Below are 56764 nucleotides of genomic sequence, written 5' to 3'. Positions count from 1 at the left end.
CGTGGCGCGCGGCGCGGCCGCTGCGCGACCTGACGCGCGCGGCGCGCGCCAATCCGGCGCTGCGCGATGCCGAGCCGCTCGAGGAAGAGGGGCCGTCGGATGTGCGCGAGCTGATCGGCGCGTTCAACGCCTATCGCGGCCGTATTTCGACGATGCTGTCGGACAAAGACCGGATGCTTGGCGCCGTCGGCCACGATTTGCGCACCCCGCTCGCCAGCCTGCGCGTGCGCGTCGAGCAGGTCGAGGACGAGACGCTGCGCGACAAGATGATCGCGAGCATCGAGGAAATGACCGCGATGCTGAGCGACATTTTGGCGCTGGCGCGGTCGGGCGCGGGAACCGAGGCGCGCGAGCGTATCCCGCTGCGCGAATTGATCGGCGAACTCGCGGCCGATTATCAGGAGCGCGGCAAGGATGTCGAAATCGGCGATATTGCCGACGCCGCCGTGCTGGCGCGGCCGATGCTGCTCAAGCGCGCGCTGCGCAATCTTGCCGACAATGCCATTGCCTATGGCTCGCGGGCGCGGTTGTCGGTTGTGACCGACGGCGGGCAGGCGCAGATTATCGTATCGGACGACGGTCCCGGTCTGACCGGCGAGCAGATCAAGACGCTGATCGAGCCCTTCGCGCGCGGCGAGCAATCGCGCAACCGCGCGACCGGCGGCGCCGGGCTGGGGCTGTCGATCGCGCGCGATATCGCCGAGGGCGAGGGCGGGGCGCTGGCGCTATCGAACCGTGCCGGGGGCGGGCTCGATGCGGTGATTACGCTGCCGGCCGTTTAACCGTCATCCCAGCGAAAGCTGGGATCTCTATCGTCCGGGCGGGCCGCCCGAGATCCCAGCTTTCGCTGGGATGACGAATGATCAAGCGTAGATCGCGATCGCCTGACTGCCGCTGAGGATCGGTTCGCCGGCGCGGTTCCACAGCATCATGTCCTGCACCGACAGGCCGTGGCGCGCATAGCCGGTCTTCGCCGACAGCAGCCACCAGCCGTCGTCGGTTTCGGGCGTGCCGGTGAGCATGTTGACCGTCCAGTTCATCGAACTGATCGGCCCGAATTCGCTGAACAGCGCCATCGCGGCGGGGGGCAGGGCGTCGCCCATCGCGAGCAGCGCGACCGCGGGATGGCACGCGGGCTCCTCGACGAAGCGAACCCAGGTCAGATATTCGCCGACATCGCTTTTCCACCCGAAGCGCGGGCCGGTGGTGGGGCGCATGTCGAAATGGCGGGTGAAAGACGGGCGCGCGTGATGATCGGGCACGGGCGCCAGCGTCTCGGGGTCGGGCGCGTCGGGCACCGACAGGCGATCATGGTCGAGGTGGCTCTTGCGGTCGCCTGAAAAGGCGAAGACCGCAGCGGTGCCGAAGCCCTGATCGCTCGACACGCCGGCGTCGATGAACAGCGAAGATTTCGACTGGCGCAGCACGCGCGTTTCGACGGTGCAATCGCCGCCGACGGGGCCAACGAAGCTGATCTGCGCGTAACGCAGCGGCGTTTCGGTGGGATGGAGCGCCATCGTGCCCGCGAGTGCGACCGCCGAGCTGATCCCGCCATAGGCGGTGCGCCCCTGCATCCATCCTTCGTCGATATGCGCCTTCGCCACGCCCTCTTCGGTGCGCAGCGTCGAGAGCAGCGCGTCGAGCGCGCTGGGAGAGGTCGTCATTGGTCTCTTAATCCTCGATCTGGAAAGTCAGGCCGGCATTGGCAGTCAGCCGCTCGATCAGCGCGTCGCCGAGCAGTGCGCCCGGGGTCCAGACGCCGCCTTTGCCTTTGTTCGCAAGCAGCGCGATGCCCGTTTCGGCGAGCATCTTCGACGTCGAGCCATAGCCCGGGTCGCGGTCGCCCTGAACGCTCGCGCGCACGGTGGTGCCGTCGGGATATTCGCCGATGAAGAGGATGTCGTAAAAGCCGTTCTCGCGCGCTTCCTTGCTCGGGCCTTCGCCGGGCTGGAGCGTCGACTCGCCAAAGGGATTCGCCTTCGCCATCGCTTCGGCCATCGCCTTTCCGGCGTCGCCGATCGTCGTCATCACCATCTCGTCGTACACAAGGTCTTCGCCCCACTTATGGCCGAGCAGGAAGTTGGTGCGGTGGACATTCTTGGTGTTGATCGGCGCCATCACGAAGGGGGCGGTCCAGGTGCCCGTCGCGCTGTCATATTCGGGGATCAGCCCGGTCGGCTGCGACGGGCCTTCGAAACCGGGGGTCAGCGCAAAGCTCGACTTGAGCAGCAGTGCGAGCGAGGGCTTTTTCGCGATCGCCTTCAGCGTTTCGGTAAGGCTCGCGATCGTGCCGCCCGACGCGCCGCCCGCCATCTTGCGGACGCGGCCCTTGACGCGCGGTGCGGGCTTGCCGTGGCGTTTGATCGCTTCGGCCTGCAGGAAGTGGACGCCGAGGTCGAACGGGATGCTATCGAAGCCGCAGCTGAAGGTGATGCGCGCGCCCGATTCCTTGGCCGCGGCTTCATGCTCGTCGATCATCTCGCGCATCCAGCCGGGTTCACCGCAAAGGTCGGCATAGGCGGTGCCCGCCTTGACGCATGCGGCGGCGAGCTCGCTCCCGTAAAGCTGGTACGGGCCGACCGTGGTCAGGATAACCTCGGCGCGCGCCGCCATCGCATCGAGACTCGCCGGATCGCTTGCATCGGCGACGACGAGCGGGGTGTCCTTGGGCGCGCCGATCAGATCGCGGACCTCGGCAAGCTTGTCGGCGCTGCGCCCCGCCATCGCCCATTTCGGCGCGTCCTTGCGGCCCGCATAATGGGCGGCAAGATACTCGGCGACGAGGCGCCCGGTGAAGCCGGTCGCGCCATAGACGATGATGTCGAACTCGCGGGTCCCCGCCATGGCCATTCTCCCTTTACGTAAACGTTAAGTGGAGGCTAGCGCAGGCGGGGAAGCTTGCCAAGCGCGAAGGTCTAGCGGCGCCAGAAGGGGCGTTTTTCCACCGCGACGGGCGTGCCGATCGCCTCGGCGCGGCCCTCGGCGCGTGCGGCGCGGAGCTCGGCTTCGCTCGCATGCTGCTCGGCCCGATGCGTGGCAAGCTCGTCGCGGCGGCGCTGGCGCAGCGCGTCGTAACTCCAGCGTGTGTGGCCATAGCCAAAGAGACAGAGCAGGCCGCCCGCGATCGCCAGATTCTTCATCGCCGCCATCGCCTGCACCGGGTCGGTGAACTCGCGGTGGAAGAAGAGGATCGTGGCGAGAACAAAGCCCGCGAGCAGGATCGACACGAGGCGCACGGCGATACCGAGCGCGATGCAGATGCCCGCGATGAGTTCGAAGAGGCCGACCGGAATGGCGAGTCCGCCGGGCAGGCCCGAGGTCGCGATCATCGCGGTGGTGTCGGACACATGGATCAGCTTGTTGATCCCCGACACGATAAAAATCAGGGCAATGAACAGGCGGCCGATGAAGACGGCGATCATGGACATGGGCATTCCTTCCCTAGCGCGCCCCGTCCGCTTGTGCAGACAGGACGCTTGGGAGGGCGATGGGTTCCGGCCTAGCGCGGGGTGAAGATCAGTTCGGCGACCTCGCAGTCGCTGCAATCGATGGCGCGGAGGGTGGCCGCGCCGGGCCCGGCGGGCAGGTCGACGTCGGCGAGCTTGACGACCTGCCATGCGGTGCCCGCGGGGATGGCGACGCCGCGTTCGTCGATGCCGATGCGGCCGCCCTTGGCCGAGCGCACGCGCGCGGTGACGGTCCAGCGGCCTGCCTTCGCGACGTTTGCGCTGTAGCGCATAAACTCTCCGGTGACGAAATCGCTGACATAGGGCGCGCCGCCCGCGTCGCGTGCGATGTCGACGCCGTCGTTGCGATAGGTCGTGCCATTGTTCCACGGCGTCCGCTCGCCGCCGGTCGCGACATGATAATTGGCGTCGACGCTGTCGTGATAGGCGACGCCCGGCGGGCCGAGGTCGTAATCGGCGGAGGCGATGGTCAGCGGTTTTGTGCCCAAGGTGCGCTTCGCGAAGGGCCGAGAACTCGCATCGCGCGGCTGGCGGAACATCGCGTCGATGACGTCGGGCTTCGGGATATTCTTCTCGTAGCGTGTGTTTTCGGCGAGCTGCATCATCGCGGCGAAGGCTGCATCGGCTTCGGGTTTCGGTCCCTTGCCGGTCATCCAGGCTACGATGTGCATCCAGCCGTCGCCCGCGACGATCTCGAGCGGCTGGTTGAAGCCGATTTTCTTGAGCGGCCAGAAATTCCAGCCGATCCCGTCGCCTTCGACGAGCGCGATCGCGTCGCGATACCAGCCATTGCTGTTCTCGCCCGACTCGCCGAGCCAGATCGGGCGGTTATAGCTGGTGCGCAGCGCCTTGATTTCGGCGATGCTCGCTTCGTCGTTGCGATTCCAATATTTATGAAAGCTCAGCACCATATTGGCGTCCCACGCGGGCGGCAGACCCTTGTAATTATTGCCCCAGCAATTGCCCTCGATGATCACGATATGCCGCTTGTCGACCTTGCGGATCGCCGCGGTGATCCGCTGCTGCAGGCTCCAGACCGCCTTGTTTTCGGTCTCGTCGCAGCCGTTGCCCTTGCCGGGCGTCGCGAAGCTCCAATTGGGCTCGTTGATCAGGTCATAGGCGCCGATCCACGGCTCATCCTTGTAGCGCGCGGCGAGCTTGGTCCACAGCATCACGGTCTTGCGCTGGTTTTCCTCGCTCTGCCAGAGCGACGGCGTGGTCGGGTCGCGGTCGGAGATGGCGAGGTCGTTGCCCTGACCGCCGGGCGCGGCGTGGAGATCGAGGATCAGGTAGATGCCGTTCGCCTTGCTCCACGCGAGCAGGCGGTCGATGCGCTGGAAACCCTCCTCGTGCCATGTGTCCTCACCGGCATTGGGTTCCTTGTCGGCGGGCAAGGTGAGCTGGTCGAAATGGATCGGCAGCCGCACCGAGTTGAAGCCCCATTTCGCCATCGCGGCGATGTCGGCCTCGGTCGTGTGATTGTCGAGCCATGCGCGGTAGAAGGCCGCGGTGCGCTCTTCGCCAACGAGTTCGACAAGTTTCGCGCGAATTTTGTGCTGCTGTCCGACCTCGCCGAGTTTCAGCATATAGCCTTCCTGCAGCATCCAGCCGCCGAGTCCCATGCCGCGCAGGATGACGGGTTTGCCCGATCCATCGACGATCTGCGTTCCTTCGACCTTCAGAAAGCCTTCGGCGTGCGCGGTGGTCGAGGAAAGCGATGCGGCGAGCGCGAGAGCGACGGTGCGGAAGTTCATGACCTCATCCCCATGTTCTGATTTATGGGAACGTTATCAATTTTCGTCGGAAGAGCAAGCGCGACGCCCCATTTCTCCCCTCTCTCCGTCATCCCGGCGAAGGCCGGGATCTCGACCTATCGTTATAACGCACCGGCGGGATCCCGGCCTTCGCCGGGATGACGGAAATGTGAAGGAGCGCTGCTTATAGCTTGGGCAGCGTGACGCCCTTTTGCCCCATATATTTGCCCGCGCGGTCGGCGTAGCTCGTCTCGCACGGCTCATTGCCCTGCAGGAACAAGAACTGGCACGCGCCTTCATTCGCGTAGATTTTGGCGGGCAGGGGGGTGGTGTTCGAAAATTCGAGCGTCACATGGCCTTCCCAGCCGGGCTCGAGCGGGGTGACGTTCACGATGATGCCGCAGCGCGCATAGGTCGACTTGCCAAGGCAGATGACGAGGATGTCGCGCGGGATGCGGAAATATTCGACCGTGCGCGCGAGTGCAAAGCTGTTCGGCGGAATGATGCAGACGTCGGTTTCGCGGTCGACGAAATTCTTCGGATCGAAATCCTTGGGGTCGACGGTGGTCGAATCGATATTGGTGAAGATCTTGAACTCGGGCGCGACGCGCGCGTCATAGCCGTAGGAGGAGAGGCCGTAGCTGATACAGCCGTCGCGGCGCTGCGCCTCGACAAACGGTTCGATCATGCCCTGCGTCTGGGCGGCTTCGCGAATCCAGCGGTCGGAAAGAATGGCCATGGTGTCTCTTGTCGGTCCTGTAAGGGTTGCGCAAGCGGTCAGTCGATGAGGCCAAGATCCTTGGGACCAAAGGCGGCCGGCAGCAATTGGCTGAGGCGGTAGGTCATGACCTCCTTGCCGTCGCCCGAGGCGCAATGGACGAGGATGTCGGTCTTCGACCGCTCAGCGGCTTCGTTGAGGATCTGGCGGCAGCGGCCGCACGGATTGACCGGGTCGGTGCCCAGCAATTCGTCGCCATGAGGGCGCCCGCCGACGATCGCGACCTCGGCGAGTTCGCCGATCCAGCCCTCGTTGACGATTTTCGCCACCGCCACGGTTTCGGCGCAGAGGGTGAGGCCATAGCTGGCGTTCTCGACATTGGCACCGGTGACGACATCGCCATTTTTGAGCAGCAGCGCCGCGCCGACGTGGAAGCCCGAATAGGGCGCGTAGGCGCGGCTCGCGGCGTCGCGCGCGGCGTCGATCAGGGCATCACGGTCCTCGGTCATCGCATCTCTCCTTGCGGGCGCAGCGCGTTCCAGCCGACGGTGCCTTCGGCGCCCGACAGGCGCACATAATCATTCGCCTGCCACATCGCCCAGGGGTGCGCGCCATAATCGGGTTCGAAGAAATCGCGGCGCAGCCAGATGGTGCGTGCGATACCCTGCGTTACCTTGTAGTCGCTCTCGAACGCCGGGCCGGGGGCGATCACGCTCTGCTTGCCCATATGCGCCTCGATCTGTGCCAGAAAGGTCGCGAGTTCGGACAAGAGCAGCGCGCGCGTCGGCCGGTCGGGGCAGCGGTCGTCATAATCGAGCCAGACGACCGCGGGCAGCGCGTCGGCGCGGCGCGGCACGTGGCGGATGAAATTCGCGGCCTGGTCGGTCGCGAGCTGGCAGAGGCTGTAACGGTGGATCGCGCCCGCCTGCACGCCGGCTTCGCGCGCGCCCGTCATGTTGCGCGCGAACTTCGGGTCGACCGCGGCCGAACCGTCGGTTCCCATGACATAGGCAAAATCGGCGCCCGCGGCCTTGATCGACCCCCAACGGACATCGCCGTTGCCCGCGTCGATCGTGACGCCCTGCGTCGGATAGAGGGTGCGGTCGGGGGTCCAGCGCGCGGCCCACCAGAGCGCAAGGCCGGCCGCGAGGAGCAGCAAAACGATCGCGGCGCCGATCCGGCGCAGCAGGCGCGCCGCCGCGGCGCGCCACGCGCCGGCGATCTGTGCCGCCTTTCCGCCCCTGATTGCCCCCGTCGCCATCGTCAGCCCTTGATGTGCAGCACGCAGATCAGCGTGAACAATCGTCGCGCCGTGTCGAAATCGACCGCGATCTTGCCGTCGAGCCGGTCCATCAGCATCTCGGCCGCCTCGTTATGCAGGCCGCGCCGCGCCATGTCGACGGTCTCGATCTGCTGCGCGGTCGAGGTCTTGATTGCCTGATAATAGCTGTCGCAGATCGCGAAATAGTCGCGGATCGGCCGGCGGAAACGCCCGAGCCCGAGGATGATCGCCTCGAGCGGCGAGCCATCTTCGCGTGAGATTTCAAAGATCAACCGGCCGTCCTCGACACGCAGCATCAAGCGGTAAGGGCCGGCATAGCCATCCGCATGGCCGCGCTGCGGCACGAATTTATTGTCTTCGATCAGGTCGAAGATCGCGACGCGGCGCTCCTGCTCGACATCGGGGTTGCGCCAGACGATCGACCCCTCGTCGAGTTCGACCGAAATGATCCGTTGTTTCGAGGGGTCTGCGTGGCTCATGCTGTCCGTGCTTCTACTTGGCCGGGGGCGAAGGGCAAGGGGGCGACTTGGCGCGACGCATCAATTCCGTTCGTGTCGAGCGAAGTCGAGACACCCATCGGCACCACGCCTAGCCCGAGGGGCATCTCGACTTCGCTCGATGCGAACGGGTTTGAAACTTATCCCCAGATGGCTCCACGGCCGTGCGGATCAGCGAGGTCAATCGGGTTGCACCTCTTGCGCGAACATCGCATGGTAAATCCATGCCAGAGATTGCCTTGTTTCCTACCCCCGCCCCGGCCGGTGACGCGCGCCAGATGCCGCGTAATATCGAGGCCGAGGCCGCGTTTCTCGGCGCAATCCTGATCGACAACCGAGTCGTCGAGGATCTGCCCGTCGCGCTCAACCCCGAGCATTTCTTCGAACCGCTCCACGGCCGCATTTTCCAGCAGACGATGGCGCTGATCGAGCGCAACAGCATCGCGACCCCGGTAACGCTCAAGCCCTATTTCGAGGCCGACGAGGCGATGAAGGCGGTCGGCGGGGTCGGTTACCTCGCGCAGCTCACCGGCAGCGGCGCGGGCCTGATCGGCGCGCGCGACTTTGCGCGGCAGATTTTCGACCTCGCGCTGCTGCGTGAATTAGCGGGCGTCGGGCGCACGCTGGTCGACAATGCGCTCGACACCAGCGAGCGCGTCGATCCGCAGGCGCAGATCGAGGAGGCCGAAACCGCGCTCTACCGCGTCGCGGGGGGCGAGGCCGAGATGGGATCGGTCAAAAGCTTCAACCAGGCGAGCCTTACCGCGTTGCAGGCGGCCGAGCGCGCGCTCAATTCGGGCGGCCATTTGTCGGGGATCACGACCGGCATCGGCAGCATGAACGCCAAGATCGGCGGCATGCACAATAGTGACTTGATGATCCTTGCCGGACGTCCGGGCATGGGCAAGACGTCGCTCGCGACCAATATCGCGTATAACGCCGCCGAGCGTTTCCGCCGCGATGAGGATGACGGGATCCCGCCCGAGAAGAATATGGGCGCAAAGGTCGCTTTCTTCAGCCTCGAAATGTCGGCCGACCAGCTCGCGACGCGCGTGCTTGCCGAACAATCGGGGGTGTCGGGCGAGGCGCTGCGTATGGGCAAGATCAGCAAGGAGCAGTTCCAGCAACTGAGCCGCGCGGCGCAGCAACTTCAGACCTTGCCGCTGTTCATCGACGATACGCCCGGCCTGACGATCGCGGGCCTGCGCACGCGCGCGCGGCGCCTCCAGCGGCGCCACGGCATTGGCTTCGTCATCGTCGACTATCTCCAGCTGCTCCAGGGTTCGTCGAAGAGCGGCGACAATCGCGTGCAGGAAATTTCGGAAATTTCGCGTGGTTTGAAGACGTTGGCGAAGGAACTCCATGTGCCGGTGATGGCGCTGTCGCAGCTCAGCCGTGCGGTCGAAAGCCGCGAGGACAAGCGCCCGCAGCTGTCCGACCTTCGTGAATCGGGCTCGATCGAACAGGACGCCGACATGGTGCTCTTCGTGTTCCGCGAGGATTATTATGTCGCGGCGAAGGAGCCCAAGCGCCCGGTCGAGGGCGACGATGTGAAGATCCACGCGCAGCATGAGGAATGGGCGGCCGAAATGGAGCGTGTCTTCGGCCTTGCCGAAGTGATCGTCGCGAAATCGCGCCACGGCTCGACGGGCAAGATCCGCATGCACTTCGAGGCGAAGACGACTAAGTTCAGCGACCTCGCCGACGACAGCATGGCGTTCGAGGATTATGAATAATTAGCGGTGCCCTGCGAACGCAGGGGCCCATCACGAGGTCTCTCGGTCAGAAGCTGCGCTTTGTCGCACGGACTGGAGATGGGCCCCTGCCTTCGCAGGGGCACACGCATGTCAGAACGCCGGATCGTTCGCGGGATCGTCGCCCAGCGGCGTTACTTCGGTGTGAATGCCGCATTCGGTCTTGTCCCAGCCGCGCCAGCGGCCCGAGCGCGGGTCTTCGCCCGGCTTGACCTTCGACGTGCACGGCGAGCATCCGATCGAGGGATAGCCTTCGGCCTCGAGTGGGTGGCGCGGCAGGTCGTGCGCCTCGAAATAGGCGTCGAGCTGTTCGCGCGTCCAGTTGGCGAGCGGGTTGAATTTCAGGCGGCCGGTTGAACCGTCGAGTTCGAAGCGCGCGAGCCCCTGCCGCGTCGACGACTGGAAACCCTTGCGGCCGGTGATCGAAGTGTCGAAATCGGTCAGCGCCTTTTCGAGCGGCTTGACCTTGCGGATTTCGCAGCAGCCGTCGGGGTCGTACGACCAGCGCAGCTCGGTCGCGTCCTTCGCGGCGAGGTCTTCGGCGTCGGGCGTCAGGTTGACGATATTGAGCCCGAGCTTCGCGGCGAGTTCGTCGCGGTAGGCGAGCGTTTCGGGGAAATGCTTGCCGGTGTCGAGGAACAGCACGGGCATGTCGGGCGCGGCGCGCGTCACCAGATGCAGCAGCACCGCGCTTTCGGCGCCGAAGCTCGAGACGATTCCGGTTTCGCCGAGCAGCCCCGCGCCGATCACGCTCGCGACGACTTCGGCGGCGTCCTGCCCGCGGAAGAGATTGTTGAGGCGGATGACGTCGGCCTGCGTAAAGCGCGGCGCCACGTCGATCCGGTCGCGGGTGCGGTCTTCGCTGCCTTTGCGCGGAGAGGTCTTCACGTCAGCCATGCCTCAGCTTCCAGATCGGCACCGCGCCGTCGGCGGCGCCCTGATAATGTTCGGGCCAGCGCGCCAGCGCCGCCTCGACATCGGCCGAATTGAGTTCCTTTTCGGGCGCGAAAGTATCGAAGCCGCAGCGCTTCATATAGGCGATCTGGTCGACGAGGACGTCGCCCTGCGCGCGCAGTTCGCCGGCGTAGCCCGCTTCGCGGAGGATGCGCGCCGACGAATAGCCGCGGCCGTCGCGGAACTTGGGGAAGGCGACCTCGATCAGCGCGAGCCGGTCGAGATGCGGGATCAGCGCGCGCGCGTCCTCATCGGGCTCGAGCCGCACCGCGGTCGCGTTCGACTGCGACAGGAAGGCGTCGAGGGTGACCGCGGGTTCTTCGCCGTCGGAATGGATATGCTCAACCATAGATCGCCTCCTTGAAGGGGGCCATGCCGACGCGGCGGAAGGTGTCGACGAAACGCTCGCCCTCGGTGCGTTCGGCGAGATATTTGTCGGTGACGCGCTCGATCGCATCGACGACGCCGTCCTCGTCGAAGCCGGGGCCGGTGATCGTGCCGAGGCTGACGTCCTCCGCGCCCGATCCGCCGAGCGACAGCTGGTAGTTTTCGGTGCCTTTGCGGTCGACGCCGAGGATGCCGATGTGGCCGGCGTGGTGATGCCCGCACGCATTGATGCAGCCCGAAATCTTGAGCTTGAGTTCGCCCAGTTCCTTCTGGCGGCCGAGGTCCGAAAAGCGCGTCGCGATCTTCTGCGCGACGGGGATCGAGCGCGCGTTGGCGAGGCTGCAATAATCGAGCCCGGGGCAGGCGATGATGTCGCTGATCAGGTCGAGGTTCGGTGTTGCGAGCCCCGCGGCGTCGAGCGCCTGCCAGACGGCGTAGAGGTCGGCCTTGCAGACGTGCGGCAGTACGATGTTCTGCGCGTGCGTGACGCGGAGTTCATCATGGCTGTATTTCTCGGCAAGGTCGGCCATCAGGTCGATCTGCGCCGATGACGCATCGCCGGGGATGCCGCCGATGGGCTTCAGGCTGATGTTGACGATCGCATGGCCCGAAACCTTGTGCGCGGCGACATTCTGGTCGACCCAGACGGCGAAATCGGGATCGCTGCGGTCGATCGCGTCGGGCGCCGCGGCGTCGAGCGGCGGCGGCGCGAATTGCGCGGCGATGCGGTCGAATTCGGCCTTTGGCGGGTCGATGCCGAGCGACTTTACATGCTTGAACTCTTCCTCGACCTGGCGGCGATATTCGTCGGCACCGAGCTCGTGGATCAGGATCTTGATCCGCGCCTTGTAGATATTGTCGCGGCGGCCGTAGCGGTTGTAGACGCGCAGGCACGCCTCGGCATAGCTCAGCATGTCGTCGAGCGGCACGAAATCCTTGATCAGCGGCGCGATCATCGGGGTGCGGCCCATGCCGCCGCCGACGTAGAAGGCGGCGCCGTGCTGCCCGTCCTTCTCGACGATCTGGATGCCGATGTCGTGAAGCCGCATCGCGGCGCGATCTTCGTCGGCCGCGATCACGGCGATTTTAAACTTGCGCGGCAAATAGCTGAATTCTGGGTGGAAACTCGACCACTGACGAAGGAGTTCGGCCCACGGACGCGGATCGGTGATTTCGTCGGCGGCGGCGCCGGCCCACTGGTCCGAGCTGATGTTGCGGATGCAATTGCCGCTCGTCTGGATCGCGTGCATTTCGACCGATGCGAGGTCTTCGAGGATCGCGGGTGCGTCCTCGAGCTTGATCCAGTTATACTGGATGTTCTGGCGCGTAGTGAAATGGCCATAATCGCGGTCGTACTTGCGCGCGATGTGCGCGAGCATGCGCATCTGGCGGCTGTCGAGCGTGCCATAGGGCACCGCGACGCGCAGCATATAGGCGTGAAGCTGGAGATAGAGGCCGTTCATCAGCCGCAGCGGCTTGAACTGATCCTCGGTGATTTCGCCCGCAAGGCGGCGGCGGACCTGGTCGCTGAATTCGGCGACGCGCGCATCGACCATCGCATGGTCATATTCGTCATATTTATACATGTCAGATCACCCAGTCGCCGGCCGCGGGATCGGCGGGTTTTAACGTCAGGTCGGGGCGCACGGTCGGCCCCAATGCACGGATACGGTCCTTGATGTGCGCGGGGCGCGGGCCGTCGGCGGTTTGCTCGCCGTTGATGATATAGGGGGCGTTGACGCGGCGCGCGCCTTCTTCGGCGGCAAGGATCGCCTCGCCCGCCTCGCCGACGTCGGCGGCGTCCTCGATATGCAGCGACCAGTCGGCGCCGGTCCACCAGGTGACAAATCCTGTTTTCAGGTCATTGCCCGTGAGCAGCTTCATGTGAAATCCCTTATTTGAGCGGCAACGCCCGGCGCGCCGAGGCAGTCGAGCGCGTCGGCGCGCGCCGCGACCTTGCCGACGATAATCAGCGCGGGGCTTTTAACTTTCTCGCGTACGACAAGGTCGCCGAGATCGGTGAGCAGCGAGCGGAGCACCCGCGCATCGGCGGTGGTGCCGCGTTCGATCACCGCGACGGGGAGGCCCGGCGAAACGCCGTCGGCGATCAGCTTGTCGGCAATGGCAGACGCGGTCGCGAGGCCCATGTAGATGACGAGTGTGCGGCCATGCCCCGCGAGCCCCGACCAGTCCTGGTCGGTCAGATCCTTGCACTGGCCGGCGACGAAGCTGACCGCGCTCGCATCCTCGCGGTGGGTGAGGGGGAGGCCCGCCTGCGCGGCGCAGCCCGCGGCGGCGGTGATGCCGGGGACGGTTTCGACCTCGACGCCCGCTTCGCGCGCGGCGTCGAGTTCCTCGCCGCCGCGGCCGAAAATGAACGGGTCGCCGCCCTTGAGGCGCACGACCTGCTTGCCCGCGAGCGTTTCGCGGACGAGCAGTTCGTTGATCAGCTCCTGCTTCATCGTGTGACGGCTGCGCTGCTTGGCAACGCTGATCCGCTCCACATGCGGCGGGATCAGCGCGAGCACGCCTTCGCCGACCAGCCCGTCATGGACGACAAGGTCGGCACTTTCGAGCAACCGCGCGGCGCGCAGCGTCAGCAGGTCGGGATCGCCGGGACCGGCGCCGACGAGCCAGAGCTTGCCTGCAGGAGGGAGAGTCTTTTCCATGCACCGTAGATGGTCGTCCGGCTCCCGCATGGCAAAGCAGGCTTTTTTGACACCGGTGAAGGTAAAATTGGGGTGGCCTAAAGGTAGTTCTTGGTCACCAGTTGCGAGCCTTCGGGATCGCGTAGTCCGACGCCGATCGACGCGCGCATCGCATCGCTCTCCGCCGACGCTACGGGATAGGCGCAATAGTCGGCGGCGTAGAAGGCGCTGGGCCGATGGTTGCCCGACAGGCCGATGCCGCCAAAGGGTGCGGCGGACGACGCGCCATTGGTCGGGCGGTTCCAGTTGATCACGCCCGCGCGCGCATTGGCCCAGAACTGGTCGTAAAGCTGCGGCGTGCCGCCGATCAGCGATGCCGAGAGGCCGAAGGCGGTGTTGTTCGCCTCGGCGATCGCGGCCTCGAAGCTGTCGACGCGGACCACTTGGAGCAGCGGGCCGAACAGTTCGATATCGGGGCGTTCGGGCATCGCGGTGACGTCGATGATGCCGGGGGTCAGGAAGGGGCGGCCGGCGACGGGGCGAGTCATGTGGCGGATCACCTTGCCGCCGTTCGACATCAGGATCAGGAAGCTCTCGGTCAGGCCGTCGGCGGCTTCGTTATCGATCACCGGGCCCATATAGGGCGCGGGCTCGGCGTGCGGATGGTCGACGATCAAGCGGTTCGCGAGGCCGCAAACCTCCTCGATCAGCTTGTCGGCAAGGCTGTCGCGCACGATCAGGCGGCGCGCATTGCTGCACCGCTGCCCCGCGCTGAGGAAGGCCGACTGGACGACGATGATCGCCGCGGTGCGGAGGTCGGCGGTGTCCCACACGACGATCGGGTTGTTGCCGCCCATTTCGAGCGCGAGCATCTTGCCGGGCTGGCCCGCGAACTGGCGGTTGAGCGCGAGGCCGGTGCGCGCCGAGCCGGTGAAGAGCAATCCGTCGATGCCCTCGTGCCCCGCGAGCGCCTTGCCCGTTTCGGGGCCGCCGACGATCAGGCGCAGCACCTCTTGCGGCACGCCCGCGCTGTGGAACAGCTCGACGAGCTTCGCGCCGACCGCCGGGGTCTTTTCCGACGGTTTGAACAGCACCGAATTGCCGGCGATCAGCGCGGGGACGATATGCCCGTTCGGAAGATGCGCAGGAAAATTATAGGGGCCGAGCACCGCGACCGCGCCGTGCGGCTTGTGCCGCACCGCGTTGCGCAGTCCCATCGCGCCCTCGATGCGGCGGTTGGGGGTGCGCTCGGCATAGGCTTTGACCGAAATATCGACCTTGTTACAGACCGATTCGACCTCGGTGCGCGCTTCCCAGAGTGGCTTTCCGGTTTCGCGCGCGATCAGGTCGGCGAACGCCTCGCCCTCGGCCTTCACGCGGTCGACGAAACGGCGTAGCGTTTCGGTGCGGAAGGACACGGGTTTCGCGGCCCATTCGGGCCAGGCGCGGCGCGCGATCGCGACCTCGTCGTCGATATTGCTGACCGGACCGCGCCAAAGTTCTTCGCCGGTTGCGGGTTCGAAGGAAAGCAGGGTCTCGCTCATGGTCGCTCGGCTCTTATCGGCGAAAGCGGATGGCGGCAACCTGTGGCGGGAACAGGTCCTGACCCTAAGCGACGGATTGCTTGCACCGCGCGGCGTGGTTGGCGATAGACGCTGAGATGAGTCCCGCTTGCCGGGGCGAGCCAACGCCGAACAAGGGGACGTGCCATATTGGCCCAGCAGGATGCAAAGCAGGATGGGCACCGCGACTGGTCGGACCACTATTGGTGGTCGTCCGACGGCGTCCGGCTGCACGCGCGCGTTTATGCCGGGCCGGAGGGAAGCGAAAGCGCGCCGCCGCTGCTGTGCATGCCGGGCCTTGCGCGCAACGCCCGCGATTTCGAGGATCTCGCGCCGCATCTCGCGCAATATCGCAAGGTCATCGTGATCGAATTCCGCGGGCGCGGCGAAAGCGCCTTTGCCAAGGATCCGATGACTTACGTGCCGCTGACCTATGTGCAGGACGTCGTCGCGATGCTGGACGAGCTGGGCATCGAACGCTTTGCGGCGATCGGCACCTCGCTCGGCGGGCTGGTCGCGATGCTGCTGGCGGCGGCGCTGCCCGGGCGGCTGGTCGGCGCGGTGCTGAACGACGTCGGCCCCGAACTCCAGACCGCCGGGCTGGAACGGATTCGCGATTATATCGGTGCGGGCGGCAGCCAGCCGACGTGGATGCATGCGGCGCGCGCGTTCGCCGAACTCAATGGCGCGGTCTATCCGGGGTATGAAATTCACGACTGGCTGCGGCTGACCAAGCGGACGCACCGGCTGACCGCCGAAGGCCGCATCGTCACCGATTATGACAAGCAGATCGCGGCGCCGCTGCGCGTCCCCGGCGGCGGCGATGCCGCGATGGACCTGTGGCCGATTTACCGCGCGCTGGGCGACGTTCCGCTGCTGATCCTGCGCGGCGAACTGTCGGACATTCTCGCGCGGTCGGCGGGCGAGAAGATGGTCGCCGAACTTCCGCGCGCGCGACTGGTCGAGGTGCCCGGGGTCGGGCACGCGCCGACGATGGACGAGCCCGCGGCGCGGGCCGCGATTGATGCCTGGGCGGCGGAATTGCCCGCCGCGTGACCGGCAACCGCCCCGTTCGTCTGCTCCATCTCCATTCGAGCTTCTCGCTCGGCGGCAAGGAGGCGCGCGCCGTCCGGCTGATGAATTTGATGGGCGCACGCGCACGCCATACCATCCTGTCGGCGGTGCCTGAGGCTTTGGGCGCGCGCGAGGCGATCGATCCGAAGGTCGACGTCGATTTTCCGACCGATGCGCCGCCGTTGCACGGCAAGCCCGGACCGGCGCGCTACCGCGACCTTGCGCGCTATATGCAGCAATTCGACCTGATCCTCAGCTATAATTGGGGGTCGATGGACGGGGTGATGGCGCATCGCATCATGGCGCCTTTTCGCGACCTGCCGCCGCTGATCCATCACGAGGACGGCTTTAACGAGGATGAGAGCGTCCGGCGCAACTGGAAGCGGAGCGGCTTTCGCCGCCTCGCGCTGCCGACCGCCGAGGCGCTGGTTGTGCCCTCGGCGCTGCTCGAGCGGATCGCCGCGGACGAATGGGGCGCACGGCGGCGCACGGTGCTGATCCGCAACGGGATCGACGTCGCGGCCTATGCCGCCGGGCCGTCGGTCGCGATCCCGGGGCTGGAACCCCGCGAGGGCGAGGTGGTGATCGGCACCGTCGCCGGGCTGCGCAAGGTCAAGGATCTGCCGCGGCTCGTCCGCGCGGTTGCGGCGCTGCCTGCGCATGTCCGGCTGGTCATCGTCGGCGAGGGGCCCGAACGCGCGGCGATTGCGGCCGAAGCGGCGACTTGCGGGATGGGCGAGCGGCTGGTGATGCCGGGCTTCATGGCTCGGCCCGCACGCTGGATCGGCCAATTCGACCTGCTCGCGCTGTCGTCGCAAAGCGAACAGGCGCCGATCGCGGTGATCGAGGCGATGGCGGCGGGGCTGCCGGTGGTCAGCCCCCAGGTCGGCGATGTTGCGGCGATGGTGGCTGCGGAAAATTGCCGTTTCATTGCGGCGGACGAAGCCGGGTTCCGCGCGGCGCTGGCCGAATTCGCGCGCGACGCAACGCTGCGTGCGCAGGTTGGCGCGGCGAACCGGCGCATCGCTGCCGAGCAGTTCGACGAAACAACCATGGTCGCCGCCTATGAAAATCTCTATGGTCGGGCGCTTGCAGGGCGCCGCCTTTTCTCCGGGGACTAGGCGGCCCGCCCATTGACTTTCACGGCCGTGTTCCGCTTACGGAAACGGCCAAGGGGGCCGGTACGCGGGACGCGACCGGTGGAGAGAAAGAGATTTAGAATGTTCAAAGGTTTGAAGCCCATCCTTTACGGCGGACGCGAAGTCTGGCCGCTGGTCGAGGGTGGAAAGGGTGTTTCGGCGACCAACCATATGTCGAGCGGCGCATGGGCCGCGGCCGGCGGGATCGGCACCGTGTCGGCGGTCAACGCCGACAGCTATGACGCCGAAGGCAAGATCATTCCGCAGGTCTATCACGCGCTGACGCGTAAGGAACGCCACGAAGAGCTGATCCAATATGGCATCGACGGCGCGGTCGCGCAGGTCGAGCGCGCCTATGAGGTGTCGGGCGGCAAGGGCGCGATCAACATCAACGTGCTCTGGGAAATGGGCGGCGCGCAGCAGATTCTCGAGGGCGTGCTCGCGCGGACCAAGGGGATGGTCGCCGGGGTCACGTGCGGCGCGGGCATGCCGTACAAGCTCAGCGAAATCGCCGAGCGGCACAATGTGATGTACCTCCCGATCATCAGCTCGGCGCGCGCTTTCCGCGCGCTCTGGAAACGCGCCTATCACAAGGTCCCGCATCTTCTGGGCGCGGTGGTTTACGAAGATCCGTGGCTCGCGGGCGGTCATAACGGCCTGTCGAATGCCGAAGACCCGCTGGTCCCGCAGGATCCCTATCCGCGCGTCGCCGCGGTGCGCGAGACGATGCGCGCCGAAGGAATCGCCGACAGCGTGCCGATCGTGATGGCAGGCGGCGTCTGGTATTTGCGCGATTGGGAGAACTGGATCGACAATCCCGAACTCGGCCAGATCGTCTTCCAATACGGCACGCGGCCGCTGCTCACCGAGGAAAGCCCGATTCCGCAGGCGTGGAAAGACCGCCTCCGCACGCTCGACGACGGCGACGTGCTGCTTCATCGCTTCTCGCCGACGGGTTTCTACTCCAGCGCGGTGCGCACGCCCTTCCTGCGCGATCTCGAAGCGCGCTCGGAGCGCCAGATTCCTTATTCGAAGCAGGAAGCCGGCGATCATATCGTCCAGCTCGACGTCGGGGTGAAGGGCAAGAATTTCTGGGTCACGCCGCACGATCGGGCAAGGGCACGCGATTGGGCGGCCGAAGGCTATACCGAGGCTCTGAAGACCCCCGACAACACGGTCGTGTTCGTGACCGAAGCCGACAAGGCGGTGATCCGCAAGGACCAGACCGATTGCATGGGCTGCCTGTCACACTGCGGCTTTTCGTCGTGGAAGGACCATGACGACTACACGACGGGCTACCTCGCCGATCCGCGCAGCTTCTGTATCCAGAAGACGCTGCAGGACATCGCGCACGGCGGCGATCCCGAACAAAATCTGATGTTTGCGGGCCACGCCGCATTCAATTTCAAGACCGATCCCTTTTATTCGAACAACTTCACCCCGACGGTGAAGCAGCTCGTCGACCGGATTTTGACGGGGGATTGATAAGGCCTGCGCCGCCTCCGCGAGAATGGATGGACATGGTTGCATGACGCACATCTGGCGAATGGCGGCGGTAGCCGCGGCGCTGACTCTCGGGACCCTCGGCGCGGAGGGCGCGCTTGCCGAGACCCCCGCCGAGCGTGCCTGGCGCAACTATGAACTGCTCCGCAGCGGCGCCAAGGCGTTCCACGACCTCAGCGATGCCGAGCGGCGCGAACTGGCCGCTCTCGAGCAATTGATGCGCGACGGCAATAGCGTGGACCGGCGAACGCCGCGGTAACGCTGCATCGATGAAGAGGTCGCGCGCGAAGGGAAGAAGCCGAGCGAACTCGCGATGCGGGTGATCGACCTCAAGTGCAGCCAACGCTGACTCCCCGATGCCGAAGCGATCGGCAACGCGTTTCTGCATCGGAGCGCTGTCGTCAGGCCCACCCCTCCAGCACCTGATCGGGCGGGCGGTGGCCGTCGCACCAGGCGCGGATGTTGGCGATGACCTTTTCGCCCGAGGCTTCGCGGCCTTCGATTGTCGCCGAGCCGAGGTGCGGGAGCAGCACCACATTCTGGAGCGCGAGCAGCGCGGGGTCGACCGCGGGCTCGTGGGTGTAGACGTCGAGCCCGGCACCCGCGATGCGGCCGGTCTGGAGCGCCGCGACCAGCGCCTTTTCGTCGACGATCTCGCCGCGCGCGGTATTGATCAGATACGCGGTCGGCTTCATCGCGCCGATCCGCGCGGCGTTCACCATCTCGTGCGTTTCGGCGGTGTGCGGGCAGTGGATCGTCACCACGTCGCTGATCCGCAGCAGCGTGTCGACGCTGGCGTGATAGCTCGCGCCGAGTTCCTCCTCGATCGCCTCGGGCAGGCGGCGGCGGTTGTGATAATGGATCGACAGGCCGAACGCACGCGCGCGGCGCGCGACCGCAAGGCCGATGCGCCCCATGCCGATGATGCCGAGCAATTTGCCGCCGACGCGGTGGCCGAGCATCGCGCTCGGCGCCCAGCCCGCCCATTGGCCCGACCGCATCAGTTTCTCACCCTCGGCGAGCCGGCGCGGGACGCTGAGGATCAGCGCCATCGTCATGTCGGCGGTGTCCTCGGTAAACACGCCCGGCGTGTTCGATACCATGATGCCCTTGGCGCGCGCCGCGGCGAGGTCGATATGGTCGACCCCGGCGCCGAAATTCGCGATCAGTTTAAGCCGGTCGCCCGCGGCGTTGATGATATCGGCGTCGATCTCGTCGGTCACCGTCGGCACGAACACGTCGCAGTCTGCAACCGCCGCCTTCAATTCGTCGCGGGTAAAAGCCTCGTCGCGCGCCGACAGCGACACGTCGAACAATTCGGCCATGCGGCCTTCGACATGCGGCATCAACTGGCGGGTAACGATGACGCGCGGGCGTTTCGGACGGGATGAATCGGGCATGGCCGCCGATAGAGCGCGCCGATGCTTGGGGGTCAAGGGGGAGCGGCGCGGATAACTGTGGACGGTGGACCGTTTGCGACGCGCGACCGGTTGATAATGGCCGCCGATTTTGACAAGGGTCGGTTATGACCAGCCGTAAATTTGCAATGATATTGCTCAGCCTTGCCATAGTGGGTCCGGCGGCGGCGCAATCCGACCCTGTCCCGCTACCCTATTGGGCGTCGATCAGCGTCGACGAGGCGCGCATGCGCAAGGGGCCGTCGCCCGATGTCCCGGTGATCTGGGAGTATCGGCGCAAGGATCTGCCGGTCAAAGTCGTCGCGCGCTTCGAAACCTGGCGCAAGATCGAGGATCCCGACGGAACGCAGGGCTGGATGGCGGCCCGTTTGCTCAGCCGCACGCGCACCGCGATCGTCACCGGCGAAATCCGCCCGCTTCGCGAAGACTCCAGCGTTTCGGCCGCGGTCGCCTATCGCGCCGAGCCCGGCGTCGTCGGCCGGATCACCGATTGCAAGGACGGCTGGTGCCTGTTCGACGTCAAGGGCCGTAAGGGCTGGATCCAGACCGACCATATCTGGGGCGACTGATCGCCACAGAAAAAGGGCCGGACGGTTTCCCGCCCGGCCCGTTCATTCGTTAAAGCTTAGCGCCGCCAGTTGAAGTGGTTGCGGTACACCTTCACCACCCGGCCGTTGCGCTCGTTGACGAGCAGCAGGTCGTTATAGTGACGCACATAAGTCAGGTTGCGACCCGCGCGCGGCACGCCCCAGCGGTTGTCCCAGCTCGGGCGATAGGCCGGAGCGTAATAGTTGGGGCGCAGGGTCGAACCGATACGGAACTGCTGATAGCGGAACGGCGCGCGATAGTTCGAATAGCGGCGATCCTGGCGCCAGTCGCGATGGTCTTCGCGCAGTTCCTGGCGCGCGTCACGATATTCGCGGCGTTCCTCGCGCACATCGTCGCGGTCGCCGTAACGCTGAGCGTGACGCAACTCGCGCTGCTCTTCGCGGACGTCGCGGCGATCTTCTCGGATCTCGCGGGTCTGCGCCTGCGCCATCGCGGGAACCATCATCGCGGCGATCAGGCCGGCGGTGAGAAATTTGCTCTTCATTGTGCCATTCCTTTTCAGTCGGTCAGGGGGAGGGGATCTGCCCGATGACAAACATGGAATAGGCGAGCGCATTTGAACGGAGCCGGAATGCGCCGTTTATTTTCAGGACATTAGTGTCGCAAATTGTCGCGGCTAATACGACGAAACGGCGCCGTCTTGCGACGGCGCTGTGGAACTTTCGCGATGGGCGCAAAAGCCCTCCCTCTTGATGGGGGAGGGTTGGGTGGGGGTGACGCCTCGTGCGTCGGCCAGCGCCGCACCATCACCCCTGCCGCTGGGACTAAGCGGCTCGCCGATGGCGACCCGCCCAGTCTCGCTGCCTCCCGCATCAAGAGGGAGGGGGAAGAATGTCAGACCAGCTCGACCGCTACCGCGGTCGCTTCGCCGCCGCCGATGCACAGGCTGGCGATGCCGCGCGTCTTGCCGTGGCGCTGGAGCGCGGCGATCAGCGTCGTGATGATGCGCGTGCCGCTGGCGCCGATGGGGTGACCAAGCGCGGTCGCGCCGCCGTGGACGTTGATCTTCTCGTGCGGGATGCCGAGGTCGTGCATCGCGAACATCGCGACGCAGGCAAAGGCTTCGTTGACTTCGAACAGGTCGACGTCGCCGATCGACCAGCCGGTCTTGGCGAGCAGCTTGTTGATCGCGCCGACGGGGGCGACGGTGAAATCCTTCGGCTCCTGCGCGTGCGCAGCGTGCGCGACGAGCCGGGCGACGGGCTTGGCGCCCTTGGCGTCGGCGACCGACTGGCGGGTGAGGACAACCGCGGCGGCGCCGTCCGAAATCGACGAGCTGGTCGCAGCGGTGATCGTGCCGTCCTTGGCAAAGGCGGGCTTCAGCGTCGGGATCTTGTCGGGCATCGCCTTGCCGGGCGCTTCGTCGGTGTCGACGACGACGTCGCCCTTGCGGCCGGCGATGGTGACCGGCGCGATTTCACTGGCGAAGGCACCGCCCGCGATCGCGCTCTTGGCGCGGCTCAGCGATTCGAGCGTGTAATCGTCCTGCGCCTGGCGCGAGAGCTGGTACGCATCGGCGGTGTCCTGAGCAAAGGTGCCCATCGCGCGGCCGGCTTCATAGGCGTCCTCGAGCCCGTCGAGGAACATATGGTCATAGGCGGTGTCGTGACCGATGCGCGCGCCCGAACGATGCTTCTTGAGCAGATAGGGGGCGTTGGTCATCGATTCCATGCCGCCCGCGACGATCAGGTCGACGCTGCCCGCGGCGAGCGCTTCGGCGCCCATGATCACGGTCTGCATGCCCGAACCGCACACTTTGTTCACGGTCGTGGCCTGCACCGACTTGGGCAGGCCCGCCTTGATCGCGGCCTGGCGCGCCGGCGCCTGGCCGAGCCCGGCGGGAAGCACGCAGCCCATGTAGATGCGTTCGATATCGTCGCCCGACACGCCAGCGCGCTCGACCGCTGCCTTCACCGCGGTCGCGCCGAGATCGGTCGCGCTCGCGTCCGACAGGCTGCCCTGCATGCTGCCCATCGGGGTGCGGGCGTAGGAGAGGAAAACGACGGGATCGGTGGCGGTCATGGCGAAAGACTCCGTAGGGGAAAGATACGTCGGCGGCCCGATTAGCGACTTTGCTGCACTTGCGAAAGGGGGCAGCATCGGCATCGCCATTTGGTGGCGATCAAAAAATTTCGCCACCGGTCGATCATTCGGACGGAAGCAGCACCTTGTAGAGCGTAGGCTGGCCGGGTGTGCGCTGCTCGACCTTGAGCACCGCCTGGCTGTCCTTGGCAACCCAGAATCGGCCGGTTGCGCCGCGACCATAGTCGAGCGTCACGACCCAGCACTCAACCTGACGCCCCCCGAATGCGACCGGTTCGGAGCCGGTGACGCTGACGCCATAAGCTTGCGGCGCCCCGCCGCCGGGGTGATAGAAGGGGATGCGCGCCGCATAGCCTTCGCGCCAGGGCAGCGTGGTCATCATCTCGATGTCGGTCTCGAAGTTGAACGTCCCTGTCGGCGTGGCGACGTCGAGCGCGGCAAGGCGGTTGTCGGTGACGGCCGCGTCCCCGCGCACATGCCCGGGCGTGAACAACACGCCGGCAACGGCGGTCGTGGTGGCGTCGATGAACCGGGTCCGATGCGAGAGCGGACGGAAGGTTTCATTCTCGAACCAGCTATCGAGCCGCCGTTCGGATTGGCCGATACCCTCCCAGATCTGCGTGATGTGGAGCCGCCGCTCGCCGGTCACCGGGTCGGGATCGAACGCGATCGTCCGGCTCCAGAGGTCGACGATCGTCCGCCGGTCACCGCGCACGGCGTAGCGAAGATAGCGCGAGGTTCCCGGGCGCAGCCGATCGAAGCGGGGCAGGGGCTGGCCTACCGCGAGCAATTCGTCCGATGCCGTTGCGGTCGGATTCTGGGCCAGGACGATCGGGACGGGAGCCAGCCCTATCAGAAAAAGGCCGAGCAGGACGACGGAAGTTCGCATGACATTGCCCCTATGACGGATCGCGCGACGCTAGGGCGGGATCGCGTCCGGGCAATTTCCCCTCGACGAAACACATGTCTGCTTCGGTCAACGTCGCCAGCGCCCGCGGAATTGCGGTGACGGTTTGCTTTGCTCCAATTTGCCGCTGCCTGAAAAACCGCTGTCCTACAAAAGTCCGCCACATTAGCCTCCTCCGCATGTCCCGAAAAGGAGCTTTGCCAGGCCGCGATTCCAGTGTGAAGTTGCGCAGTTTTCCGCCACTTCGCCAAATCGAAACTGGCGCTCGCAGCGGGTTTCAACTTGCAACCTGCCCTTTGCCATGGTGAAACGGGCGAAAGGGTAGTGGGAGAAAGATAATGGCGACGGTCGCAAGCGAAATTGACGGTGAAACCCAGCGTATGCACAAGGTGCTCGCAGCGCAAAAGGCGAGCTTTACCGCGGCGATGCCCGAAAGCCTGAGCGTCCGCGCCGACCGCATCGACCGCGCGATCGCGCTGCTCGTCGACAATAAGGAAGAATTCGCGAAGGCGGTGAGCGAGGATTTCGGTCATCGCAGCCGCGAACAGACACTGATGACCGACATCATGCCCTCGGTCAGCGCCTTGAAGCATGCGAAAAAGCATATGGCGAGCTGGTCGAAGGGTGAGAAGCGCAAGCCGACTTTCCCGCTCGGCATGCTCGGCGCGAAGGCCGAGGTCGTCTATCAGCCGAAGGGCGTCGTCGGCATCGTCGCGCCGTGGAATTTCCCCGTCGGCATGGTCTTTGTGCCGATGGCGGGGGTGCTCGCGGCGGGCAACCGCGCGATGATCAAGCCGTCGGAGTTCACCGAGAATGTCTCGGCGCTGATGGCGCGGCTGGTCCCCGACTATTTCGACGCGAGCGAAATGGCGGTGTTCACGGGCGATTCCGATGTTGGCGTCGCTTTCTCGAAGCTCGCCTTCGACCATATGATCTTCACCGGCGCGACGAGTGTCGGGCGCCACATCATGCGCGCCGCCGCCGATAATCTGGTGCCCGTGACGCTCGAACTGGGCGGCAAGTCGCCGACCTTCATCGGGCGCAGCGCGAACAAGGATCTTGTGGGCCAGCGCGTCGCGCTCGGCAAGATGATGAACGCGGGGCAGATCTGCCTCGCACCCGACTATCTGCTCGTCGCCGAGGATCAGGAAGGCGCGGTGATCGACAGCGTCACCAAGGGCGCGACCGCGCTCTATCCGACCTTGCTCGCCAACGACGACTACACGTCGGTCGTCAACACGCGCAATTACGACCGCCTGCAATCCTACCTCGCCGACGCGCGCGAGAAGGGCGCCGAGGTGATCGAGGTCAATCCGGGCGGAGAGGATTTCGCGAGTTCGAACGGCCACAAGATGCCGCTCCACATCGTGCGCAACCCGACCGACGACATGAAGGTGATGCAGGAGGAAATCTTCGGCCCGATCCTGCCGGTGAAGACCTACAAGCATATCGACGACGCGATCGACTATGTGAACGCGAACGACCGCCCGCTCGGCCTCTATTATTTCGGACAGGACAAGAGCGAGGAGGACCGCGTGCTGACGCGGACGATCTCGGGCGGGGTGACGGTCAACGACGTCCTGTTCCACAATGCGATGGAGGATCTGCCGTTCGGCGGGGTCGGACCGTCGGGGATGGGCAATTATCACGGCATCGACGGTTTCCGCACCTTCAGCCACGCGCGCGCCGTCTATCGCCAGCCGAAGCTCGACGTCGCGGGGCTCGCGGGCTTCAAGCCGCCCTATGGCAAGGCGACCGCGAAGACGCTCGCGAAAGAGCTCAAGAAATAGCTTGGCAAAATGCGGCGCTTCGCCTTAGGGAAGCGCCGCGCTTCGCGCCCACGGGCCCCTGTGGTGAAATTGGTAGACGCGCCGCACTCAAAATGCGGTTCCGCAAGGAGTGCTGGTTCGAGTCCGGCCAGGGGCACCAATAACGCTTGATTTCGATGAAGCGTGACATCGAGCCGGCGAGTGCGGCCGGCTCCGCAAGGTGGATCCGCTAATAGCGCGAAGTGGAAACCGGTTGCGGGCGGCGAGGATGCCGACAGCATCAGCCTGGTCGTCGGGGTGAATCCGTGGTTCTAGCCTCGCCCGGCGCGGGCCGATTGGGCTAGAGAATTAGAAATAGAAGAGAAATAGCTTCGATCCGGGGCGATTTGATATTGTCTCGCCCGGAAATTATGCCCATCAATACATTATGACCTCGCCGGTTTCACATGTGAAAATACCGGGGTTTCAACAGTTTTGAGGGGGCGCATGCGAAAAGCTGGAACGCATTGGCTGCTCGTTACGGCCCTTGCCGGCGGGCTGGCTGCCTGCGCCCCGACGTCCACGCGAGCCCCTCCGCAGCCCGCCATCGCCTTGCCCGACCATTGGTCCGGCGACGCGCAGGCGCTTCCGGCGGATGCCGTGCGATACTGGACCCGGCTGAATGACCCGCTGGTCGACCGCCATGTCGAACGCGCGCTGGCGAATAACCGCGACCTGGCACAGGCGGCCGCACGCGTGGCGCAGGCACGCGCGGGCGTTCGCGCCGCGCGCGCCGGCTTCCTGCCGCAGATCGATGCCTCGGGCGGTGTCCGGCGCAACGTCGGCGATCTTGCCGACGATCGGCTGCAATTCTCGCTCGGCGCCGATGCGCAGTGGGAAATCGACCTGTTCGGCCGGATCGGCAACAATGTCGCGGCGTCGCGCGCCGACCTCGCGGCGGCGGGCTATGGCCTTGCCGACCTGCGGCGGCTGATCGCGGGACAAGTGGCGCAGGTGACGGTTTCGGCGCGCGCCTTGGCCGTGCAACGTGCGATCGCGCGCGAAACGCTGACGATCCAGGACGAAAATCTGCAGATCGCCCGCTGGCGGCTGCAGGCCGGTCTCGTGTCGAGCCTCGACGTCGAGCAGGCGGCCGCGCAGCGTGCGCAGACCGCGGCCAGCATTCCCGCACTCGAACGCGATTTCGCACAGGCGGCGAACACCATTTCGACCTTGATCGGCGAACCGCCCGGCGCGGTGCGCGCGGCGCTGGACGCCGACGCCCGCGCGATCCCCGTTCGCCCGAGGCGGCGGGGCTAGACACGCCCGCGGCGATCCTGCGGAGCCGGCCCGACGTGCGTCAGGCCGAAGCCGCGCTGCTTGCCGATACCGCGCGTATCGGCGTCGCGCGTGCGCAATTGCTTCCGCTCGTGCGGCTGACGGGCAATATCGGAACCTCCTCGTTCGGGATCGACAATCTGTTCGACATCGTCACCGGCGGGTTGTTCGCCGGGGTCAGCCAGCTCATCTTCGACGGCGGGCGCGCCCGCGCGCAGGTTGCAGGCGCAGAGGCGGCGGCGAAGGCGTCGCTCGCGGCGTGGGAGCAGGCGATCCTCGGCGCGCTCGAGGATGTGGAAAGCGCGGCGGTCGCACTGACGGCGGCACGCGAACGCGTCGTGCTTTTCGGCACGGCGCTCGAGGCCGCGAACAATGCCGCCTTGCTCGCGCGCAGCCAATATCAGTCGGGGCTGATCGATTTCCAGACACTGCTGACGGCCGAGAGCCAGTTGCTCGGCGCACGCAACGCGCTCGCCGCCAGCGAGGCCGAGCGTGCCAACGCCTTCATCGTGCTGAACCAGGCGCTCGGCGGCGGATCTAGCGATGCGAATTTGGGTCCGGACAGCCTTGGTCCGGACGGAGGAATGCCACAATGACCGACACCGCGACCGAGCCGCAGGAACTCGACGAATTCCTCGGCGCCAAGCCGCGCCCGCGCTGGCGGCGCTGGATGAAATATTGGCTGCCGGCGTTGCTCGTGCTGGTGGTGCTGCTCGGCGTCGCGACCTGCGCGCGCGGGGGCGGCGAACCGAAATATATCACCGAAAAGGTGGCGCAGCGATCGCTGGTGCTCAGCGTCACCGCAACGGGCAATCTCCGCCCCACCAATCAGGTCGAGGTCGGGTCCGAAGTGTCGGGCAAGATCGACCATATCTATGTCGATGTGAACGACCGCGTGACGCAGGGGCAGGTGCTGGCACAGATCAACACCGACGTGATCGAGGATCAGATCACACAGGCGCAGGCCAATCTGAACGCCGCGCGCGCGCAGGTGGCGCAGGCGCAGGCGACGCTCGACGTCGACCGCGCGCAGCTTGCGCGGCTGGAGAATGTCTTCCGCATCTCGGGCGGCAAGGTGCCGTCGCAGGTCGAGTTCGATCAGGCGAAGGGCGCGGTCAAACGCGACGTCGCGGCAGTCGCCGCGGCGAATGCGAACGTCCGCGCAGTCGAGGCGCAGCTGTCGACATCGATCACCAACCGCAATCGCGCGGTGATCCGCTCGCCCGTCTCGGGCGTCGTGCTCGCGCGGCAGGTCGAGCCGGGGCAGACCGTCGCGGCGAGCTTCAACACCCCGACCCTGTTCATCCTCGCCGAGGATTTGTCGGCGATGCAGCTTCGTGTCGAAATCGACGAGGCCGATGTCGGGCAGGTGCGCGAGGGGCAGGGGGCGAGCTTCACCGTCGACGCCTATCCGGGCCGCCGCTTCCCCGCACGCGTCGAGCGCGTCGATCAGGCATCGAGCAACACGGCATCGCAGGCAAGTCAGCAGGCGACCGCCGCGACCGCAGGCAGCAACGCCGTCGTCAGTTACGAAGCGCGCCTCGCCGTCGCCAATGCCGAGGGCGTGCTGCGGCCCGGCATGACCGCGACCGCAACGATCGCGACCGGAAGCACGGGCAAGCAGCTTCTGGTACCCAATGGCGCGTTGCGCTTCCAGCCCGACGCGAAGGAGAAGGGCGAGGCGAGCGTGCTCAATCCCGAAATCGGGCTCGAACAGAATGAGCAGCGCGCGACGATCGGGGCGGGCAGCCGGCAGCGTGTCTGGGTTTTGCAGGCCGACGGCAAGCTGAAGTCGATCGATGTCGTCACGGGCGAGAGCGACGGGCGCCTGACCGCGGTGACGTCGAAGCAATTGCGCGCGGGCATGAAGGTCGTGACGGGCAAGGCAGCTGTGGCCCAGTGACCGCCAATCCGCACTCGAAACCGCCGCTGATCGAGCTCGAAGGCATTACCAAGACCTTCGGCAAGGGCGAGGCGGCGTTTCAGGCGCTGAAGGGCGTCGATATGCGCGTCGAGCGGGGCGATTTCGTCGCGGTGATGGGGCCTTCGGGTTCGGGCAAGTCGACGACGATGAACGTCCTCGGCTGCCTCGACGTGCCGACGAGCGGCATCTTCCGCTTTCGCGGCGTCGAGGTGCAGGCGCTCGACCGCGACCAGCGCAGCCTGCTGCGCCGCCGTTATCTCGGCTTCGTGTTTCAGGGCTTCAACCTGCTCGCGCGCACGACGGCGGTCGAAAATGTCGAACTGCCCTTGCTCTATCGCGGCGAGAAGAAGGCGGTGCGCCATGCCGCCGCGATGCGCGCGCTCGATCAGGTCGGGCTCGCGCCATGGGCCGATCATACCCCCGCCGAACTGTCGGGCGGCCAGCAACAGCGGGTCGCCATCGCGCGCGCGCTCGTCACCGAACCCGCGGTGCTGCTCGCCGACGAGCCGACGGGCAATCTCGATACCGAACGCTCGATCGAGATCATGCAATTGCTCACCCGATTGAACGGCGAAGGCATCACCATCCTGATGGTGACGCACGAAGAGGAAATGGCGGCGTTCGCGCGCACCGTGTTCCGGTTCCGCGACGGGCTGGTCGAAAGCGTCGAGCATCGCGCGCGGGCGATCGCCGGGGAGGCCGGCTGATGCTCGGCATGTTCGGCGCGACGCTGCTGCTCGCCTTCCGTGAAATCCGGCGACACCTGCTGCGCTCCTTCCTGACGACGCTCGGGATCATCATCGGCGTCGCGGCGGTGATCACGATGGTGACGCTCGGCAATGGCGTCACCGCGTCGGTCAAGAACCAGATATCCTCGCTGGGATCGAACGTGCTGATCGTCTTTCCGGTCCGCGGCGACCGCGGTGCGCCGCGGCCGTTCAAGCAGGACGACATCGATGCTGCGCGCAGCCAGATCGCCGGGGTCGAAGATGTGTCGGGCAGCGTGTCCTCCAGCGCCACCGCCTTCCACAATGGACAGAGCTGGCAGACGAGCGTGCAGGGCGTCGAAAATGCCTTCCTCCGCGCCCGCTCGGTCGAGGTCGAGGACGGGCGCAGCTTCTCGGCCGAAGAAGAGAGCGCGGGCAAGAGCGTGTGCCTGATCGGGCCGAAGGTAAGGCAGGCGATCTTCGTTGCGGGTGCGAGCCCGCTCGGCGCGAAAGTCCGTCTCGACAATGTGTCGTGCACCGTGGTCGGTTTGCTTGAGGAACGTGGCGAGGGCGGGGGCCCCGATCAGGACAGCGACAATGTCGTGATGATGCCGCTCAAGACCGTGCAGCGACGCTTCACCGGTAACGACAACCTGCAATATTTCGTGATCAAATATGACAGCGCCTATGCGAGTACGACGATCCAGGCCTCGCTCGTCGCACTGCTGCGCGAACGGCGATTGCTTCAGGGCACCGCCGCCAACGACTTCAACGTCGTCGACACCGCGCAGGTCAATCAGGCGCTGGGCGCGGCGACCGGGGCGCTGACCGCGATGGTAGCGGTGATCGCCGGGATCAGCCTGCTGGTCGGCGGGATCGGTATCATGAACATCATGCTCGTGTCGGTCACCGAACGGACGCGCGAGATCGGCATTCGCCTCGCGATCGGTGCGCTCGCGCGCGAGGTGCAGCTGCAATTCCTGACCGAAGCCGTCGTCCTTTGCTGCTTCGGCGGCGTCGTGGGCATTGGGCTCGCCTTCCTGCTTTCGTGGAGCATGGCCGGGGTGATCGACGTCCCCTTCCTGTTCGATCCGCTGGTCAACGTGCTGAGCTTCCTTTTCTCGGCCTTGATGGGGATCACCTTCGGCTTTTATCCCGCGCGCCGGGCGTCGAAGCTCGACCCGATCGACGCGCTGCGGCACGAATGAAGGCGCGTCAGCTTCGCGTCGTCAGCCACCGGCTCGCCGCGAGCGCCAGAAAGCCGACGACGAGCCCCCAGAAGGCTGATCCCAGCCCGAACAATGTCAGCCCCGATCCGGTGGCGAGGAAGGTCAGGATTGCGGGATCGCGGTCGGATTTCGCCGCCATCATCGATTCCATCGCGCCGAGCAGCGCGGGGATCAATGCGACCCCGGTCAGCGCCGCGATGACGGTGGCCGGCAGTGCGAGAAAGAGGCGCACGAGCAGCGGCGAGAAGATGGCGAGCAGCAGATAGAAGCCCGCATAAAGCATGCCGACGGTCCATCGTTTTGCGCGGTCGGGGTACGCCTCTTCGGCGGTGCAGATCGCCGCGGTGATCGCCGCGAGGTTGAGGCCGTGGGCGCCGAAGGGCGCGGCCGCGAGCCAGGCGAGGGCGCTGCCGACGATCAGCGGGCGCGGCGGCGGCGCATAGCCCGCGCCGCGCAGCACGACGAGGCCGGGCAGGTTCTGCGATACCAACGTCACGAGAAACAGCGGCACGCCGACGCTGAGGATCGCGCGCGCGTCGAAGGCGGGAACCACGGGCAAAAGCGTGCCGAAGGTGGCACCCGGCGGTAGCGGCCCTATGTCGCCGCGTAGCAAGGTCAGCACCATGCCCGCCGCGAGCGCGAGGAGCAGCGCATAGAGCGGCAGCCGCGCGCGCGCGGCGACGAAGACCGCGACGAGCAAGGCGACGAGCAGCGGGTCGGCGGCGCCGAGCCCGAACAGCTTGAGGCAGAAAGGCAGGAGCACCCCCGCGAGCATCGCCGAGGCGATAGGCGCCGGGATGCGCTCGGCGAGCCGTCCGAGCAGCGGCACGATGCCGAGCAGGATCATCATCAGCGCCGCGGACAGGAAGATGCCGATCGCGACGGGCCACGACAGGCCGGGTGCCGCGGCGGCGAGCAGCGCCGCGCCGGGTGTCGACCAGGCGAGCACGACGGGTATGCGCAGCCGCCACGACAGCGCTGCACCCGCTAAAGCGATGCCGAGGCACAAAGCGGTGACCGCCGACCCCGTCTGGTCGCCCGAGGCGCCGAGGTTGCGCATCGCCTGAACGACGAGTGCGATCGTGCCGCCAAAGCCGACGAGCGCGGCGATCAGCGCCGAGGACCAGGCCGGGACGGGGGGCAGGCTACGCAGCATCGTTTCTTGTTCTCTGGCTTGTCGGGGTGTTTCAGGCCGATGTCGGGGCGACATTGTCGCGGTCGGGGGCGAGCTGGCGGCTATAGAGCCAGCCGATGCCGATCAGGCTGAAACCGAGCGCGACGAACGAGCCGATCCGCGCAAGTCCTTCGAGCCCCGAGGCATCGAACAGGAAGACCTTGCCCGCCGCGGCGATCATCAGCACCAGCGACGCGATGCGCCAGTCGTGGCGCTTCGCCCGGATGCCCCACAAGAGGAAGCCGAGCGCGAGCGCGAGGATGAGGATCGACCGCAGGATATTCTCCGCGTCGGTAACGCCCGGCTGTGCGAGCAGCGCGCCGTGGAACAGCTGGCGAAGCGTCGCCCACGCAAAGCCCAGCGCGAGCAGCATCGTTACAATCTGGATCGCGCGGTCGAGCTCTGCCGGTGCCTTGGCGAAGAGCGCCGGCATCCGCGTCAGCCCAAACCACGGCAGCAGGAACAGCGGGAGGAGCAGGTTGACGAGCGGCCAGCCGCCGACCGCCTGCGCCGACCACAAGGGATTGTGCAGGATGAGGCCATAGAAGAGCGCATGCGCGGTGCCCGTGACAATTAGCGGACGGGCGACGCCGGTCAGCCCGCGCGCCATCGCGAACCAGCCTGCGCCGATCAATATCGCCTCCCAGATCAGCCGCTGAAGGATGCCCGTCGTGACGAAATCCCCGCCCGCCGCTGCGGCGAAGCCGATGCGATAGAGCGAATGGACGGCGATGCCGCCGACTATGGCGGCGAGGCTGAGCGCCGCGATCCACAGCCAGCGGGGGAGTGCGTCGCGGATCAGCCAGACGGGTATCGCGAAGAGCAATGCGGGAAGCAGCAACCGCAGCAGCAACGGCTGGGTCGTGAGCAGCGCGTCGTCGAATAGCATCGGGACACCGACGAGCGATAGCGACGCTTTTGTCGACCAGATGACAATGGGGAGTGCCGCCCACGCAAGACTGAGCGCGGCGAGGCTGGCCGCCGCGCCGTCGACGCGGCCGAAGGGGACGCACCGTGCGGCAATGAGTATCGCCGCCCCGCCGAGTGCCGGAACGAGCATCAATGCGTTGGCGGGCATGAACTGTGCAAAGGCGCCATAAGCGAGCAACGCCGCGGCAATCTGGCCGAGCCGGCGCACGATCGCGCCTTCGCTGCGAACCGCGAACAGCAGCGCGGCGGCGGCAAGGCCAGCCCATCGGATTATCGCCGTGCCGTCGGCGATATCCGTGCCCTCGGCCAGTCGCGGCAGTTCGATCAGGGCACGCGGCGTCGCGACGAGCGCGGCCAGCGCGGCGCCGACAAAGCCCGTCGCGACGCGCTCGATCCGCGTATCGAGCGCGATCTTTCCGAAGAAGAGCAGCCCGATTGCAACCGCTGCGATGCCAAGCGGCGCTAGCCACGCGGGAATGAGGAGGATAATGGCCAGCGCGAGAAGGACCCCCGCCGTCGCGGTCAGCCACGCGATGCGGCCGTCGCTTGTCCGCCCCTCGACGCGCCAACCGCGACCGATGGCGGTAGCCGCCAGCAGCGCGCCGCCCAGCGCGACCAGCGCGAGCGATCCGTCGGCGACGCTCCAGAAATGCCATTTCGTCAGCGGCGCTGCGGCGAGCGCGATGATGCAAAGTTCGAGCGTCGGGCGCAGGCTTTTGGGGAGCGCCCACATTCGCGCAAGAAGCGGCAAGGCGTGGATGACCAGCAGCGACATTCCGATCAGGCCGAACCAGAAGGGCGTCGGATCGGGCCAGGCAGCCAGCAGCGCCAGCGAGAGCAGCAGGCTGATCGCCGGAACGATCGCGAAGCCGCGCTCGCGCCAGGCGAGCCATTGGCCAGCGGCGGCGATGAGCGCGAACAGTCCCCAGTGGAGCGGCGCGAAGCCACCGTAGCCGACGAGCAGCGCCAGCTGGAGCGCCCCGACGACCGCGGAGGCGGTGCGCAGCAGCGTCGAACGCGGCCCGTCGAACGCCATCATCGGCAGCACGATGGCGAGAAGAAGGACGAAACCCCCGATCGAGACCGACGCGACGACGTCGAGCGCCGCGCTCGCGAGGACCATCCAGAGACCCCAGCCGATCCCGCCGATCAGCGCCGCGAGCGCGAGCCATGGCCAGCGCCGCGCGCGTGCAACCCCGGCGAGCCCGGCGATCGTCAGCGCGAGATAGACCGCGAGCAGCGGTACATTGGGTTCGACCGCCCCGACCATCGCGGGCGCCGCCAGCCCGCCCGCAAGGCCGAGCAGCGCGCTCGGCGGCCCGAACCGGAGCGACAGGCCGAGCGCCGCAGCGGTGACGAGCGCGAGCGCGAGGAAGGCGAGCAGCGGCCCGATCAACTGATAGACGTTCGCCGCGACCATGATCGCGGCATAGAGCGTCGCGATGCCCGCGCCTGAAAGCGCCTGCGGCACCCGGACGTCGCGCAATTTCTCTTCGTTGCGCCAGGCATATTCGGCGCCGCCGATCAGTCCGAGGCCGAACAAGAGACCCGCTACGATCTGCACACCGGGCGTGAAGATGCGCGCGAAGAAACCAGCATCGATCGCATAGCGAACGATGAGCACGCCCGCGATCGCGAGCGTGAGCCCGCCGGCCCAGATCGGCAGCGTCTTTCCGAACAGATTCTCGAACCGCGACGCGAGACTGACGGGCGGTCCGGCCGGAGCGGGTGCCTTTGGCGGTTTCGGCGCAGGCGCCGCGCCAACGGCGGGCGAGGGCAGCGTTTCAATGGTTCCGGGCGTCTTGACGGGATCGTCTGATCGCGCGGGAAGTGGTGTCGCCTCGGCAGCAACGGCGGGCTGGTCCTGCACCGGAACGGCGGCTTCCCGCACGGCTGCCGCGATCTCGGCGGCCGCCTCCTCGGTCACCGGCGGCCCCGCCCCGCGCTGCAACGCGCCGATCCGCTTGGCTGCCTCCAGCAGCGTCGCCTCGGCGCGCTTCAACCGGCCGCGGGTGTCCATCAACAGGATGAACAGGATGATGATGGCCAGAAACGCAAGGAAGTCGAACACGTTGATCCCTTCAGCCTGTGTTCCTAGCAGGCAGCGGAAGCAATTTCGATCTGTTTGGCAGCGTAAATGACTTTGCGCATCTCAAGGCAGGCGATGGCACCGGCCCGATACGGCAATCGATCCGTCAACCCGGGTTCGACCAGGTCGACAGGATGACCTCATGCCGGAATTCGCCCGAGGCCGCTCGCGGCCGGAACGGCCGCGCCCGACAGCGTCAATCAGTAAACCACGTTCCAGCCCTGGGACCCGGCGAATTGATTGGCGTAACCCCAGCACAGCAGGCCCGGCCGTTCCGCCGAGGCGCTTCCCTTGGTGAGCCGGTAAAGGAGCTGGCGGCAGCGAAAGCCGCCGACGGGCTCTTCGCTGACGATGGTCAGCGACCCCTGCGATTCGGCGCCCTTCCAGCGATGGACATGGCCGATCGCGAACTCGCCCAATATATGCTTCGATCCATTATAGGGACGCGGTGTTTCGTCGCGCGGAAAGACCGGCCAGCCATCATAGGCATAGCCGCCTTCACAGCCGGTGCAGCGCACCTTTCCGAAATCGTCATAGGCCTTCTTCACGGCGGCGAAGCCTTCGGGGTCGGGCAGTTCGCTTGGATATGCAATCTTGGACGACGATGCCTTTTTGGCAGGCGCAGGCGCCGTGGCTTTTCCCCCTGAAGGCGCGTCCGCGGGGGCCGTTTCTTCGGCGACCTGCTTCGGTGCCTCGGCGATGCGGTCGGCAATCCGCTTGAGGAAGCCTTGGCCGAGGGCCGGCGTGGGCAATGCCAGGAGAAGCGCGGCGCAGCCGGCCACCGGGATCAGGGTTCGCATGACATTTCCTTATTCTCAACGCGAGCGTCCGGAAGACGGGGCCGGGCGCCCTGGGAACGGCCGGTATCGGCCTGTTTTTTTGTGAGCGTGGCGGAGTGCCGGGGGAGGGGGGCGATCCCGCCGGCACTCCTTTGCCGACGCGATCAGCCTTCGGGCTTCGCTTCGGCCTTGGCGCGGGCTTCGGGTTTCGCTTCGGCCTTGGCGCGCGCCTCGGGCTTCGCTTCGGCTTTCGCACGCGCCTCGGGCTTGGCCTCGGCCTTGACGTGCGCTTCGGGCTTGGCTTCGGCCTTGGCCAGCGCGGGCATCGGCAGGCCGAGCGCGATCGCCGCGGCGAGGAAGGGGAGTTTGCTCATGATATGGCTCCATAATCGGTGAAGGTGGAGCAGAGGGACCGGCCTCTTGCCGGAAGCGGCGCGGGACAGGCCGGTCGTCTCTGCTCGCGGCGCGATGCCGCAACCGTCACGCTATGGGTGTGTGGGGGCCGGCGCCCCGCGCTTGCTTCGAAACCGGATCGCGGTGCGACATGGCGGCTGCAGCGTCGACCAAAGCGGACGTCGGCGCGACGAATGCGTCAGGACAGACCGAGCCGGTCGAGCACGGCGCGAACATAGCTCGGCCCGACCTGCACGATCGCGCCATCCTCCATTTCGAGCGCGATGAGCCCTTTGCCGAGCCGCTGCACAGCTTTCACCAGCGCGGGCCGGATGAAGGTCGACCGATGCACGCGCATCAATTGCTGCGGATCGAGCAGCTGCTCCAGTGCCGTCATCGAAATGCGGTGGATGTAGCTGCGCGTCGAGGTGTGGAGCAGCACATAGTCGCGCGCGGCCTCGACCCATTCGATCTGGATGACGGGGAGGCGGAGGTTGCCGCTGGCGACCTGGACCCAGATCGCTTCTTCGCGGATTTCGACCGGCGGGGCGCTGGCGATCCGGTCGACCGCATCGCGCATCGCCCGCCGTCGACGCGCCCGCTCGACCGCCTGGCGCAGCCGGTCGAACCGCACGGGCTTCAAAAGATAGTCGGCGGCATCGACCTCGAACGCGTCGGGCGCATATTGTTCGAAGGCAGTGACGAAGATGATTTCGGGGCGCGGGTCGGCGACCAGGTCGGCGGCGACGCGGATGCCGCTCTTTTGCGGCATCGAGATGTCGAGCATCACGAGATCGGGCCTGAGCGCGGCGATCCGCGCTTCGGCCTCATCACCGGTCGAAGCCGTCCCCACAACCTCGACATCGTCGATGTCGCCGAACAACGTTTCGAGGCGCCGGAGCGCGAGCGGCTCGTCATCGACGAGCAGGACGTGAAGCGCGCTCATGCCGCGAGCTCGTCGCTGCGCCGCTCGAGCGGCAGGCGCGCGATCGCGAGGAAACCGCGTTCGCGTTTCAGCGTTTCGAGGCTGCCTTTGGTGCCATAGAGTGTCTCGAGCCGCTGGCGGACATTGGCGATGCCGACGCCCGTGCCCGGCCTTGCGTCCTTTTCCTGCCCGGCGCCATCGTCCTCGACCGAGACGAGCAGCATATCGTCGTCGCTCGACGCTTCGACCCTGATCGTCACCGGCACCGCGGACGGTGCGAGCGCATATTTGATCGCATTCTCGATCAGCGGCTGGAGGAGGAAGCCCGGCACCAGCGCGCTGTTGAGCGCGGGCGGACAGACGAATTCGACCGCGAGCCGTTCGCCGAAGCGGACGCTCTCGATCTCGAGATAATGTTGCAGCGTCGCGAGCTCGTCCTCGAGCGGCAGCAAGGCGTCGGGTTCGGACGATAACGTCGCGCGCAGGAATTCGGACAGCTTGGCGAGCATCGCATCGGCGGTGCGATATTCCTTCGTGACGATCAGCGACGAGATCGCGTTGAGCGTGTTGAACAGGAAATGCGGGTTGAGCTGATAGCGGAGCGCCGCGAGGCTGGCGGCGCTCGCGGCGGCTTCGGCGCGGCTGGCGGCCTCGCGCGCCACGGCAAGCTCCAGTTCGCGTTCGCGCGTCAGCTTGTTCGCCTCGATCACCGTAAACGCTGCGCCGAGCAATGCGAACTGCCAGATGAGCGCGATGAAATTGTTGGTCGCGCGAAGGCCGAAGGGCGCGGCCATTTGCGACGATACGACGAGCCGGCCGATCCATTCCCCCGTTGCCGCGTCGATCAAGGCCAGCATGCCCGAGGCGAGGCACACGGCAGCGCCCATTGCCGCAAGGCGAACAGCCATGTTGCGGTGGCGGGTTTTCCGAACCGTCCAATAGACACCCCAGGACAACAGCGTCCCCATCACGCAGATGTTGATCACCGAAACGATGACGTAGGTGCTGGCGCCGCTGAAGATGTGATAGGGAATGAGGTATAGCACGCCGGACAGGGTCCAGGTCGCGATGACCAGCGAAATGGTCTGACGATGTTCGGGCTTCAGTGGCATGGCAATTCCAATGTGTAGTTCGCGCCGAGCATAAGGGAAGTGGGCGCGATTGACGTCCTTGCTCGTCGCACCGGCGTCCGTCTTCGTCGCGCCGGATCATGCCCGGCGACACCCGATCCGCCTTGGTCGCAGGCTGATGGAACAGCCGCCCGAGGGCCGATAGCCGACCTCCATTCGCGGCACCGTGCCGCCAAGGAGACACGCTATGGCATATCGTTATCGCGCAGGCCTTGCCGCCTTCGGGCTGCTTGGCACGCTTATTCTCGTCGAGGCGCGCGTGACCGCCGCTGGACCGACGACATCTGTTGCTGCGCCCGCGGCGACGGAGCAACCGCTCGAAATACTCCCGTCGGGTCATCCCGTTGTCCTCGTGAGCATCGATGGCTCGGCGCCCAGGCGCTTCGTCATCGATACCGCGGCGAGCAGCACCACGATCATGCCGAAACTGCGCGCCGAAATGCCCGGGCTCGTCGCCAAAATGTCGGACGACCCGCTCGATGGTGCGGCGGGGCGGAGCGACGTCGAAACGGCGGTGGTCAAGCAGGTTGAGGTTGCCGGGCATGTCTTCCGCTCGCCCGAGCTCATGCTGCTTCCGCCCGGGCCGACCGACCGGCTTGGCACCGACGGCATATTGGGCGCCGACATTATCGCCGATTTTGCGGTCGAGCTGGACATGCCCGGCCGCCGCTGGCGCATGACGCGCAAGGTCGAGGCTGGAATGCTCGACGGGCTTCCGGTGACGGTTCCTTTTGTGCTCGACGACATGCGCGCGCCGCGCCTGACGATCCGCCTCAATGGCGTCGAAGTGCCCGCGATCCTCGACACCGGCGCGCGCGGGACGATCATCAACTGGGCCGCTGCGAAAGCGATTGGGCTTTCTCCGGATAGCCCGGGGCTTGCCAAGGCATCGGATATCAAGGGCGCGACGAACCATGCGACCGCAAGCGTCGAAGCGCCGATCGACGCGCTGACGATCGGCGAAGCGAAGGTCGAGGGCCGCAAGGTGCGGATCGCCGACCTGTCGGTGTTCAAGGTGCTCGGGTTCACCCTCGACCAGCCCGCGGTGATCCTGGGCATCGACATGTTCGCCGACCGGCGCTTCGTCATCGATCATCCGGGGCTGCGCCTGCACATCTCGCCGCCGGCGGTGCCGGCCCCGAAACAACCCTGATCGTCAAGGGAGCAGCAGCATGAACAAGATACTGACCGGCAGCACCGCGCTTGGCGCGCTCGCCATCGCCGCAACCGCCGCCTTCGCCCAGCAAGCACCCAAGCCAAAGATCGAAGCCGTCTATTGGCTCTCCGCCGAAACCGTGTCGGGCATGGCGACCGGCCAGCCGGCGGGCGTGGCGAAGAATCTCTCGCTCCAGCTCGGCTCGGCGCGCCGCAGTCCCGCGCCGAGCGCCGAACATCTGCCGCCGCAGGCGTTGCGCGCGGGCGATCGCCTGCCGCTCGTCACGCCGGCCGGTGCGGCGCCCCGGGAAGATGGCAAGCCCGATTACCGGCCCGGCCCTCCGGACGCGCCAAAGGGGCGGATCGAGCTTTACTGGGGCTGCGGCGAAAATGCCCCCGCGGGCCAGCCGGTGGTCATCGACCTTGCGACGATGAAGCCGGGCGCGGCGTCGCCCTTTGGCGCGATCCCCAATGTGAAGGCGATGGTGCCGCCGTCTGCGGGGCGTCACGCGACCTATGGCGAATGGCCGGGGGACAAGAACGGCACGCGTGTGCCGCGCGCCGCCTCGCTTGTCGGCGATCATGTCGTGCAGGGCAATTATTCGCCCGAGATGCGCTTCGCCGTCGCCGGCGGGAATGATTTCCTCGCGCCGCTCGCGCCGCGGAACTCTGAGCTTGCGTCGGGGGCGGTCAAGGTCAGCTGGCCTGCGCTCGCCAATGCGCGGGGTTACATCATGACGGTGACCGGTGCGCGCGAAGATGGGACGATCGTGATGTGGACGTCGAGCGCGGTGCGCATGCCTGGCGTGGCTTTGCCCGACTATCTTGAGCAATCCGACATCGCGCGCCTCGTCCAGCAGCGCATCCTGCTCGCCCCGGAGACCACCGAATGCATCGTCCCGTCGGCGGTCGGCAAGGCATCGGAATCGGCGATGCTGATGATGACCGCCTATGGCCCCGAGGCCAATTACGGATCGCCGCGCGAAGCGCCCGCGGGCTGGGGCGTCAAGCTGCGCACCAAGGCGACGCATATGAGCATGCTCGGCGTCGATCTCGCGTCGCTGATGGGCGGAGGGGACACCGACAGCGACGCGCCGGCGGGCGACGCCAAGCCGAAAAAGAAGCGCGGCCTGCTGCGCGGGATCGGCGGCGCGCTCGGCTTGCCCGGCTGATCACCATCTCTTTCCGAAAGCTGAAACCATGAAATATTCCCTGTTAAAGCTCGCCATGCTCGGCCTTTTCATGACAACACCCGCGATCCCTGCGGCGCTGGCCGCCCCCGGCGATAGTCGCGCGCCCAAAAAATTGATGGAGCGCTGGGCCATCGGCACGCCAGGCCCCGGCGCTGGACTGCCGGGCTGGTATTCGAAGGTGCCCGACATTCACGTCCACCAGCCGCGCACCGATGCCCGGATTCCCGTCGCCGAAATTGACCTGCTCCGCCGCCGCGCGATGGTTGTCTTCGACGCGTTGATGATGCAGCCCTCGCTCCGCGATGTGCGCGGCACCAGCCTGCAGGCCGACATCAACATCTCGGTGGTCCCGACGATCGACGGCGTGCGGCTCGTCGCCGCGACCTTCAGCATCAGCGCGAAGAGCGTGGTCGACGGCAGGCCAGGGGTGGTGCAGCGCGACGGCCGCTATATCGACCCTGACCAGGAAGGCGCCGTGCTGCGCGTCTTCCTCAATCCCTATGACATGATGGCGCGCCGTCAGGTGCAGGCCGAGGGTGTTCAGGGCGGCGGCCTCCAGATCCGCACCGGCTCGGCCTATGGCCTCTATGTCGCCGATCGGCTCCCCGCCTATGACGCCGATTCCGAATATGCGTGGGCTCCGCGGCCGCTCGCGCTGGAGCTTCAGAACGATCGCAGCTGGTATCAACCGGGCGCGACGGGCGTGCATCCGCTCCTCGTCCACATGTCGAGCTATTCGCAGGAAAATGACGACCTGCGCAGCGACCGGCTCAATCCGGAACGTCCGGCCGCACGCCTCGCCGCCGCGATGTTTATGACCGACTGGGAAGATGTCCAGCGCCGCATGAAGGCGGTGGCATGATGCGCCGCGCTTCTTTCACCGCGCTCGCGCTGGCGCTTGCCATCGCGCCGTCCGCCGCCTTCGCCCAGCGTGCCGACGACAATGCGACGACGAGCGCCGAGGATGCCTTTGGCACCTCGATCGGCGGCGAGCAGATCGGCATCTATAACCCCAATTATGTCCGCGGTTTCTCGGCCGTCGAGGCGGGCAATATCCGCCTCGACGGTCTCTATATCGACCAGCAGGGCGGCTTCACCGACCGACTGATCGGTAGCTTGCAGATGCGTGTCGGGCTGTCGGCGCAAAGCTATCCCTTTCCGGCGCCGACGGGCATCGCCGACTATGGGCTGCGCCGCCCAGGCGACAGGGCGCTGGTCAGCCTCGGCGCGCGGCTCGGCCCCTTGGGTGCGGCAGCGCTGGAGATCGACGCGCAGCTGCCGGTAACCGACCGTCTTGCTGTCGGCGCGGGATTGGGACTGATCGCCGACCGGACGCATACCGGCGGCCGCGCGAATTATCGGACCGCGGCGCTCATCGCGCGCTGGGCGCCGGTCGACGGTGTCGCCATCACCCCCTTCTGGAGCCGCACCGGCATTTCGGACGAAGAAAGCCAACCCTTGTTGCTAACCGGCGGCGATTATCTGCCGCCGCGCATCGAGCGCGTGAAGCGGCTCGGCCAGAAATGGGCGACGAATGACGGTGAAACGGTCAACGCGGGCGTCATCGGATCGGCGACGATGGGTGACTGGACGCTGAAGGCCGGTATTTTCCGGTCGATGCTCGACCTCGACCGCTCGCACACCCAGCTTTTCCTCGATGTGCGGGAGGATGGCACCGCCGATGAACTGGTGATCGCCGAACCCGGCCGCCGCTCGGCATCGACAAGCGGCGAGGTGCGGCTGTCGCGACGCTTTGCGGAGGGGCCGCGGCTCCACACGCTGCACCTCTCGTTCAAAGGTCGCGACCGCGTTCGCCGTTATGGCGGCGATACCGCGATCTTCATCGGCAACCATCCGCTCGAGGAGCCTGTCGCCTTTCCCGAACCCGTGTCGGTGTTCGGGGTGCAGACGCGCGACACGGTGCGTCAATGGACTGCGGGTGTCGCTTATGAGGGGCGGTGGAAGGGCGTCGGCGAACTCAGCCTTGGCCTGCAGAAGACGACCTATCGCAAGCGTGTGCTCGATCCCGATGCCCCGGCGATCCGGACGACCGACGATCCGTTGCTCTTCAACGCCACCGCCGCATTCCATGCGTCGTCGTCGCTGGCCTTCTATGCCGGCTATACGCAGGGTCTCGAGGAAAGCCCGGTCGCACCCGGCGTTGCGGTCAACCGCGACGATGCGCCGCCCGCCATCCGCACCCGCCAGATCGACGGCGGCGTTCGCTGGTCGATCACGCCGAACATCCGCCTGGTGGCCGGTGTGTTCGACGTCACGAAGCCATTCTATTCGCTCGACGCCGCGCGGGTCTTCCGCCAGCTCGGCGACGTGCGGCACCGCGGCGCGGAATTCTCGTTCTCGGGCCAGCTCGCACCGGGGCTGACCGCGATTGCCGGGACGGCGCTGATCGACGCCAAGCTGTCGGGCGACGCCGTCGACAGCGGGCTGGTGGGCCGCAAGCCGCTCGCGAGCTTCGGCCGGCTTTCGACCGCCGTGCTCGATTACCGGCCCACGTTCGCGCCCGATTTTTCAGTCGACCTCGTCGTCGAAAGCACGTCGGACCGTATCGCCAGCACCGACGGCAAGCTCGTCATCCCGGCGCGCGCGATCGCATCGGTCGGCGGGCGTTATCGCTTCCATATCGGTAAGGCCCCGGCGACGCTTCGCCTCCAGCTCGCGAACATCGGCAACAAGTTCGGTTGGGCGAACGGGTCGTCGGGGGTCTACCTCTATAATTTCCCGCGTAGACTCACCGCAACGCTGACAACCGACTTCGGCTGACCCTCTGCTACATCCTCAAAAAACTCGGGAGTTCATCATGCAACCTGTCTTGCGTGCGGCGGTCGCCGTTACCGCCCTTCTGGCCACCGCCAATGTCGCGCAGGCGCAGGGAATCCTGAAACGCCTGGCCGATCGTGCGGTGGAAAAGGTCGAACAGGCCGCGGAGAAAATCGCCGATGACGCCATCAACGGTTCGGCCCGCCCCCGCGAGGAGGCGGGTGTGGACGCGGAAGCGCCCGCTCCGCGTCAGGACGCGCCGGCGGCGACGCCCGCTTCGGTCAACCCGCCGCTGCCGGCAGCCAAGGCCCGTTACATCGACAGCCTCAAAGCCCCGCCCGATATCGAGGCGAAAAAGGCGGAGTATCACAAGTTCGGCGAAGTCAGTTGCAACGCCTGCGAAGGCGGGGTCGAACTCGACGGCCGGCCGACTTTCCCCTTCGACGAGTTCAGCGGAAAATATAATGAGCGCGCCAAGCGGGCGGGCAGCTGGCCGGTGGGCCACACACATCGCTGGCAAGGGAAGGGATCGGCGGGCACGCTGACGGTGACGTCGGAAGAGCGTGTCGAGGGCTTTCGGTGCCGCCGGCTCGAATATCGGCTGGAGCGCGGCGGCGCCTCCGCCAACCGGCCGGGCCTGATCTGTTTCGGCCTCGCAAACCGCTCGTCGGAAGTCGAAAACTGGCACGAGATATATTGAGCTGCCCGTGGACGCGATATGGGGCGTTCGACCTGTCATATCGTTAGGTACGAGCGGCAAATCGGGTGTAAGGAGCCGTTTGAGAAAAATCCCTGGGGAGGGCGAATGATGCGGTTGATTGCTCTGGCCCTGTTCGCGGCACTGTTGCCGGCTGAAAGCGCGGCCTTTCAGAAGCGCGAAAGCCTTGCAGGCGGCAATTCCTATTACAGCCAATGCGTCGCGGGCCCGAAGGACTATAGCGCTTGCATCGGATATTTCATGGGCATCGCCGATGCGCCCGTGATGAACACGGGGAAAACGCCTGAAGAGGCCGTGTACTGCCCGCAGGCGGGCGCGACCTACGAGCAGTATCGCGACGTGTTTCACAAATTCCTTCGCGACAATCCGCAGACCCGGCAATTGTCCACGCACCATCTGTTCCTGATGGCGATGAACGCCGCCTTCCCTTGCACGAGTTCGCCCTATCTCTCGGTCGATCCGAACACCGGCGGTGTGTATATCTCGGTGCCCAAACCGCGATAGGATGGTACGCCATATTTTCTCCTGATACCCTGTCCCAGACAGGATATGCCGAGCAGAACAAACCACCCTTTGGAACATCATGGCATCTACCTTCGCTGCCATGGTCGTCAGCGGATGTGCTGCCGTAACGATTGCATCAATCGTGCGCGCGTTCCGGCGGAGGTTCGTACATCGGTTTTCGATGCGTCGCTTGGATCGGGGTTGGGATCGACCGGGTGCGGGGTCGTATGATCCGGCGTCAGTCAGTTTGACAGTCCCGCCACGGATCGGATCGATCGCCCCTTCCTCAAGGCCGCGCTTTTGCCGCGCGTCGGTCAGCGAATAGGGGTGCAAAGGGGGGAGGCGGTGTTGCATCCTCTGTTTCCCATTTTTCCAAGCTAACCAACAATCAACGACGTCGAAGGATTGTCACGCGGTCAAAACGCCATTCGCCATGGGAGTGAACAGTGTGGCCACCAGCGTGAGCTTTACGGCCGTGGTTCGTCGGTTATCCTCAAAGACGTTATCGGGCCACTTATGAAGAAGCCCGGAGATTGGCGGCCGAAACCGGCCGTCGTGGGATAGGGAGGAATTATGGCATTTCGGAAAGCCGCGTTTGCGGCGGTCATGGTCACGACTGCGTTGAACTCGTCGTTGGCATTCGCGCAGGAGGCGGATGACAAGGGTGCGGGCCTTGGGGAAGGCGAGATCGTCGTCACGGCGCAGCGCCGCGAAGAACGGCTGGTCGACGTGCCGATCTCCGTCTCCGCGGTGAGCAGCGCGGCGATCGACCGGGCGCAGGTTCGCAGCGTGTCCGACATCGCGACGATCGTGCCGAACATCCAGATCAACGAAACGATCGGCAACAGCTACGGTCCGCTGATCACGATCCGCGGCCTGTCGCCGTCGGCCGACACCAGCCTTGCCCGCGATCAGCCCGTGGGCCTCTATATCGACGGGGTGCCGATCGGGAAGTCTACTGGCGCGGCCTTCGACACCGTCGATCTGGAACGCGTCGAGGTGCTGCGCGGGCCGCAGGGCACGCTTTACGGCAAGAACACAATCGGCGGCGCGGTCAATCTGATCACGCGCAAGCCGAGCGGCGAATTCGGCGGCCAATATCTGGCGGGCGCCGGAAGCTGGGGCCAGTTCAATCAGCGGATCTCGGTCGACCTGCCCGAAGTGGCGGGTTTCAGCGCCAAGGTGGGCCTGATCACCAAGCTCGACGGCGGCTATTATCGCAACAGCGTGCGCAAGGATAATTTCGGCGAAGAAGAGCTGTGGGCGGCGCGCGCCGACCTGTTGTGGCGTCCGTCGGGCAGTTTCAGTGCGCTCTACAGCTATGATATTTCGGACAGCAAGGGCACGCCGAACCAGCTTGCCACCACCGCGGTCACCGGATCGGGCGCGACCGCGTTCGTCAACGCGCTCTTGAGGCCCTATGTGGTAAGCGGACGGACGCGCGAGATCGGGGCGCAAAGCGCGCTGCGCAGCGACTATCGCACCAATGGTCACGCGCTGACGCTCGAATGGGAACCGGGTATCGGCGACCTCACGCTCAAATCGATCACCGCGCGCCGGACCGCGATAACCCGGTCGGCGAGTGATTTCGACGGCAGTCCCCTCGATCTGCTGCGCATCGTTCTCGACAATAATTACAAGCAGTTCACGCAGGAATTCCAGGCGATCGGGACCGTCGGCGACTTCAAATATACGCTCGGCGCCTTCTATCTCGACGACGAGTATGACGTGTTCAATCCGCGCTGGAACTTCCAGTTCGGCGGCAACGCCTTCGACATCAGCGAACGCGGCGGCCGTTCGAAATCCTATGCCGGCTATGGCCAGCTTGCGTGGACGCCGCGCGCGCTCGACGAGAAGCTGACGGCGTCGGTCGGGCTTCGCTACACGCGCGAATCGAAGCACGCCTATGAGCTGCTGCTGTCCAATTCGGCCTATCGCGCTAATCCGGCGGCGCCCGGTTCGGGCGTGTTCCTGCGCGATGCGAACGGCAATCCGATCACCCGCAGCGGCGGCCCGGCGGCGGGCGCACGGCCGGGGGCAGGCGGGATCGGCTATACCGACCTCAGCCCGCTTGAAAATTCGGGGGTGTGGAAGCGGTTCAATCCCGAATTCAACATCCTGTATAAATTCCAGCCCGATTTCTCGGTTTACGGACGCGTGGCGACGGGCTTCAAGAGCGGGGGCATCAACGATACCGCTGCGACCAACGCGGCCTTTATGACCTCCTATAATCCGGAAAAGCTGACGTCATACGAATTGGGCATGAAATATGGCGGCTTCGGCAACCTGCTCAATCTGAACGCATCGGTCTATCATTCGATCTACAAGGATTTTCAGGCCGGTGTGCTCGTTCCCGCGCTGGTGACCACCAACATCATCAACGCAGGCAAGGCGAAGTTCACCGGCGTCGAGGTCGAGGGAACGCTGCGCCCCGTCGAAGGGCTCAGCTTCAACTTCGGCGGCGGCTATGTTGATGCGCGCTACACCGATTTCATCCTTCCCGACGGCACCGACGTCACCAAAACCTATGTGCTCTCGCGCGTGCCCAAGTGGAACTACCAGATCGGCGGGCTTTATCGTCACGATGCCGGTGTTGGACGACTGGAGGCGAGCCTGAACTACAGCTGGCGCAGCAGCCAGTTCTCGTCGATCACGCCGGATACGCTGGCGAAGATGCCGTCCTATGGCCTGCTCGACGGGCGCATCGCGCTCACCCAGATCGAACTGGGCGGCGGCACGACGCTCGAGGTTGCGGCGTGGGGCAAGAATCTGACCGACAAGGAATATTTGGTCAGCGCGATCAACCTCGGTGTCCTCACGCTCGGCCAATTTGGCGATCCGCGCAGTTTCGGCGGCGAAGTTCGTATCCGCTTCTGATCGCGGCGAAGCCGAAATGTCTATGGTATTGGACCCGCCGCGCACCGGGTCGCGGTGGGTCCTGCCCTTTCTCGGGGCAGTGACCTTCCTCACCGCGATCGGCAATATCGGGCTGGTGTCGGTGATGCCGACGATCGGCCGGCTGCTGCACATTCCCGATTTTCTGGTTGCGGGCATTTTTTCGCTCTCGGCGCTGACCTGGGCGATCAGCGCGCCCTTCTGGGTGTCGCGGATCGAGCGCAAGGGGCCGAATCCCTATATTCGCGCGGGGCTCGTTGGCTTCGTCGTATCGATGGGCGGCTGCGCGTTGTCGGTCGAACTGGGCCTGCTGGGGCTGCTCACGCCTTTCGCCGCCTTCCTGCTCTTTTCGATCTTGCGGTCGACCTATGGCCTGCTTGGTTCGGCGGCCGCCACCGCGACGCAGGCTCTGATCGCGGCTCAGACGGCGGGCGCGGCCCGGACGCGGGCGATCACCACGCTGGCCGGGGCGCTCAGCCTCGGCACCATCGTCGGGCCAGCGATCGCGCCCGCGATGATCGTCGATCCATTGGGGCCGCTTGGGCCGATGCTCGGCTTTGCGATATTCGGCGTCATCGCCCTGGGGGGAGCCTATCTATTCCTTCCTCGCTCGTCGCACGGTGTGGCGCCGGTTCCCGGCGGCGCACCGCAAATATCGCTCGTGCAGGTCTGGCGCCGACAGGGGATAGGCCATTATCTGAGCTTTGGGCTGCTGCTCTGCTCGGCGCAGGCGATCAATCTTTATACGATCGGCTTCGTGATCATCGACCGCATGGCCGATGACCCGATGGCGGCGCAGCGGATGATCGGCATCGCGATGACCACCGCCGCGGTGGCCGCGCTGTTCGGCCAATGGGGTTTCGTCCGGCTGTTCTCGCCGTCGCCGCTGTCGATGATGCGGATCGGCACCGGCTTTGCCTTTGCCGGCAATCTTCTGGCCATATCCCATGGCGAGGTGAACGCCGCCGCCCTGGGCTTCATTCTCGCGAGCTTCGGCTATGGTCTCGCGCGCCCGGGCTTCAGCGCGGCGGCGTCGCTTGCCGGGTCGACCGAGGATCAGGTCGCAATCGCCTCTGCCATCACCTTCATCGCCGGGGCATCGATAACCTTGCCGCCCGTCCTCGCCTCCGCCGCTTATCAATGGTGGCGCCCGGCCCCGTTTGCGATCGCTGCGGCGATCGGCGGCGCGTTGCTGCTGAGCCATCTGCTGCCGATGCTGGCCCGGCATATTGTCCACAACGAGCGATAGATCGTTCGCCCCGACCCGCTTTATCCGGCGGATGAAGAGCATAATGTCTGACCATGGCGTGCACGGCCAATTAGCCCGCGCACAGAAACAGAAACTGGAGAGAGAGTGTGGATCGTTATCTTGTCATTTCGTCGGACGGCCATGTCGGTCTGCCCCCCGAAAAATATCGCGGCTATCTGGAATCGAAATATCATCAGCAGTTCGACGAGACGGTTCAGCTCGAGATCAAGGCGCGCGAAGAGCATGAAAAACGCTTCCTGATCGACGACTTCAACAACAAGTGGCGTTCGCGCGTCGGCGACGGGCTGGAGGGCGCGTGGGACGGTACGATCCGCAACCGCGTGCTCGACGGCGACGGCGTCGCCGCCGAAGTGCTGTTCCCCGACGGGATCACCGAACGCAACGCGCCGCCCTTTGGTGCCGACATCGGGCTTCGGCCTTCGGCTGCGCGGGCGGAACTGCAATGGGCCGGCGCGCGCGCACACAATCGCTGGCTGGCCGAATTCTGTCAGGACGATCCGCACCGCCGCATCGGACTCGCGGTCATTCCGGCGCTCTATGATATCGACGAGACCGCGAAAGAGATCGAATGGGCGAAGCGCCACGGACTGAAGGGCGTGTTTTTCCCCGCGCTCACTGACGGCTACGATCTCTACAACCACACCAAATATCACCGCATCTGGGCGATGCTCCAGGAAATGAACATGCCGCTTCATTTCCACTCGGGCGCCGCGCCCGCCTATGACACGACGCAGCCTGGTTGGATCGGCACCTTCCTGTGCGAGTTTGCTTTCTGGATGACGCGGCCCCTGTGGGCGATGACGTTTGGCGGCGTGTTCGAGGAATATCCGAAGCTGAAGGTCTGCTTCACCGAGGCGGGCGGCGAATTCTGGTTCCCGTGGGTGATGCAGCTGATGGATGTCCGCGCCTCCGCGAAGCATACGAGCGGGAAACTCGGCGATTATTATGCCAATATGAGCATGAAGCCGAGCGAGTATTTCGCGCGCAACATCTGGGTCGGCTGTTCGGCGCTGCCCGACGAGGAAACGACGCAGGCCTATTATGACATCGGCGTCGACCGCATCCTCTGGGGCACCGACTATCCGCATCCCGAGGGAACCTGGCCGCACACGTTCGAAAAAATGTCGGCGAGCCTCGGCGGACTGCCCGACGACGATATTCAGGCGATGCTCGGCATCAACGCGCTCGACGTTTATGACGTTGATGCCGATGCACTGTGGAAAATCGCCGGCGAAATCGGCCCGCGCCGCGAATTGTTCGTCAAGCAGGCGGCCGAATAGACCGGCCGCAGGGGGCGTTCCGGGAAATCTGCCGGCGTCGCGGTGCTTGCACGGGCCACCGGCCCGCACTACGCACCGCTCCTGCCCGGCGGGTTTCCCAGAGCGATCATGAAGCGTTCAACTGGCCAGGGCAGGCTCTAAGGTGGGTTGATGTCAAGCTGGCGCGGGATCGAGGAATTTCTGGCGGTTGTCGATCAGGGCAGCTTCACGGCTGCCGGCGATCAGCTCGGCCTTTCCAAATCCTATATCAGCAAAACGGTGCACGAACTGGAAGAGCGGCTGGGCGTGCAGCTGCTCGTCCGGACGACGCGCCGCCTGTCGCTGACCGGCGCCGGCGAAAGCTTCCATCGCGAATGCGCGCAGCTGCAACTGCGGCTGGGCGAGGTCGAAAAGCAGGTCGGACTCTATAGCACCCAGCCGGTGGGCCGACTGCGCATCGGGCTCAGTGATATTTTCGGTTCGGATTATATGTCGGCGCTGTTGGCCGAATTCAGCGCCGAACATCCCGGGATCATGATCGAGCCGATCGCCTATCTGAACGAAAACGAGATCGTCCAGGAAAGCTTCGATATCGTCATCCGTTATGGCGCGTTACCGAATTCGAACTTGCGCGCGCGCACCTTTGGTTATCTCTCCTACTGCCTGTGCGCGGCACCCGAATATGTCGCAGCCCGCGGCTGGCCCAAAACGCCCGAAGATCTGCAGGAGCATGACTGTCTGACCGACCGCAGCGCGTCGATCAATTTCAACGACGACGTCTGTGTTCGGGTCCAGCCCCGGTGGGCCAGCAACAGCGGCATTGCCCTGCGCAGCGCCGCGCGAAAGGGGCTTGGCATCGCCAGCCTGCCGGTCAGCGTCGTCCGCCAGGATCTGACCGAGGGGCGAATGCTCGCGCTCGAGGAGGAATGGTCCTTCTATGACCGCGAATGCTGGGTCGTCTATTCGCCGGGCATCATGTCGGTGGCGACGCGCGCCTTCATCGACTATCTGGTCCGCCGGACGTCGCGCGTGAAAATCCGTCCCTCGATGGCGGCATCGCTCGCCGCGCGATATTAGAGGGCATAGCCGCTACCTCCATCATCGGGGCGGAGGTGAGGGCGTCCCCGCCCGGACCGAAAGAGGACGAGGCTCAATATTGCCAATATCCAGGCTCCGGCACCTCCATAGATCATGACGGGGCCGAAGCCGGCGATGAGGCCATGCTGCACAATCGCTTCCGGCAGGTTGCCGATGATCGCCTGACTGGTCGAAAGCGCTTCGGCATTGCCGGCGGCGATCGCTTCCGCCGCAACGCGCAGCTCAGCGAGCTCGACACGCTTCGGTGCGGCGCGTTGCAGCGCGGCGGCGATCCCTTCGACGAGCAATATGCCCATGAGCGCGATGTTCACCGCCAGCGTGATCAGCCGCGCGCTCATGTCGATGCCCGACGCCATGCCGGCCCGGCTTGGGGGGGCCGACGCCGTCGTGGTATTGGTCACCGGCGTATTGGTGATGCCGATCCCGATGCCCGCAAGAAGCATGCCGGGCAACATCGTTAGCCAGTCCGGCTCTGCCGCAATGCTCCCGATCTTCATTGCGACGAAGCCAAGTCCGATCGTGGCCAGGCCGAACGGGATGACGGCACCCGGACCGTATCGAAGCGACATGCGCTCGCCCAAGGGGGGAAAGATCAGCGCCGGCAATGTATAGGCGAGCAGGCACAGGCCGGTGCCGAGCGTGTCGTACCCGAGACCGAGCTGAAGATAGATCGGCAGATAGATCATGAAGGGCCAATAGCTGACATTCATCGCGATGCAGCCGAGGATGGCGCCCGAAAAGCTGCGGTTCCGAAAAACGGAAAAATCGAACATCGGATGCGTTTGTCGCCGCTCGGCAAACAGGAATGCGGCGAAACAGAGGGTCGTGGCGGCAGCGATCGCCATCGAAGCGGGAAGGCCAAGCGTAGCTCCCTGCGTGATGAGATAGACCAGTCCGAATACCGCCAGCGAGAGCGTCAGGATTCCCGTCACGTCGAGGCGGTTGGCGTCCGGATCGCGCGATTCGGTTATCGTGCCGGCCGCAATCGCCAGGGTCAGGAGCGCGAGCGGAAGATGGACAAGAAATATCCATTCCCAGCCCGCCAGTGCGATAATCGCGCTCCCGACGATCGGACCGAAACCGAGGCCGATTCCCGAGACAACGCCCCAGGTTGCGAAAGCGCGGCCTCGATCGCGTGCGTCCTGAAACTGGTGCGAAAGGAGCGCGATCGAGCAGATCAGCATGGCCCCGCCGGCAAGGCCCTGGAGCAGCCGGCCCGCGATGAGCAGCGCCATGCTGTCGGCAAGGCCGCAAAGGGCGGAGGTGGCGCCAAAGGCGGTCACGCTGATCATGAAGACGCGCTTGCGGCCAAAGCGATCGGCCAGCGTTCCGGTCGCCATCAGCACGGTCGTGCACGCGAGCGTATAGGCGTTCATGACCCACTGCAATTCCTGGAAGTCGCCGTGAAGAACTTCTTCGAGGCGCGGGAGGATCACTGGGACACTTGTAATCTCGAGGCCGAACATCAGTGCGCCAAGGCACATCGCGAGCAGGGCCAGCGCGTTTTTGCGGGGGGGATGGGGAGACATAGGCGGCGCCTTTCGAGTGTCCGGGCCCGTCTGCCCGGTTGGTGCGCTACTTGGGGAAAAACGAATGATGACAGAAATGATTTTATTTTCTGGAATTCATAATCAATCCTAATTAATTAGGGCCATGGACATCGATCCGACACTTTTGCGCGCATTCGTGGCGGTCAGCGAGACGGGGGGCTTTACGCGGGCCGCCCGGCGGTTGAATCTCACCCAGCCCGCGGTGAGCCACCAGATCCGGCGTCTCGAGGAACAGGTCGGTCGGGCGCTGATCCGTCGTACGACGCGCCGGTTGACGCTGACCGACGATGGCGAAGACTTCTTGCTGCACGCGCGTCAGATCCTCGCCAGCCTCGATGCGCTCGCGCAACGCTTCCGGACCTCCCCGGTGACGGGGGTCGTGCGCTTTGGCGCTCCGGAAGCTTTCATGGGCGAGCGATTGCCGGCGCTGCTCTGCCAGTTCTCGCGCGCCTTTCCCGCGGTGCGGCTCGATGTTCATGTCAGCACCTATCTCGACCTCAGCACGATGATCGCGGCCGAGGAACTGGACCTTGCCGTCGTGCTTTCCACCGCCGGAGCCGAGAATGGCGGCATCCCTTTGCGGCGGGCGGAGTTCGGGTGGGTCGCGGCCGACAATTTCCTGTTGCCCGAGGGCGCGTCTCTGCCACTTGCCTTCCATCCCCCGAATTGCGTCAACCGGCTGGTGGGGGTCGCCGCGCTGGATGCCACACCGATCGACTGGCACATCGCTTTCACCTCGCCGAGCGAACAGGGCCTCCGCGCGGCGGTACGATCGGGGCTGGCGGTCGCGGTGCTGATGCGCAGCGATCTGGAACCCGGCCTGCGCCTGCTCGACGGCCACTATGGCCTCCCGGCCTTGCCCAGCGCCGATTTCATGCTGATCCGCAGCGGCGGCGTGGCATCCCCGGCGGCGCGCGCCTTTGGAGAGATGCTCGTCGCCATGGAGGCGCCCACGATGTCGGCGGACACAGGACTTTGAGCGACCGCGAAGTGGTGTGCTGGCGCCCGCCCGGCCTCATTGTTCGTCACCACGCACAAACTGTACGCCATTTGGGTCTTACCTCTGGCGTGGCAATCGATACACTCGCCCGACAAGAGCCGCCCGGAAAGGACGGCCATCCGGGAGACTGACGTGCCAAAGGTTGAACGCTTTCCGATGCCCATCCCCTATGGCTGGTTCGGGGTCGGCTATGGTGCCGAACTGCAGGTGGGTGATGTCCGGCCGGTCCATTATTTCGGGCGCGACCTCGTGCTCTTCCGCAACGAGAATGGCGAGGCGGGGCTCCTAGATGCCTATTGCCCTCATCTCGGCGCGCACATGGGGCACGGCGGGCAGGTCGAGGGCGACAGCCTGCGCTGTCCCTTCCATCACTGGGCGTTCCGCCCCGACGGCTTCTGCAGCAAGATTCCCTATGCCAAGGCTTTCCCGCCGCGCGCGAAGCGCGAGCCGCTGGCGAAATCCTATCCGGTGGTCGAAAAGAGCGGGGTCATCTGGGCCTGGTATCACCCCGACGACATCGCGCCGACGTTCGACGTCATCGACTATCCCGAATTCACCAACCCCGAATGGGCCGAACCGATCAAGCGCGAATGGCGCTTCGCCAGCAACCCCCAGGAAATTGCCGAAAATGGCGTCGACGTCGCGCATTTCGCCTATGTCCACGCGATGGATGCGGTCCCGGAGGGTGAGACCGATTATGACGGCGTGCGGCGGCACAGTGTCGCGCGCGGGCATCGGACCATCGATCTGCCGTCGGGCGAGCGCAAGCAATTGCCCTATTCGGTCGACACGCTCCAGAATGGGGCAGGGCAGAAGTTCACACGACTGAGCGGGCTCGTCGAGCTGTCGCTTCTGGTCATCGCCACGCCGGTCGAAGCCGACGACGTCGAGCTGCGCTTCTGCTTCACGCACCCGAAGGTCGCGCCGGGCTCGCCCGAGGAAAAGGCGATCGAGGCGGCGATCGAAAATACCTGCGGGCAAAAGGGCGTCGAGGGCGATATTCCGATCTGGCATAACAAGATCCACCGCGCACGGCCCTATCTGTGCGATGGCGACGGTCCGATCCTGCGTTTCCGTCGCTATTTCGAGCAATTTTATGCCGATGGCCCCGACGGAAATCGCCTCGTCGAGGCCGCCGAATAGACCCTCCGCGCCCCGCGGAAAACCACCACTGCCGACTAGCTGCGCCTTGGGCGCCATAGGGAGAATTGCGATGTCCAGACTGCGTTATGTTCAGGGTCCCGTCGAAACCCGTGCGCCGGGAATGCTGCGCAACACCGTCTACGGGATTCGCGCGACATATGAGACCGATCCCGAAATCATCGCGGCGCTGCTGCCGCAACCGCTCGTTGCGACCGCAAAGCCCGAAATCTGGCTGCAGATGGTGCATGTGGCGATGCATGTGACCGAAACCGATACGGTCGAGATTGGCGCACTGACCGTCGGCGTCAATTGCACGCATGAAGGCGCACCGGGGGCCTATTGCTTCCACATGGCGATGGAGGGCGAAACCGTCGTCACCTCCGGCCGCGAGCGTTTCGGCGAGCCGAAGAAGATCGCCGAGACGCATTTCGAACGCAATGGCGACCATCTGCGCGCGACCTGTTCGCGCCACGGCATCGCCTATTTCGAAATCGAAGGCACGATCGGCGAAGCGATCGACCAGCCGCTGAAATTCGAAGAGCATCTGTTCTGCTACAAGGGGATGCCGTCGATCGATCAGCCGGGTCAGTTTGACGGCGACGTCTTCCTCACCCGCCTCAACTGGGAACGCAATTACGATTCCCGCCGGGCGATGAAGGGGACGATCACCCTGCGCGATTCGGCCTTTGATCCGCTCGCCGATATCCCCGTTCGCCGCATCACCGACATGCAATATGTCGAAGGAGGGACCGCGACCGGCGGCACACTGCTGCGCAAGGTGCCGGGCGAATGGATCGCGCCGCACTGGGTCGGGCGCCACGACGATCCGCGCAATGTTGGGGCCGAGATCGGCGAGCGGAAGGCCGCCTGATGGACGATTTTTCCGGCCGGGTGGCCGTCGTTACCGGTGGGGCGAGCGGGGTTGGCAAATGTCTGTGCGCCGACCTCGCCCGCGCCGGGGCGCATGTGGTGATTGCCGATATCGATCCGGCACGGCTTGAAGCCGTGCGCGTCGAGGTTGACGCGCTGGGCTCGGGGCAGGTGCTTGCCATCGCGTGCGACGTGACCAAGGAAGCATCGGTGCGGGCGCTGGCGGATCAGGTCTTTGACCAGTTCGAGACGGTGCATATCCTGTTCAACAACGCCGGCGTCGGGCTGGGCGAGGCGCAGCGCAAGCTGTGGACGCTTCCGCTCAGCGACTGGCGCTGGGGCATCGACGTCAATGTGCTCGGCGTCATCCACGGCATTGCGGCCTTCGTGCCGCGCATGATCGAGGCGGGACAGGAGGGCGTGGTCGTCAACACCAGCTCGACCAACGGCGGGCTGCGTTCGCTGCCCAACACCCCCATTTATGCCGCCACCAAGGCGGCGGTGACCAGCATCTCCGAAGTGTTGCACCAGCAATTGCTGCGCGAAGGGGGCAAGCTGCGCGCCGCCACGCTCTTCCCGGGGCCGCACACGGTCAACACCGCGATCATGGCGTCGGGCGAAGTCCGCCCCGCGGACTATGTCGAAAATGAAGCGCAGACCAAAGTCGCCTATCGCACGATGGAAGATCTGGTACGGACGACCGGGCTCAAGCTCAAGCTTACCGAACCCGCCGAGGTATCCGCCTTCGCACTCGATGGCATTCGCGCGGGGCGTTTCTGGTTGCTGCCCGAAAGCGAGGAGAATGACGTGCTGATCGCCGCGCGAACCGAACAGATTTTGGCGCGGCGGGACCCGCCGTCGGCATGGTGACCGCCGCGGTAGCCGACGAGCCGTCGGTAGGCGCTGTGCCCTCTCGCGGCGTCTACCGCTGGCTGGTCGTCGCGATCCTGTTCGTCGGTTATTGCTTCAGCGCGATCGATGCGCGCGTGCTGACGCTGATGGTCGAACCGATCCAGCGCGACCTGAACCTCAGCGATTTCGAAATCAGCCTGCTCCAGGGTTTTGCCTTTTCCTTGCTCTACAGCATCGCCGCGCTGCCCATCGGCCGCTACGTCGATCGCACCAAAAGGCGCGCGACGCTGATTGTCTGGGGGGTGCTGTTCTGGTCGGCGATGACCGCCGCCTGCGGCTTTACCAGCAGCTTCATCGGGCTCTTCCTCGCGCGTGTCGGCGTCGGGGTGGGCGAGGC

Annotated in this window: 53 protein-coding genes and 1 tRNA gene (2 of these 54 running past the window's edge); 29 read left to right on the top strand and 25 right to left on the bottom strand. The window is 65.6% G+C overall.

Annotated elements, in window-relative coordinates:
• A protein-coding gene (locus J2X38_RS12290) for an ATP-binding protein (protein ID WP_082639289.1) crosses the window boundary here: on the top strand, positions 1 to 782 show its 3' portion. Its footprint begins 571 nt before the window's first position; only the last 782 of its 1353 coding nucleotides appear in the window; its start codon lies off the left edge, out of view; the stop codon is at positions 780 to 782.
• 81 nt (positions 783 to 863) lie between these two features.
• Here J2X38_RS12290 and J2X38_RS12285 read toward each other — a convergent pair whose 3' ends face one another.
• From J2X38_RS12285 to J2X38_RS12250, 8 genes are all read right to left on the bottom strand, one after another.
• Positions 864 to 1664: a thioesterase family protein gene (locus J2X38_RS12285; protein ID WP_310254428.1), complete on the bottom strand. Its 801-nt coding sequence runs from the start codon at positions 1662 to 1664 to the stop codon at positions 864 to 866.
• Between the two features lie 7 nt (positions 1665 to 1671).
• Positions 1672 to 2844 (bottom strand): saccharopine dehydrogenase NADP-binding domain-containing protein, encoded by a 1173-nt coding sequence (locus tag J2X38_RS12280; RefSeq protein ID WP_310254426.1) that lies wholly within the window; start codon positions 2842 to 2844, stop codon positions 1672 to 1674.
• 71 nt (positions 2845 to 2915) lie between these two features.
• Positions 2916 to 3428 carry a DoxX family protein gene (locus J2X38_RS12275; RefSeq protein ID WP_058800991.1) on the bottom strand — a complete coding sequence of 171 codons (513 nt, stop codon included), beginning with the start codon at positions 3426 to 3428 and terminating at the stop codon, positions 2916 to 2918.
• Positions 3429 to 3499: 71 nt separating this feature from the next.
• Entirely contained in the window at positions 3500 to 5221 is a 1722-nt protein-coding gene (locus J2X38_RS12270) for a cellulase family glycosylhydrolase (RefSeq protein ID WP_310254423.1), read from the bottom strand.
• Positions 5222 to 5405: 184 nt separating this feature from the next.
• On the bottom strand, positions 5406 to 5960 hold the full coding sequence (gene dcd / locus J2X38_RS12265) for a dCTP deaminase (protein WP_058536307.1): 555 nt from the start codon (positions 5958 to 5960) through the stop codon (positions 5406 to 5408).
• Positions 5961 to 5998: 38 nt separating this feature from the next.
• Positions 5999 to 6448, bottom strand: coding sequence for a cytidine deaminase (locus tag J2X38_RS12260; RefSeq protein ID WP_058536308.1), 450 nt, complete (start codon positions 6446 to 6448; stop codon positions 5999 to 6001).
• Positions 6445 to 7200: a GH25 family lysozyme gene (locus J2X38_RS12255; protein ID WP_310254420.1), complete on the bottom strand. Its 756-nt coding sequence runs from the start codon at positions 7198 to 7200 to the stop codon at positions 6445 to 6447. The genes J2X38_RS12260 and J2X38_RS12255 overlap by 4 nt, the downstream gene beginning before the upstream one ends.
• 2 nt (positions 7201 to 7202) lie before the next feature.
• Positions 7203 to 7700 (bottom strand): UPF0262 family protein, encoded by a 498-nt coding sequence (locus tag J2X38_RS12250; protein ID WP_058536310.1) that lies wholly within the window; start codon positions 7698 to 7700, stop codon positions 7203 to 7205.
• Positions 7701 to 7942: 242 nt separating this feature from the next.
• On the opposite strand from J2X38_RS12250, the gene J2X38_RS12245 reads away from it, so the two are divergent.
• Positions 7943 to 9454, top strand: a complete 1512-nt coding sequence (locus J2X38_RS12245; protein ID WP_058536311.1) for a replicative DNA helicase — start codon at positions 7943 to 7945, stop codon at positions 9452 to 9454.
• A gap of 111 nt (positions 9455 to 9565) precedes the next feature.
• Here J2X38_RS12245 and J2X38_RS12240 read toward each other — a convergent pair whose 3' ends face one another.
• The 6 genes from J2X38_RS12240 to astD form a co-directional block, all read right to left on the bottom strand.
• Positions 9566 to 10369: a phosphoadenylyl-sulfate reductase gene (locus tag J2X38_RS12240; RefSeq protein ID WP_058536313.1), complete on the bottom strand. Its 804-nt coding sequence runs from the start codon at positions 10367 to 10369 to the stop codon at positions 9566 to 9568.
• Positions 10362 to 10775 carry a DUF934 domain-containing protein gene (locus J2X38_RS12235; RefSeq protein WP_310254417.1) on the bottom strand — a complete coding sequence of 138 codons (414 nt, stop codon included), beginning with the start codon at positions 10773 to 10775 and terminating at the stop codon, positions 10362 to 10364. Before J2X38_RS12235 ends, J2X38_RS12240 begins: the two co-directional genes overlap by 8 nt.
• Positions 10768 to 12399 carry a nitrite/sulfite reductase gene (locus J2X38_RS12230; protein ID WP_310254415.1) on the bottom strand — a complete coding sequence of 544 codons (1632 nt, stop codon included), beginning with the start codon at positions 12397 to 12399 and terminating at the stop codon, positions 10768 to 10770. The genes J2X38_RS12235 and J2X38_RS12230 overlap by 8 nt, the downstream gene beginning before the upstream one ends.
• 1 nt (position 12400) lies before the next feature.
• Entirely contained in the window at positions 12401 to 12697 is a 297-nt protein-coding gene (locus J2X38_RS12225; protein WP_058536316.1) for a DUF2849 domain-containing protein, read from the bottom strand.
• Positions 12694 to 13482 carry a uroporphyrinogen-III C-methyltransferase gene (gene cobA / locus J2X38_RS12220; protein ID WP_310254413.1) on the bottom strand — a complete coding sequence of 263 codons (789 nt, stop codon included), beginning with the start codon at positions 13480 to 13482 and terminating at the stop codon, positions 12694 to 12696. Before cobA ends, J2X38_RS12225 begins: the two co-directional genes overlap by 4 nt.
• 77 nt (positions 13483 to 13559) lie before the next feature.
• A complete protein-coding gene (astD, locus tag J2X38_RS12215) occupies positions 13560 to 15005 on the bottom strand; it encodes a succinylglutamate-semialdehyde dehydrogenase (RefSeq protein ID WP_058536318.1) in 1446 nt (481 codons plus the stop codon).
• A gap of 168 nt (positions 15006 to 15173) precedes the next feature.
• Here astD and J2X38_RS12210 point away from each other — a divergent pair, with 168 nt between their 5' ends.
• The 4 genes from J2X38_RS12210 to J2X38_RS12195 all read left to right on the top strand — a co-directional run bounded on the left by J2X38_RS12210 (position 15174) and on the right by J2X38_RS12195 (position 18998).
• Positions 15174 to 16079 (top strand): alpha/beta hydrolase, encoded by a 906-nt coding sequence (locus J2X38_RS12210; protein WP_310254411.1) that lies wholly within the window; start codon positions 15174 to 15176, stop codon positions 16077 to 16079.
• Complete coding sequence (locus tag J2X38_RS12205; RefSeq protein WP_310254409.1) at positions 16076 to 17218, top strand: glycosyltransferase family 4 protein; 1143 nt, start codon at positions 16076 to 16078, stop codon at positions 17216 to 17218. The genes J2X38_RS12210 and J2X38_RS12205 overlap by 4 nt, the downstream gene beginning before the upstream one ends.
• 99 nt (positions 17219 to 17317) lie before the next feature.
• Positions 17318 to 18721 carry a nitronate monooxygenase family protein gene (locus J2X38_RS12200; RefSeq protein WP_056369543.1) on the top strand — a complete coding sequence of 468 codons (1404 nt, stop codon included), beginning with the start codon at positions 17318 to 17320 and terminating at the stop codon, positions 18719 to 18721.
• A gap of 43 nt (positions 18722 to 18764) precedes the next feature.
• Entirely contained in the window at positions 18765 to 18998 is a 234-nt protein-coding gene (locus tag J2X38_RS12195; protein WP_310254403.1) for a hypothetical protein, read from the top strand.
• A 142-nt stretch (positions 18999 to 19140) separates the two neighbouring features.
• Here the strand turns inward: J2X38_RS12195 and J2X38_RS12190 are convergent, their stop codons facing one another.
• On the bottom strand, positions 19141 to 20139 hold the full coding sequence (locus J2X38_RS12190; protein WP_058536323.1) for a D-glycerate dehydrogenase: 999 nt from the start codon (positions 20137 to 20139) through the stop codon (positions 19141 to 19143).
• Between the two features lie 125 nt (positions 20140 to 20264).
• Here J2X38_RS12190 and J2X38_RS12185 point away from each other — a divergent pair, with 125 nt between their 5' ends.
• Positions 20265 to 20726: an SH3 domain-containing protein gene (locus J2X38_RS12185; protein ID WP_310254399.1), complete on the top strand. Its 462-nt coding sequence runs from the start codon at positions 20265 to 20267 to the stop codon at positions 20724 to 20726.
• Between the two features lie 56 nt (positions 20727 to 20782).
• Here the strand turns inward: J2X38_RS12185 and J2X38_RS12180 are convergent, their stop codons facing one another.
• From J2X38_RS12180 to J2X38_RS12170, 3 genes are all read right to left on the bottom strand, one after another.
• Positions 20783 to 21250 (bottom strand): DUF1090 family protein, encoded by a 468-nt coding sequence (locus J2X38_RS12180; RefSeq protein ID WP_058536325.1) that lies wholly within the window; start codon positions 21248 to 21250, stop codon positions 20783 to 20785.
• Positions 21251 to 21600: 350 nt separating this feature from the next.
• A complete protein-coding gene (locus tag J2X38_RS12175; RefSeq protein WP_310254396.1) occupies positions 21601 to 22788 on the bottom strand; it encodes an acetyl-CoA C-acyltransferase in 1188 nt (395 codons plus the stop codon).
• Positions 22789 to 22912: 124 nt separating this feature from the next.
• Complete coding sequence (locus J2X38_RS12170; protein ID WP_310254394.1) at positions 22913 to 23698, bottom strand: hypothetical protein; 786 nt, start codon at positions 23696 to 23698, stop codon at positions 22913 to 22915.
• 356 nt (positions 23699 to 24054) lie between these two features.
• Between J2X38_RS12170 and J2X38_RS12165 the strand changes: the two genes are divergently transcribed.
• The 7 genes from J2X38_RS12165 (at position 24055) to J2X38_RS12135 (ending at position 30641) form a co-directional block, all read left to right on the top strand.
• Positions 24055 to 25506 carry a coniferyl aldehyde dehydrogenase gene (locus tag J2X38_RS12165; RefSeq protein ID WP_310254392.1) on the top strand — a complete coding sequence of 484 codons (1452 nt, stop codon included), beginning with the start codon at positions 24055 to 24057 and terminating at the stop codon, positions 25504 to 25506.
• 54 nt (positions 25507 to 25560) lie between these two features.
• Positions 25561 to 25645: transfer RNA gene (locus J2X38_RS12160), tRNA-Leu, on the top strand.
• Positions 25646 to 25971: 326 nt separating this feature from the next.
• Positions 25972 to 26784, top strand: a complete 813-nt coding sequence (locus tag J2X38_RS12155) for a TolC family protein (protein WP_310254390.1) — start codon at positions 25972 to 25974, stop codon at positions 26782 to 26784.
• Between the two features lie 35 nt (positions 26785 to 26819).
• Positions 26820 to 27398 carry a TolC family protein gene (locus J2X38_RS12150; RefSeq protein ID WP_310254388.1) on the top strand — a complete coding sequence of 193 codons (579 nt, stop codon included), beginning with the start codon at positions 26820 to 26822 and terminating at the stop codon, positions 27396 to 27398.
• Positions 27395 to 28705, top strand: a complete 1311-nt coding sequence (locus J2X38_RS12145) for an efflux RND transporter periplasmic adaptor subunit (protein WP_310254386.1) — start codon at positions 27395 to 27397, stop codon at positions 28703 to 28705. Before J2X38_RS12150 ends, J2X38_RS12145 begins: the two co-directional genes overlap by 4 nt.
• On the top strand, positions 28702 to 29433 hold the full coding sequence (locus J2X38_RS12140; protein WP_310254384.1) for an ABC transporter ATP-binding protein: 732 nt from the start codon (positions 28702 to 28704) through the stop codon (positions 29431 to 29433). The genes J2X38_RS12145 and J2X38_RS12140 overlap by 4 nt, the downstream gene beginning before the upstream one ends.
• Positions 29434 to 29441: 8 nt before the next feature.
• Entirely contained in the window at positions 29442 to 30641 is a 1200-nt protein-coding gene (locus J2X38_RS12135; RefSeq protein WP_310254852.1) for an ABC transporter permease, read from the top strand.
• Between the two features lie 7 nt (positions 30642 to 30648).
• On the opposite strand, the gene J2X38_RS12130 is transcribed toward J2X38_RS12135, so the two are convergent.
• The 6 genes from J2X38_RS12130 to J2X38_RS12105 all read right to left on the bottom strand — a co-directional run bounded on the left by J2X38_RS12130 (position 30649) and on the right by J2X38_RS12105 (position 38064).
• Complete coding sequence (locus tag J2X38_RS12130) at positions 30649 to 31818, bottom strand: benzoate/H(+) symporter BenE family transporter (RefSeq protein ID WP_310254382.1); 1170 nt, start codon at positions 31816 to 31818, stop codon at positions 30649 to 30651.
• Between the two features lie 31 nt (positions 31819 to 31849).
• Complete coding sequence (locus J2X38_RS12125; protein WP_310254380.1) at positions 31850 to 34837, bottom strand: DUF2339 domain-containing protein; 2988 nt, start codon at positions 34835 to 34837, stop codon at positions 31850 to 31852.
• 218 nt (positions 34838 to 35055) lie between these two features.
• Positions 35056 to 35655, bottom strand: coding sequence for a hypothetical protein (locus J2X38_RS12120; protein ID WP_310254378.1), 600 nt, complete (start codon positions 35653 to 35655; stop codon positions 35056 to 35058).
• A 143-nt stretch (positions 35656 to 35798) separates the two neighbouring features.
• Positions 35799 to 36008 carry a hypothetical protein gene (locus J2X38_RS12115; RefSeq protein WP_310254376.1) on the bottom strand — a complete coding sequence of 70 codons (210 nt, stop codon included), beginning with the start codon at positions 36006 to 36008 and terminating at the stop codon, positions 35799 to 35801.
• Between the two features lie 218 nt (positions 36009 to 36226).
• Positions 36227 to 36973 carry a LytTR family DNA-binding domain-containing protein gene (locus J2X38_RS12110; RefSeq protein ID WP_310254373.1) on the bottom strand — a complete coding sequence of 249 codons (747 nt, stop codon included), beginning with the start codon at positions 36971 to 36973 and terminating at the stop codon, positions 36227 to 36229.
• Positions 36970 to 38064: a histidine kinase gene (locus tag J2X38_RS12105; RefSeq protein WP_310254371.1), complete on the bottom strand. Its 1095-nt coding sequence runs from the start codon at positions 38062 to 38064 to the stop codon at positions 36970 to 36972. The genes J2X38_RS12110 and J2X38_RS12105 overlap by 4 nt, the downstream gene beginning before the upstream one ends.
• 205 nt (positions 38065 to 38269) lie before the next feature.
• On the opposite strand from J2X38_RS12105, the gene J2X38_RS12100 reads away from it, so the two are divergent.
• The 10 genes from J2X38_RS12100 (at position 38270) to J2X38_RS12055 (ending at position 50931) form a co-directional block, all read left to right on the top strand.
• The gene (locus J2X38_RS12100; RefSeq protein WP_310254370.1) at positions 38270 to 39235 is read left to right on the top strand and encodes a retropepsin-like aspartic protease; all 966 of its coding nucleotides are present in this window, start codon (positions 38270 to 38272) and stop codon (positions 39233 to 39235) included.
• A gap of 19 nt (positions 39236 to 39254) precedes the next feature.
• On the top strand, positions 39255 to 40409 hold the full coding sequence (locus tag J2X38_RS12095; protein WP_310254368.1) for a hypothetical protein: 1155 nt from the start codon (positions 39255 to 39257) through the stop codon (positions 40407 to 40409).
• Positions 40410 to 40437: 28 nt separating this feature from the next.
• A complete protein-coding gene (locus J2X38_RS12090) occupies positions 40438 to 41292 on the top strand; it encodes a hypothetical protein (RefSeq protein WP_310254366.1) in 855 nt (284 codons plus the stop codon).
• Complete coding sequence (locus tag J2X38_RS12085; protein ID WP_310254364.1) at positions 41289 to 43211, top strand: TonB-dependent receptor domain-containing protein; 1923 nt, start codon at positions 41289 to 41291, stop codon at positions 43209 to 43211. The genes J2X38_RS12090 and J2X38_RS12085 overlap by 4 nt, the downstream gene beginning before the upstream one ends.
• A gap of 37 nt (positions 43212 to 43248) precedes the next feature.
• Complete coding sequence (locus tag J2X38_RS12080) at positions 43249 to 43908, top strand: hypothetical protein (protein WP_310254362.1); 660 nt, start codon at positions 43249 to 43251, stop codon at positions 43906 to 43908.
• Positions 43909 to 43926: 18 nt separating this feature from the next.
• Entirely contained in the window at positions 43927 to 44430 is a 504-nt protein-coding gene (locus J2X38_RS12075; protein WP_156419728.1) for a Rap1a/Tai family immunity protein, read from the top strand.
• 573 nt (positions 44431 to 45003) lie between these two features.
• Complete coding sequence (locus J2X38_RS12070; protein WP_310254358.1) at positions 45004 to 47307, top strand: TonB-dependent receptor; 2304 nt, start codon at positions 45004 to 45006, stop codon at positions 47305 to 47307.
• A gap of 16 nt (positions 47308 to 47323) precedes the next feature.
• Complete coding sequence (locus tag J2X38_RS12065; RefSeq protein ID WP_310254356.1) at positions 47324 to 48574, top strand: MFS transporter; 1251 nt, start codon at positions 47324 to 47326, stop codon at positions 48572 to 48574.
• A 107-nt stretch (positions 48575 to 48681) separates the two neighbouring features.
• Positions 48682 to 49875, top strand: coding sequence for an amidohydrolase family protein (locus tag J2X38_RS12060; protein WP_058536344.1), 1194 nt, complete (start codon positions 48682 to 48684; stop codon positions 49873 to 49875).
• A 150-nt stretch (positions 49876 to 50025) separates the two neighbouring features.
• Positions 50026 to 50931: a LysR family transcriptional regulator gene (locus J2X38_RS12055; RefSeq protein WP_058536345.1), complete on the top strand. Its 906-nt coding sequence runs from the start codon at positions 50026 to 50028 to the stop codon at positions 50929 to 50931.
• Here J2X38_RS12055 and J2X38_RS12050 read toward each other — a convergent pair.
• Positions 50928 to 52481 carry an MFS transporter gene (locus J2X38_RS12050; RefSeq protein WP_310254352.1) on the bottom strand — a complete coding sequence of 518 codons (1554 nt, stop codon included), beginning with the start codon at positions 52479 to 52481 and terminating at the stop codon, positions 50928 to 50930. The genes J2X38_RS12055 and J2X38_RS12050 overlap by 4 nt on opposite strands.
• Before the next feature lie 124 nt (positions 52482 to 52605).
• On the opposite strand from J2X38_RS12050, the gene J2X38_RS12045 reads away from it, so the two are divergent.
• From J2X38_RS12045 to J2X38_RS12025, 5 genes are all read left to right on the top strand, one after another.
• Entirely contained in the window at positions 52606 to 53481 is an 876-nt protein-coding gene (locus J2X38_RS12045) for a LysR family transcriptional regulator (protein ID WP_310254350.1), read from the top strand.
• A gap of 153 nt (positions 53482 to 53634) precedes the next feature.
• Complete coding sequence (locus tag J2X38_RS12040; RefSeq protein WP_310254348.1) at positions 53635 to 54645, top strand: Rieske 2Fe-2S domain-containing protein; 1011 nt, start codon at positions 53635 to 53637, stop codon at positions 54643 to 54645.
• Between the two features lie 70 nt (positions 54646 to 54715).
• Entirely contained in the window at positions 54716 to 55516 is an 801-nt protein-coding gene (locus J2X38_RS12035) for an acetoacetate decarboxylase family protein (RefSeq protein WP_310254346.1), read from the top strand.
• Entirely contained in the window at positions 55516 to 56385 is an 870-nt protein-coding gene (locus J2X38_RS12030) for an SDR family NAD(P)-dependent oxidoreductase (protein ID WP_310254345.1), read from the top strand. The genes J2X38_RS12035 and J2X38_RS12030 overlap by 1 nt, the downstream gene beginning before the upstream one ends.
• Positions 56379 to 56764: the start of an MFS transporter gene (locus J2X38_RS12025; protein WP_310254342.1), read on the top strand. 952 nt of this gene lie beyond the right edge of the window; only the first 386 of its 1338 coding nucleotides appear in the window; it begins with the start codon at positions 56379 to 56381; its stop codon lies off the right edge, out of view. The genes J2X38_RS12030 and J2X38_RS12025 overlap by 7 nt, the downstream gene beginning before the upstream one ends.

This window comes from Sphingopyxis sp. BE235, from assembly GCF_031457175.1.
GTDB lineage: Bacteria > Pseudomonadota > Alphaproteobacteria > Sphingomonadales > Sphingomonadaceae > Sphingopyxis.
Note: the sequence above shows the minus strand (reverse complement) of the source record. Positions and strands in the feature narration are given on the sequence as shown.

Bases quoted from the DNA above. Each gene is read 5' to 3' on its own strand.
- J2X38_RS12285 (WP_310254428.1), bottom strand. From the start codon at position 1,664: ATGACGACCTCTCCCAGCGCGCTCGACGCGCTGCTCTCGACGCTGCGC.
- J2X38_RS12280 (WP_310254426.1), bottom strand. From the start codon at position 2,844: ATGGCGGGGACCCGCGAGTTCGACATCATCGTCTATGGCGCGACCGGC.
- J2X38_RS12275 (WP_058800991.1), bottom strand. From the start codon at position 3,428: ATGTCCATGATCGCCGTCTTCATCGGCCGCCTGTTCATTGCCCTGATT.
- J2X38_RS12270 (WP_310254423.1), bottom strand. From the start codon at position 5,221: ATGAACTTCCGCACCGTCGCTCTCGCGCTCGCCGCATCGCTTTCCTCG.
- dcd (WP_058536307.1), bottom strand. From the start codon at position 5,960: ATGGCCATTCTTTCCGACCGCTGGATTCGCGAAGCCGCCCAGACGCAG.
- J2X38_RS12260 (WP_058536308.1), bottom strand. From the start codon at position 6,448: ATGACCGAGGACCGTGATGCCCTGATCGACGCCGCGCGCGACGCCGCG.
- J2X38_RS12255 (WP_310254420.1), bottom strand. From the start codon at position 7,200: ATGGCGACGGGGGCAATCAGGGGCGGAAAGGCGGCACAGATCGCCGGC.
- J2X38_RS12250 (WP_058536310.1), bottom strand. From the start codon at position 7,700: ATGAGCCACGCAGACCCCTCGAAACAACGGATCATTTCGGTCGAACTC.
- J2X38_RS12245 (WP_058536311.1), top strand. From the start codon at position 7,943: ATGCCAGAGATTGCCTTGTTTCCTACCCCCGCCCCGGCCGGTGACGCG.
- J2X38_RS12240 (WP_058536313.1), bottom strand. From the start codon at position 10,369: ATGGCTGACGTGAAGACCTCTCCGCGCAAAGGCAGCGAAGACCGCACC.
- J2X38_RS12235 (WP_310254417.1), bottom strand. From the start codon at position 10,775: ATGGTTGAGCATATCCATTCCGACGGCGAAGAACCCGCGGTCACCCTC.
- J2X38_RS12230 (WP_310254415.1), bottom strand. From the start codon at position 12,399: ATGTATAAATATGACGAATATGACCATGCGATGGTCGATGCGCGCGTC.
- J2X38_RS12225 (WP_058536316.1), bottom strand. From the start codon at position 12,697: ATGAAGCTGCTCACGGGCAATGACCTGAAAACAGGATTTGTCACCTGG.
- cobA (WP_310254413.1), bottom strand. From the start codon at position 13,482: ATGGAAAAGACTCTCCCTCCTGCAGGCAAGCTCTGGCTCGTCGGCGCC.
- astD (WP_058536318.1), bottom strand. From the start codon at position 15,005: ATGAGCGAGACCCTGCTTTCCTTCGAACCCGCAACCGGCGAAGAACTT.
- J2X38_RS12200 (WP_056369543.1), top strand. From the start codon at position 17,318: ATGTTCAAAGGTTTGAAGCCCATCCTTTACGGCGGACGCGAAGTCTGG.
- J2X38_RS12195 (WP_310254403.1), top strand. From the start codon at position 18,765: ATGACGCACATCTGGCGAATGGCGGCGGTAGCCGCGGCGCTGACTCTC.
- J2X38_RS12190 (WP_058536323.1), bottom strand. From the start codon at position 20,139: ATGCCCGATTCATCCCGTCCGAAACGCCCGCGCGTCATCGTTACCCGC.
- J2X38_RS12185 (WP_310254399.1), top strand. From the start codon at position 20,265: ATGACCAGCCGTAAATTTGCAATGATATTGCTCAGCCTTGCCATAGTG.
- J2X38_RS12180 (WP_058536325.1), bottom strand. From the start codon at position 21,250: ATGAAGAGCAAATTTCTCACCGCCGGCCTGATCGCCGCGATGATGGTT.
- J2X38_RS12175 (WP_310254396.1), bottom strand. From the start codon at position 22,788: ATGACCGCCACCGATCCCGTCGTTTTCCTCTCCTACGCCCGCACCCCG.
- J2X38_RS12170 (WP_310254394.1), bottom strand. From the start codon at position 23,698: ATGCGAACTTCCGTCGTCCTGCTCGGCCTTTTTCTGATAGGGCTGGCT.
- J2X38_RS12165 (WP_310254392.1), top strand. From the start codon at position 24,055: ATGGCGACGGTCGCAAGCGAAATTGACGGTGAAACCCAGCGTATGCAC.
- J2X38_RS12155 (WP_310254390.1), top strand. From the start codon at position 25,972: ATGCGAAAAGCTGGAACGCATTGGCTGCTCGTTACGGCCCTTGCCGGC.
- J2X38_RS12145 (WP_310254386.1), top strand. From the start codon at position 27,395: ATGACCGACACCGCGACCGAGCCGCAGGAACTCGACGAATTCCTCGGC.
- J2X38_RS12135 (WP_310254852.1), top strand. From the start codon at position 29,442: ATGTTCGGCGCGACGCTGCTGCTCGCCTTCCGTGAAATCCGGCGACAC.
- J2X38_RS12130 (WP_310254382.1), bottom strand. From the start codon at position 31,818: ATGCTGCGTAGCCTGCCCCCCGTCCCGGCCTGGTCCTCGGCGCTGATC.
- J2X38_RS12120 (WP_310254378.1), bottom strand. From the start codon at position 35,655: ATGCGAACCCTGATCCCGGTGGCCGGCTGCGCCGCGCTTCTCCTGGCA.
- J2X38_RS12115 (WP_310254376.1), bottom strand. From the start codon at position 36,008: ATGAGCAAACTCCCCTTCCTCGCCGCGGCGATCGCGCTCGGCCTGCCG.
- J2X38_RS12110 (WP_310254373.1), bottom strand. From the start codon at position 36,973: ATGAGCGCGCTTCACGTCCTGCTCGTCGATGACGAGCCGCTCGCGCTC.
- J2X38_RS12105 (WP_310254371.1), bottom strand. From the start codon at position 38,064: ATGCCACTGAAGCCCGAACATCGTCAGACCATTTCGCTGGTCATCGCG.
- J2X38_RS12100 (WP_310254370.1), top strand. From the start codon at position 38,270: ATGGCATATCGTTATCGCGCAGGCCTTGCCGCCTTCGGGCTGCTTGGC.
- J2X38_RS12095 (WP_310254368.1), top strand. From the start codon at position 39,255: ATGAACAAGATACTGACCGGCAGCACCGCGCTTGGCGCGCTCGCCATC.
- J2X38_RS12090 (WP_310254366.1), top strand. From the start codon at position 40,438: ATGAAATATTCCCTGTTAAAGCTCGCCATGCTCGGCCTTTTCATGACA.
- J2X38_RS12085 (WP_310254364.1), top strand. From the start codon at position 41,289: ATGATGCGCCGCGCTTCTTTCACCGCGCTCGCGCTGGCGCTTGCCATC.
- J2X38_RS12080 (WP_310254362.1), top strand. From the start codon at position 43,249: ATGCAACCTGTCTTGCGTGCGGCGGTCGCCGTTACCGCCCTTCTGGCC.
- J2X38_RS12075 (WP_156419728.1), top strand. From the start codon at position 43,927: ATGGGGCGTTCGACCTGTCATATCGTTAGGTACGAGCGGCAAATCGGG.
- J2X38_RS12070 (WP_310254358.1), top strand. From the start codon at position 45,004: ATGGCATTTCGGAAAGCCGCGTTTGCGGCGGTCATGGTCACGACTGCG.
- J2X38_RS12065 (WP_310254356.1), top strand. From the start codon at position 47,324: ATGTCTATGGTATTGGACCCGCCGCGCACCGGGTCGCGGTGGGTCCTG.
- J2X38_RS12055 (WP_058536345.1), top strand. From the start codon at position 50,026: ATGTCAAGCTGGCGCGGGATCGAGGAATTTCTGGCGGTTGTCGATCAG.
- J2X38_RS12050 (WP_310254352.1), bottom strand. From the start codon at position 52,481: ATGTCTCCCCATCCCCCCCGCAAAAACGCGCTGGCCCTGCTCGCGATG.
- J2X38_RS12045 (WP_310254350.1), top strand. From the start codon at position 52,606: ATGGACATCGATCCGACACTTTTGCGCGCATTCGTGGCGGTCAGCGAG.
- J2X38_RS12035 (WP_310254346.1), top strand. From the start codon at position 54,716: ATGTCCAGACTGCGTTATGTTCAGGGTCCCGTCGAAACCCGTGCGCCG.
- J2X38_RS12030 (WP_310254345.1), top strand. From the start codon at position 55,516: ATGGACGATTTTTCCGGCCGGGTGGCCGTCGTTACCGGTGGGGCGAGC.